Origin of the sequence: Pseudomonas sp. BE134 (assembly GCF_031456105.1) — a bacterium.
GTDB lineage: Bacteria > Pseudomonadota > Gammaproteobacteria > Pseudomonadales > Pseudomonadaceae > Aquipseudomonas.
The window spans coordinates 115,343-173,013 of the sequence record NZ_JAVDUA010000004.1 but is presented as its reverse complement, the minus strand read 5'-3'; the positions used below and the strand labels follow the sequence as shown (position 1 = coordinate 173,013).

Below are 57,671 nucleotides of genomic sequence, written 5' to 3'. Positions count from 1 at the left end.
TGAATAATGCGCACTTAGTCTGCGCCGACGGACGCAGCTGCTTCAGCGACTTAACAGGAGCGATAAATCTTTATGACTAAGGTACATGAGCGTACCCGTAGCGTTGTCCAGACAGAGAGATTTCTACAGGATCTTGCCCATGACGCGAGCGTGCCCGAATCCTTACGACTTCGTGCCAAAGGCCTGCTGCGTCATTACCCCGCTGCGAGTGATATTTGGCTCGCTGGCAAATTAGAGGAGCGCCGGAAAGCCGAGCTGTATCTCGTTGAGGAGAAACATGGACCTCTACCGCCGGTACTAGGCGTCTGGTTGGTTACTGAGCTCCTGTTCTCTGACGACGGCCCAGATAGCGTTTCTCGGACTTAGCGATCCTCCATTTCGTAGCCATTTCAGTAGGTAAAGTGCTGTCAATTTCGTAGGTTGCAACGCTGAACATAGTTATGCCGGCCGTTCGAGCCTTCCGCCTTATGACTGCGATAGCTACATGCCAATGTGTAATTGTCACTCAGTCTCATAATTGGGAACCGCTTGGCAGGGTGTAATGCGTGCGCACTTATACCAAGCGATAGTCCGGTGAGTGCAACGTCAAGAGCTTGAGCCGGAGTAATTTGGGATGGCTATTTCTGCGCGGCAGTTTATCGATATCAGCGGTCGATGAACCTGCTTCGCGGAAATGATCAAGCCAATACCTGCCTAACTCGAAACTTCTCCGGCTTGTTGGAATCTGACGAATGTTCTGCCTATGACGACATTGTTGTCTCCGCTCAAACCACCTCAAGCTGTCCCATCATGCCCATTGCCTCATGTTCGAGGATGTGGCAGTGAAACATGCGTAAGCCGGGCCATCGCTGTACTGTTTTAATACGTACGACTTCATTCGCGCGCAGGTTGACCGTATCCTGCCATGCACGGAATGGAGCGGGCGTGACCACTCCCTCAAACTCGCGCTCAACTACTTGGAATTGGGTGCCGTGTAGGTGAAAGGGATGGTCCATGTCGCTGCGGTTGACGATTTCCCAAAGCTCCACTTCATTGACTCGGCTGGTCAGATCGATCCGTTGCATGTCGTATTCCTGATCGTTGACTAGGAACTGAACGCTATGGCGACCATTGGCCATACTCATGCTTTCACTGAATACTACCTGCTTAGAGGTTGACGTCGGGCCAAGGTCGTCCACTGAGCCAAGATGGGCAGGCAAGTCTGCCTGTACCTTGGAAGTGACGGCTGCAAAATCAACTGTTAGCAGGGGGATGATTCGATCAGGCGCCACATTACCCATCTTGCCCCGTGGATATACATTAGCAATTAGCTCTGCTTTGTCTCGACGGTTACTGGCGTCGACTATGAGTTCGGCCCGTTGGCCGGGCGCCAGTAAGTATTCGGTCAGTCCTGGCTGTGCAGCTTCCAATAAACCACCGTCCGTTCCTACTAGAGTCAGCGTACTACCGGGCAGCGTGAGTTGTAGATATCGGGCACTACAGGCATTCCAAACGCGCCAACGCTCGCGTCCTCCTGTATCGAATGGCAATACCGGTTGACGCTGGGCGTTGACCAAGGCGAACTGACCTTCGCGACCATTCATCCAGTCGTTTTCTTCATTTGGTGCAATGGCAGCATAGCGGTCCAGTTTGAGATCAGAGATCACTAACAGTCGTTCCGGCAGTGTGATCAGTGGGTCTTTGCGCGATCGGACCACCAGAGCCCCAGCCAGTCCACGGAAGGCTTGCTCGGCGGTATATTGGTGTGGATGAGGGTGGTACCAGTAGGTACCGGCACTACCCTCGGGCAGATTGAAACGATAGATACGGCTTCCGCCGGGTGGCACTGGGTCTTTCGGGTTACCGTCCTGCTCCGGCGACACTGGCAAGCCATGCCAGTGAATAGTGGATGGCTGTTTAAGCTGGTTCACGAAGGTGATTTCCACCGTGTCCCCCTCAAATAGCTCAATCAAAGGACCGGGCAGAGTGTCGTTATAGGCCCAGAACTCGGTCGAAGCATGACCGGGGATAAACGGCAGCGTTACAGGTGCAGCGATCAGCTTGCCTTGGAAGTTGCCTGGCTGATTGCTGGTGTTGGTCAGTTTGGTGAGTTCCCGAAGAGTACCACCTTTGGGCAGTGACTCTGATGCCAGCAATGGCAGCCCAAGAGGCGACGACGGGGAGCCCATGGTCTCGACCGACCAGGCGCGCAACCAAGGAGTTACCAGTCCTGCTACAGCCATCCCGCCGAGAAAGGTACGTCGTTGCATCTGGGTCACCTTCACTTAGTCATTGGCATGTTCATCATGTTTGACTGCTGATCCATCATTTTCATCATCATGTCCATCATCCCCATACCTCCACTGTTCTTATCCCCAGACATGTTCATACAGCCCATTGCGCTATGATGTTTGCTCATCATGGCCATGCTGTCCTTCATCGTTTTCATGCCTTCTTGCATGGCCGCATGGCGCTCGGCGGGAGTCTTTGCAGCCGCTGCTTTGTCATGTGCAGCCTGCATTTTCTGCATTTGATCGGTCATAGCTTGAGTCATGGCCGCCGACTCTGGTGCTGGTGCTGGTGCTGTATTCTCGGCTGAGTTGCTTGGTACGTCGGCTGGGTGGTGCGCATCTTCGGCAGAGGCCATGAACGCACTGCTTGCCAAAATCGTGGCTAGAACCAATTTGGAAATTGCTTGCATGATGAGCTCCGGAGATTGTGAAGGGTAAGCAGGAACAACTGAGTCGCAAAAAAGCGGCGCAGCAAGACAGAGCGACCGGTGCCGGCCACTTTGAAATTGGGGTTAATCGTTGGAACGAACGAAAGTCAGGCGGGCTGGCCTCCCCGGCGGTGCGGGGCGCTTCAGTTGAAGAGCGGCGAAGGAGAATTTCTCTTCTGGGATAAGTAGGAGTACTGCCGCAGTTAACAGCAAAAGGACTACCCAGTTGATGGGGTCTAATACTGGAATCTGCGATGAAGGTTTAATCGCCGTGGCAACGTCCTCACACGTCTGGAGGCAACCATTGGCGTGGAGAACATGATCAGGCTGCAAATACTGCTCGGCAGTGTGTGGCGTAGCTACATTGTGACCTGTCTGCACCAGACAACCCTGGATTGCCATTACCGCCACAGCCAACACCCACACCACGAGGGTGAGGTGCAATAGGCTTTGACGATGACGGCGGAACCAGTACATGGAGTACTTCCTCGACTTTTTACGTCGTAACAATTTTCAGTCTAGCTTGCAAAGAAATAGAAACATTGATCGAAGTCAAGCAAGCGAGGGGTGACGACCAAGTTCAAAACTCATCTTGGATCACCCCTAGCTTTGGGCTGGGCTCGGCATCGATACCTTACAACTGCGCCAAGCGCAGATCGTCTGGTGCGAAATCGGTATGGAATACCTGCTGCGAGCGAGCGGAGCTTAGATGCCCTCTTCAGAATTAGCCGATGCCTTTGGCGACGTCGCTGTCTCTTCCAGGCGCTCAATGCGCTGTTGCAGGTCTGTGATCTGTTGCTCCAGGTGAACGACATGGTTTTTCGGCGATTGTCCATCGCTGAAACCCCACCCTCGATCTTCCCTGTACAAGGTTGCCCAAATCCACAGAAACGGCCAGAGCACGTGTAAGGTGAACATGCTTACCCAAGCAGTCGCATGGATCGCATCCTGATGAGGGTGATTGCGGCTCACGGCGATGTTATAGGGGATGTCATGCAACATGAGGATTCCGTAAAACAAAACCAAACCGACAAATATTAAGAGGCCCAAAGCGAAGTAATCGAGCATGACTCCCTCCGTCGTCTTCAGTTACGGTGCTAGAAACTGCAATCAGGGTCAGTTTCATACGATCTTTTCTAAAGTGTTGGTGGGTTCAGCAGATAGGTGTCGACGGCGCATCAGACGATAGGCCGCAGGGATGACAAACAGAGACAATAAAGGCGCAGTGATCATGCCACCGACCATAGGTGCGGCAATGCGGCTCATCACTTCGCTACCGGTACCACTGCCCAATAAGATTGGTAACAGACCAGCAATGATGACCGCCACGGTCATAGCCTTGGGTCGAACACGCTGCACGGCGCCTTCGCTAATCGCGGCGATTAACCCACGCTCGGTACTGTCGTCTGCCTCTTCGCGTTCGGCCCAGGCGTTTTTCAGATAAAGCAGCATGATCACGCCAAATTCGGCAGACACACCTGCTAGAGCAATGAAACCGACGCCGGTAGCCACCGACAGGTTGAATCCCAATAGGTAGAGGAACCATGCGCCACCCGTAAGAGCGAATGGCAGGGTGGCCATGATCAGCAAGGCCTCGTCGAAACGGGAAAAGGTCAGGTAGAGCAGTACGAAAATGATCAGCAACGTGGCCGGTACCACCAACTTGAGCCGTGCGTTGGCTCGCTCTAGAAACTCGAACTGCCCGGAGTAGCTCAAACTCATGCCTGGCTGCAACTTGACCTGCTCACCGACGACCCGGCGCAAGTCGGCGACCACCGAGGCAATATCCCGGCCCCGCACATCGATGTACACCCAGCCGGAAGGCCGTGCATTCTCGCTCTTGAGCATCGGAGGCCCTTCACTGACTTTGACCTTTGCTACTGTTCCGAGGGTAATCTGACTCCCCAAAGGGGTGTAGATCGGCAGCTGCTCCAATGCACCGAGCGAGTCGCGCCATTCTCGGGGATAACGCACGTTGATCGGAAAGCGTGCGAGCCCTTCAATTGTCTCCCCGACGTTTTCACCACCAATAGCACCGGCCACGATCGACTGCACATCGGCGATGTTCAACCCGTAGCGGGCAGCTGCCTTACGATCGATATCCACATCGATGTAACGCCCACCCGTCAATCGTTCGGCCAGAGATGAACTGACCCCAGGCACGTCCTTCGCCACGCGCTCGACTGCCTGAGTAACTGCATCGATCTCCGTGAGGTTGGGACCGGTAACTTTTACCCCGATTGGACTCTTGATACCGGTGGCGAGCATGTCGATGCGGTTGCGGATGGGCGGTATCCAGATATTGGTCAGCCCCGGGACTCGCACCGCTCGATCCAGTTCTTCCACCAGCTTCTCTTGGGTCATCCCGGGGCGCCACTGCTCGCGTGGTTTGAATTGGATGGTGGTCTCGAACATCTCCAAGGGGGCTGGATCGGTCGCGGATTCAGCGCGGCCGGCTTTGCCAAAGACATGTTCGACCTCTGGCACGGTTTTGATCATGCGGTCAGTCTGTTGCAGCAGTTGCGCGGCCTTCTGCGCCGACAACCCCGGTAGGGCCGAAGGCATATAGAGTAAATCGCCCTCGTCCAGCGCAGGGAGGAATTCGCCGCCCAAGCGAGAGACCGGCCATAGCGCGCTGAGAAAGACCAAGAGCGCGACCAACAGGGTGATTTTCGGACGATGCAGTACCGCGTCCAGGGCCGGTTGATAGATCCTGATCAACCAGCGGTTCAGAGGGTTCTGCTCCTCTCTGGGGATTCGTCCACGAATCCAGTAGCCCATCAGCACTGGCACCAAGGTTACCGATAGTCCGGCCGCAGCGGCCATGGCGTAGGTCTTGGTGAAGGCCAAAGGACCAAACAGACGTCCCTCTTGATCCTCCAGTGTGAACACCGGTATGAACGAAAGTGTGATGATTAACAGACAAAAAAACAGTGCCGGCCCTACCTCGGCCGCCGATTCGGTCATTACATGCCAGTGTTGTTCACCCTTCAGTTCCTTCCCCGGGTGGGCCGCGTGCCAGGCCTCGATCTTTTTGTGAGCATTTTCGATCATCACCACGGCGGCATCGACCATGGCGCCAATGGCGATAGCGATCCCGCCAAGCGACATGATGTCGGCATTAATCCCTTGGAAGCGCATAACGATGAAGGCAATCAGCACCCCCACCGGCAGAGAGATGATAGCCACTAGGGATGAGCGAAAATGCCAAAGGAATATCCCGCAGACCACCGCGACGACGAGGAATTCCTCAAGCAGTTTGTAGCCAAGGTTCTCCACGGCACGATCAATCAGCTTGCTGCGATCATAGGTGGTGACGATTTCTACTCCGGCTGGCAGACTGCTCTTCAGGTCGTCAAGTTTGGCTTTGACCGCAGCAATGGTTTGGCGAGCGTTCTTGCCACTGCGCAGAATCACCACGCCGCCGACGGTCTCACCTTCGCCATCGAGTTCGGTGATGCCGCGACGCATTTCCGGCCCCATCTGGATAGTCGCGACGTCGCCGAGGGTCACTGGTACACCACCAGCGCCAAGCTTGAGTGGAATCGCACGGAAGTCATTCAGTGTCTTCAGGTAACCGGAAGCGCGCACTATAAATTCGGTTTCCGCCATTTCCAGCACCGCACCACCGGTTTCCTGATTGGCCTTACCGATAGCCTCGGCCACCTGCGCCTGGGTGATGCCCTGACTGGCAAGTTTGAGCGGATCGAGCTGCACCTGGTACTGCTTGACCATGCCGCCCACAGTGGCGACCTCCGCCACATTGGGCAGGGTCTTGAGTTCGAACTTGAGAAACCAATCCTGTAGTGCGCGTAGCTGCGCCAGATCGTGCCCACCACTGCGATCCACCAGTGCGTACTGGTAGATCCAGCCCACCCCCGTAGCATCCGGACCCAAAGCCGGTTTGGCGCTGGCCGGCAGACGGCTTTGTATCTGGCTCAGATACTCCAATACCCGTGAGCGAGCCCAATACAAGTCGGTACCGTCTTCAAACAACACGTAAACAAAGCTGTCGCCGAAAAAGGAATAGCCGCGAACTGTTTTGGCCCCTGGCACCGATAGCATGGTGGTGGCCAGTGGGTAGGTCACCTGGTTCTCGACAATCTGCGGCGCTTGCCCCGCATAAGGAGTGCGAATAATCACCTGAACATCGGAAAGATCTGGCAATGCATCGATGGGGGAGCTCTGAACCGCCCAGACACCCCAGGCCGTGACGAACAGCGTGGCGAGCAGTACCAGGAAGCGGTTGGCTACTGACCAGCGGATCAGGGCGGCAATCATGGCTGACCCCCTAGTTTTTCCAGGCGTTCAACGCGCAAACCATCATCGGTTTGACGCAGTGAAATCCTAACCTTGTCCCCCGCTTTAAGTCCTTGTCTGAGAACAGGGTCAGCCAATGGAAAGGTCATGGTCATGCCTGGCATGCCCAGCGTTTTGAATGGACCATGGGCGAGCGTCACGTCTTGGTTGTTGATCTCGACAATCTGGCCTTCGGCCTCATGCAAGGCGGCAGCTGCGGCAGTGGATGGCGGAACTTCCAGAGTCGGCGCGACAAGCCCCTTGAGGCTGGCCTCCGAGTCGAGCAGGAACTGCCCTGAGCTGACTACCTGCTGACCTTCTTCCAACCCCTTCAATACCACTGTCTTGCCTTCGTTTTCCTGCCCGAGTTGCACTTCTACAGGTCGGTAGCGGCCAGCGCCTTCAGCGAGCATCACCAAGACACGTCGGCCAGTGCGGATGATTGCCTCGCTCGGCACCCACAATACGCTTTGATCTGTCGAACGATTCAGGTGCACCCGGACTGTCATGCCCGGCCGCAGTTGCCCATCAGGATTGGGCAATTCAACCCGCACGCGCACGGTCCGGCTGTCTGGATTGGTTTCGGGCAGAATCGCGCTGACGGTGCCACTGAGTACTTTCCCCGGAAAGGCTGGCAAACGTGCTTCGACCGCTTGCCCGACGATGATCGATCCAGTCTCCGACTCTGGAACAGCCACCGCTAGCCAGATACTACTCAAGCCATTAACCCGAGCCAGAGTCACGCCGGCGGCCACAGTCATACCTGAACGGACACTCAGCTCTAACAGCACACCGCTGATGGGGCTGGTGAGTGTCAAGATCGGCTGAACCTTGCCGCTTCGCTCGACTTGAGCAATCAGCGTCGCTGGCATCCCGGTCAAACGCAGCCGTTGTCGTGCTGCCGCCAGCAAGTCGGCATCGCCGATGCGTTTGAGTGCGAGAAACTCTTCCTGAGCAGCGGCCCATTCGGGTACCAGGATATCGGCCAACGCCGCATTGGCTTTGAGTACATCGCCTGGAGCATGGGCATACACCCGCTCCACAAAGCCGGCAGTACGCGATTGAATGACCGCGACATCCCGCTCGTTGAATGCTAGCGCACCCACCACGTCCAGACTGGAAGCAAGGAGTCCACGGGTGACGGTGGCCAAGCGCAAGCCGAGATTCTGGGTCAGGCCAGGGTCGATGCTCATGGCCGCATTGTCCGCCGAGGAATCAGCGTATCGGGGCAACAGCTCCATATCCATGAAGGGCGACTTGCCCGGCTTATCGAATTTCTGTTGTGGCTGCATCGGATCGTACCAATACAGAACTTTGCGTTCGTCTTGCGTTTTAGGTGCTTGCTCAGCAGTTGTTTCAGGCGTTGCACTCATGCGCTGGTGAGAGATCCAGTAACCTCCGATAGCGCCCAAAGCAATCAAAAAACCTGCCAGTGAAGCCCCTTTCCAGATTCGAGTGCTCATTGTTTGGTATCCCCATAAGCAAAATACAGGCGAGCACTGGTGAGGGCGCGTTGTTCTTCGTAGTCGATCTGTTTGAGGCGGGTTTCGATAAGCGCACGTCGAGCCGTAATGACTGCTGCCAAGTCGCTTTTACCTGCGCTGTAGCTGGCCATAGTCAAATCCACTTTTTCCTTGGCCAGCGGTATTAAGCTGTCCTGACTGCGGTGCACGGCACGGTTCAGACGCTCGTACTCCGCCAGATCGTCCTCCAGTTGCTGGGTCTTTTCACGTACAAGAGCTTCGCGCTCCGCCTCCAGCTGATTCAGTTCGGCGTGTTTGGCGGCGATTTTCGGGTTTTGTCGAGAGTCGGGGAACAGTGGTAGGTCGAAAGTAAATTGCACGCTGACCATATCGCCGAACTGACTGTCGCGGTGCTGGTAGTCGAGCTCCCAACTCCAATCGGACTGCTTTTCCGACTCGGCTTCACGCACCTTGGCCTGCGCTTCGCGAGTCATTGAAGCGGAAGCCGCCACGGCAGAGTGCTGTTGCAGCTTCTGGGAATAACTTGAGGCATCGATGGGCCAATCGGGAAAGCTGCCGACGAGCTTGTCATTGGCCGCTGGGCCAACCCAGCGCTTGAGTGCCGCTCGGGCTTTCGCACGTAGACGAATTAGCTCGTCCTGTTGTTCCGCCAACTGAGCCGCCTCCTGTTTGGGCGTGATCGCATCGGCAGGTTGAGCTCGGCCACCGGCAATCTGCGCCCGAACGGTATCAGTCAATAGACGGTTCTCCCGGTAAAAATCCTGAAACAGCGCCTCTTTCCGTTCGACGGAGTAACTGCTGATCCAAGCTGATGCCGTGGCCTCACGAACGTTCAGTCGCTCGAAACGGCTTTCGGCCTCAGCTCGCGCTACGGACGCCTCAGCAACTTCAATGCGTGCTTTACGCTTGTCACGGTTGGGTACCTCCTGCATGACCCCGACCATCTGCATGGTCATGGGGTCCTGCTTCAGGTGCCCACCCTCAGGGCCGCTGATGGGATAGTTTTGTACGCCCAGCAGGAGCTTCGGATCGGGTAGTTCACCGGCTGGAATGGCTGCGCTACGGGCTGCTTGCTGTTTAGCAGCTTGAGCGGTCAGTGAAGGGGCGTTGTTTTCAGCCAAGCGTAAGGCTTCGTCGAGTGTTAGGGGCGCAGCAAGGCTGGGCAATGCCAGAATGCTTGCCACCAAGGCGACCAAGAGGGGCCAACCAGTGCAGTAACACTTGGAATTCATGCTCACGATTCCTGTGAGGATCTACTGCGCGCCACGTTAAACATGCGCACAGATATGCCATCCCGCGCCAAAGCAGGATGAGATTCAGTGTGGTACAGGAATCAAGCGCGAGGCGGTCGCCAAACTCTCGACGGGGCATGAATAGGCAGGGAATCGTTGAAAGTTGTCAGCATTTGTGGACTGGACAAATGAGTGACAGGTTTCCGAAACGACACTTGTAGCAAAACGGCGCTCCTGCAATCCTGGCCAGGATTGCAGCATTTACCATGATCGACGGAGCAGTTCATGTCGACGCCGCAGTCCTGGTTCATCTCACTCATCATAATCATGGTTTTCATGGGGCAAGGTTCTAGCGGTGACTGAATGCCCGCCATCCCACTCAAGGGAAGCGCCAAGTTGATCAGGAGAATGAGGCAACACCGCAGATAGCGTCTCATGCGAGGGAGTCTAGACGCTGAAAATTGGCTGTACAAATACGTATCTATCAGGAGAACCAGCCAAATAGCGTCTGTAGGTCAACATGCCCTATGCTCCCTCTTGTCATAAAGGCGGCAGAGCCGCCAAACACTGATTAGTTTGCCGGGTACTCAGCGATCACTTGGTCAGTACCGGCTTTGCTCAGACCGATCACCTGATAAGCATCCTGCTTTCCATCGACTTCCATACCAGGCGAGCCTGCCGGCATACCCGGCACAGCAATCCCTATAAGGTCATCACGTTTGCTCAAGGCAACTATTTGCTCAGCAGGTACGTGGCCTTCTACAAATTTTCCGTTGACCACTGCTGTGTGGCATGACGAGAGACGCGGAACAACGCCCAAGTCTTGCTTGATCGTGCTCATATTGGTTTCTACATGATCAACGACGGTGAAACCGTTAGCTTCAAGGTGCTGGATCCACTTCTTGCAACATCCACAGTTCGCATCACGATGGACGTCGATCGTCAGCGACTCTGCTGCATGACCAACTGAACTGATAAACAGAGCCGCGAATGCGGCGAGGCGAAGTGCCCGGCTGGGACGAAGAAAGTTATTTCGCATGGGGGGTGCTCCTTCCCATCAGCATGGGTACGAATTTTAGGCTGAGCGGCCGAAGTTGCTTGGGCATCATGTGAAGCCTTCACAACCTGAGGATGGCCTGGCTTGGTATCTTCACCCTGAGAAGGCGCAGCGTCCTCATCATGGGCATGGGCGCTGCTTTCTTAAAACCACATCCGAATACCGGCGACAAATCGCGCCTCGTTCGTATCTTCTCCTTCATCACTAGCGAGGTCGGCAGTCTCGCCATAAGAGCGACTCCAGGTCACCCCGATATAGGGCGCAAACTCGCGGACAATCTCATAGCGCAACCGTAAACCCACTTCCGTATTGGCCAAACCAGAGCCAATACCGCGCTGAGGATCGTCTTTCCCGTAGAAGTTCACTTCAGCGGTAGGCTGCAAGATCAGGCGATTGGTGAGCAGAATGTCATAATCACCTTCCAGCCGAGCGGCGGTCTGGCCGTTTTCGCCGATGAATGCGGTGGCTTCAGTTTCAAAGTTGTAGAGGGCCATGCCTTGGATGCCGAAGGCACCCCAAGTCTGCGGTGAGCCTGGTTTGAAGTCTTGGCGCACGCCGGTAACAACATCCCACCATGGACCGATTGAGTGCCCCCAAAGCGCCTGGAGCTCGGCGTCTTCCGTCACACCGTTGGTGCGCTCACCTTCCGAGCGCAGCCATAAACGATCGACGTCACCGCCGATCCAACCTTTGGCTTCCCAATTCAGAACGCTGCCGTTATCCGCATCCTGGTATTCGAACTTGTCCAAGAGGATGAAAGAGTTGAGTTTTTTGTCATGAACACCATGACCTGCAAGAGGCGGAAACGCCGCTTTACGATCAGCCTCGGTTAACACGGGGATTGGCGTTCGACTCGTACTGGTCGCCTCAGTATCCATATTCATTTTGCTGTGATCCATGCCTTCCATTTGACCCTGGTCCATCCGGCCATGATTCATATTGCTGTGGTCCATCGCCTCCATCGAACCATGATCCATGTTGGAGTGATCCATCTGGCCGTCTTTGGCGGGGATTGGCTTTTGAGGTGCGGCCGGTTTCGACTCCGCTCCCGAAGACATAGTCATCGACGGATCCATCTCTTCAGCGGCACTGGCCAAACCAACAAAAGCGGCACTGAAGGAGACCGTCAGTGCCATCAGCGTCGGACGTAGAAGCTTCCAGGTCATGATCTCAATCCGTTTTTTTGGTTTTTGGGTCATATCCCGTCTCCTTTACTCATCAACCCGTACTTCACGGAACATCCCCATCTCCATGTGAAACAGCAGGTGGCAGTGATAAGCCCAGCGTCCCAGCGCATCAGCTGTTACTCGATAGCTACGCTTAGTGCCTGGCGGCATGTCGATCGTATGCTTGCGCACCATGAAATTGCCGTTCTCATCCTCCAGGTCGCTCCACATACCGTGGAGGTGGATGGGGTGGGTCATCATGGTGTCATTCACCAAGGTGATGCGCAGACGCTCGCCATACTTGAGGCGCAATGGTTCAGCATCAGAGAATTTGATGCCGTTAAATGACCAGGAAAACTTTTCCATATGACCGGTCAAGTGCAGCTCAATGGTGCGATTGGGCACGCGACCATCCGGGTCCTGGAACGTGCTCTTAAGGTCAGAGTACGTTAGAACTCGACGGCCGTTGTTCCGCAAGCCAATGCCGGGATCGTTTAGCTTCGGCGCTGTGCTCATGGCTTGCATATCAACCAACGGGTTGTTGGTTTCGGATGCCGGGTGAGACTGCATAGCGCCTCCGCCCATGCCCGCCATCGTGCTATGGTCCATACCGGCCATGCCGGACATATCGCCCTGATCCATGCCAGTCATCTTGCTGTGGTCCATACCGTTCATACCGGGCATATCGCCCTGATCCATGGCCGTCATCTTGCTGTGATCCATACCGGTCATGCCGGACATATCGCCCTGATCCATGCCCATCATCTTGCTGTGGTCCATACCGGCCATGTCGCCCGGTTTCATTGTGCTGTGATCCATGCCTGCCATATTGTCGTGATCCATTCCTCCCATCCCCATATCATCCATGGTCAACAGAGGACGTGGATCGATCGCGGGAACAGTAGCTTTGAGCCCTTCGCGTACTGCCAGGGTTCCGCGGGCATATCCGGTTCGATCCATGGACTGGGCGAAAATGGTGTAGGCCTCCTGACTGACAGGCTCCACAATTACGTCATAGGTTTCTGCCACGGCAATGCGGAACTCATCGACGCTGACCGGATTGACGTGTTGGCCGTCGGCGGCCACCACGGTCATTTTCAAGCCTGGGATACGAACGTCGAAATAGCTCATTCCCGAACCGTTGATAAAGCGCAGTCGCAGCTTCTCGCCCGGTTTGAAAATACCGGTCCAGTTACCGTCAGGGGCCTGGCCATTCATGAGGTAGGTGTAAGTATCCCCACTGACGTCTGCAAGATCGGTGGGGTTCATTTTCATTTCGGCCCACATCTTGCGATCCGCCACTGTCGCGGACCAGCCTTTCTCGCTGACATCGTTGATGAAGTCGCCGACGGTAGGTTTGTGGTGGTTGTAGTAGTCCGACTGTTTCTTGAGTTTGGCTAACACGCGACCAGGATCTTCATCAGTCCAATCGGTCAGCATCACCACATAATCGCGGTTGTATTGAAATGGCTCTGGCGCCTTCGAATCGATCACGATTGGACCGTAGACGCCTGACTGTTCCTGAAAACCAGAGTGGCTGTGATACCAATAGGTACCATTCTGATGGACTTTGAATTTGTACTCGTACATGCCATCGGGAGCGATACCGTGGAAGCTCAAGCCGGGTACACCATCCATGTTGGCCGGCAGAATGATCCCGTGCCAATGGATGGAGGTGTCCTGGTCCAGTCGGTTTTTCACCCGCAGCGTGACCGTTTCTCCTTCACGCCAGCGCAGCAGCGGTCCCGGCAAAGAACCATTGATGGTCATCGCCGTGCGCGCCGAGCCTGTGATGTTCACTGGAGTTTCGCCAATGAACAAATCAAATTCATTGCCGGCCAATACGTTCGGGAAACCGGGACTAGTTACTGCCCAGACAGGGGTACGCCACAGGCCGAGACCGCCGAGAATGCCACCAGCGGCCAGGCCTTTGACGAAGGTCCGCCTAGAGGTTTTGGAATGCATGCCGTTTATGTCCACTCAGTCAAAAAGAAAGCCGTGCGAAGCACTTTGTGCGTTTCGCTTATCGGTTCGGGGGCAACTTCTCTGGAGTTCTTCTAGCATCTTTCCTGAGCCTTGCCCGCCGCCGAAATTGACAACACTCATACGGCAGACGAGCTTAGAAATTGCCACACTTTAACTATCAGGGTGATTACATTTCTGTCAGCTTGGGTATGTGCCAAATGGATCAGCAGCTGGTGTGGTCGGCAGCTTTAGCTTTGCTCTCGGCTACGGGGAGCTGAGTGCCTTGCTTCTGGGCAATTTGGTACGACTCCATCGAGTCCTTTCTGGCCGCCTCCATACGTTCAAATGCCCGATCACCACCGCCTGCGGCCATAGCCAGGGAAGAGACGGTCAAAGCTGCAATGGCAAACAGGGTTTTCATAGATTTCATTTGGATATCCTTGGATGAGTTTTCAGTTACCCCATTAAATCCACATCGAGAAAAATGGTTTTGGGGCTGAGCTCAAGGCTCGGTGCCACCTTAACCGTCGTTCCCTGTCAGGAACCTTAGGTGAACATTACAGGTGCGTAAGGTTGCGCTTTTCTTCCTGAACAATCGTCTGCGTACGTTGAAACAGGGAAAGCATCCGGCCAAGTCACCTTCCGAACTCCCGCATTGATGCGAATGCAAATGGGCGGCCGGTGGGAATGCAATTTGCTGGTCAATAGGGCCCCACGTTACAGTCGGTCCATGGGTAAGCGACTTTTACTTCAACCCAATCAGCACGGTAGATGGTCAGTGCAGAGGGGCAGGACGAAGAGCTCACGAGGCAACCTAAACGCAGCGCCCATATGTTGCCTTTGCGATAGAAAAACCCAATTGGTTTGATGGAGTCGTGATGACCACTACAACGACCACTCGACGCCGAACAAAAAAGGAAGAAAAAGCGCGTGATTTATTGATTGCCATGTTTTGGAGCTTCAGCGCAAATCGAGGTTTTCTCAATGAATCGGAACGATTACTCCAGATCAGTGAAGGGCTTCCCTCTCAACTTTTTCAAGCCCTTTGTGCGAACTTTGCTCTTCAGGAAAGTAGCTTGGAAATGTTGTTCAATATTTCGACCTCCACGCTCAAACGACATAGGCGTCAACAAAAGCCTCTTGATCCTGTTGCGTCCGGACGACTAGATCGAATTGCGGCTGTTTGTCACTTGGCTGAGGAGGTCTGCGACAGCAGACAAGCAGCCACCGACTGGATGTCAAAGCCGAATCAAGCCCTCGGTGGTAGTAAACCCATAATGCTCTGCAAAACTGAGCGCGGAGCCGTGCAAGTTAGCCGTGTGCTTCAAGTTATAAAATGGGGTGGAGTAGTCTAAGTTTGTAAGCGTCTGCCAAACACACCTTGCGTGTTTTCTACTGCCGCGATGCTTAGTGTATGGAAATTAGCAAAATTATGTCCTGAGCATAAACTCGCTAATTTCGATACACATGCTGGGTGCGACGGAAATTGCTCATCGGCAGAATAGCGCTCGTGAGCGCAGGGCTGAGTTGACCGCCGAGACCTGCGCTCACATCTGAAATGCGGCATGGAGAGCTTATGCATGAGGGCATTAACGCGGAGCAAGATCACCGTCTCAGGCACTAACCGTGGAAGGAAAACCCAACGCTTCAACAGCCGCACGGACTCGCTCTGGGCTTTCGATACTTTCAACGTTGACCTTGCCAGCAGCAGGATCCACTGAAACAGCAGCCTCGCTATCCAACGACTGAATAGCTTTGGTGATTTTGCTGACACAGCTACCGCAAGCAATGCCTGAAACATTCAAGACGAACATAGTTATTCCTCTCATGGTGAGCGGCCTTTTTAGCCGCAGGAACAGCATCAACGTTGCCACGATAGGAAGGTCAAGAGTTCTTTACATCCTAGTTTGAATGGATGCCTGGGCCTCAATCTATACGGACGTTTCTCAACCGCAATGCGTTGAAAACGACGGATGCGGAGCTGACGCTCATCGCGAGGGCCGCGACCATTGGTGATAACAGGTGTCCGGTCAGTGGATACAATAGGCCCGCAGCGAGTGGTATCCCCATCGCGTTGTAGAGGAAGGCGAAACCAAGGTTCTGCCGCATGTTTTTTACTGTTGCGACAGAAAGAGCACGCGCTCGAAGAATTCCCATTAAGTCGCCTTTAACCAAGGTCAATTGTGCACTGTTCATCGCGACGTCTGTCCCTGTCCCCATGGCGATGCCCACATCTGCTCGGGCCAAGGCAGGCGCATCATTGATACCGTCGCCAGCCATGGCAACCCGACGACCGTGTTGCTGAAGGTCCGCGACCAGACGCTCCTTGTCCTGAGGTTTCACTTCGCCGTGGACTTCTTCGATCCCCATTTCCTTGGCTACAGCTCGTGCCGTGGTGAGTCCGTCGCCAGTGGCCATGATGATTTTTACATTGTCAGCCTTGAGCTTAGTGACGGCCTCTTTGGAGGTTGGCTTAATCGGATCTGACACCGCGAGCAATCCAGCCAGCACTCCGTCGACAGCCACATAGATGATGCTGATACCTTCAAGTCGTAACAGCTCCGCACGATGTTGGAGAGGGCTGATACTCACGCCTGCCTCCTCCATCAAGGCGGTATTACCCATTTGGATTTTCTTGCCGCTAACCATGCCGCTGACTCCGATTCCAGATCCAGACTCGAACGATTCAGGCTTGCTCAATACAAGGTTTTCAGCTCGGGCGTGATCAACAATTGCGTGAGCCAGAGGATGCTCACTGCCTTGATCGAGGCTGGCAGCCAATTGAAGGACATCATTGGGGTCGAAAGGCGTTGTGGCCTCTACACTGTGGAATACCGGACGCCCCTCTGTCAGGGTGCCGGTCTTATCGACGATCAGCGTATCGATCTTGCAAAGGTTCTCGATGGCACTGGCATCCCTGAACAGTACCCCCATGCTGGCTGCCTTACCCGAGGAAACCATGATCGACATGGGGGTCGCGAGCCCTAATGCACAGGGGCAGGCGATGATCAGCACGGCCACTGCATTGATCAGACCGAAAACCCAACTGGGTTGAGGACCAAAAAAACCCCACCCCAGAAAAGTCAGTACCGCAATTGTGATGACACCCATTACAAAGTAGCCGGCGATGACATCGGCCATGCGTTGCATGGGGGCTTTGGAGCGTTGAGCACGAGCTACCATCAGCACGATTTGCGATAGCACCGTCTCGGCGCCAACTTTCTGCGCCTCCATCACCAGACTGCCATGTGTATTGAGCGTGGCGCCGATCAGGCTATCTCCAGCTCTCTTCATTACTGGTACTGGCTCGCCGGTCAGCATCGCCTCGTCGACTGCGCTTTCGCCTTCCAGTACTAAACCATCAACAGGCACCTTTTCACCTGGCCTTACCCGGAGGTGGTCACCCTTGTGGACATGGGTCACCGGGATATCTTCCTCTTGGCCATCGGCGTTGATTTTGCGTGCCGTTTTGGGTGAGAGCCCCAGAAGAGATTTAATGGCAGCGGAGGTTTGCGATCGGGCTTTGAGCTCAAGAATCTGCCCAAGTAATGTTAATGAGATGATTACTGCTGCGGCTTCGAAGTAGACCCCGATGCGTCCATCTTGCGTGAAGCTGGCGGGAAAACTCTGGGGGAAGAGCGTGGCTACAATACTGTAAAGATAAGCAGCCGCTGTACCCAGGCCAATCAAGGTCCACATATTTGGACTGCGAAGCCGAATAGAGGCTACACCCCTCACAAAAAAGGGCCAACCAGCCCAGAGAGTCACCGGGGTTGCAAGAAGCAGCTCCACCCAGTTCTGTTGGGTTCCGTGGAAGAGTTGTAATGAATGTCCCGCCATCGCGAGCAGAGTCACTATCACAGTTAATGGCAATGACCACCAAAAACGACGGGCAAAATCCTTGAGTTCGGGGTTTTCCTCCTCTTCCAACCCTGGCATGACCGGTTCCAATGCCATTCCACAAATCGGGCAAGTGCCAGGGCCTGGCTGTCGTATCTCAGGGTGCATGGGGCAAGTGAATTCAGTACCCAACTGTGGCTCAGCCGAGGGCTCGATGTGACTAGAGGGATGGCTATCAGACTGATCAGCAGCGTAATGTTGAGGTTCTGCTCGAAATTTCTCTTGGCATTTCAAGCTGCAAAACTGATATGCCTGTCCCTCATAAAGCTCACTGAACGGGCTCGGCCGAGTAATAGCCATACCGCACACTGGATCATGTAGACCTCCATCATCGGAGGACTTTACCGAATGGGCGTGATTTTGGTCGCGGTGATCCGTGGCGTCAGACATGGTTAGTTTCCGTTTTCGTCCTTGTTGGCTTCCGAACTTCCGTGTCGTCCATGACCGCCGTGCCCGTGCCCGTGCCCGAAAAAGTGCATCAACGGACAGATCAACAGAATCAAATAGGGGAGATAAGGTGAAACATGGCCGAAGTGTTCCCGGACCACGTAAAAACCCCCGATTGCAACCAGCATGATCAGCACTACACCTGTTTTGCTCCTCCAGAAAGGTGAAGCAGCGTTTTCAACCGAATGCCGATGGTTAGCCATGACTTTGCTCCTATTGTCCTGCCCAGAGTTGCAGTGGCATCTGCGTCTGAGAGTAGTCCACGCTCGCCTTGAGGCTATGATCTCGATCAATCAATCCAAGCTTTACTTCACTTCAAACTGGCCAACCATTCCTGATTGATAGTGGCCTGGTACATTGCTGGAAAACTCCAGGTCTGTGCTATGGGAGACGGTCCAGGTAGGGTCTTTGTTTGCGTCAGGCTTATTCAGAGGATGTTGGATCGTTGTGCTCCATCCTGACCATCTTCGTCCACCTGAGGCCAAGATTACTTTTCTGTCAGTTTCTGGTTGGCTCGACGAATTCGATGCAAACTCAGCCAATGACAATTTTGAGAGCCACCTCTATGAGACTTCTGATTGCCGAAGACGAACCGAAAATAGGTATCTATTTGCAGCAGGGTCTTACCGAGGCTGGGTTCAATGTCGATCGTTACACCAGCGGCACTGAGGCTCTTCAACATGCTTTAAGCGAAGCATATGACCTGCTGATTCTGGACGTCATGATGCCAGGGATGGATGGATGGGAAGTCCTTCGGAGGGTACGCCTGTCAGGAAAGGACGTTCCGGTACTCTTTCTGACGGCACGAGATCGTGTTGAAGATCGAGTCCACGGTCTTGAGCTCGGAGCTGATGATTACCTCATCAAACCCTTCGCATTCTCTGAATTGCTAGCTCGAGTCAGGACACTGCTCCGCCGTGGTCACGGCATGCCCTCGCAAACTCATATGAAAATTGCCGATCTTGACGTTGACCTGCTCAAACGCAGGGCCATTCGGGCAGGCAAACGCATAGATCTTACGGCCAAAGAGTTTGCACTCCTGGAACTACTGCTCCGTCGCCGAGGCGAAGTGCTACCAAAGTCGCTCATCGCCTCGCAAGTCTGGGACATGAACTTCGACAGCGACACCAATGTAATTGAGGTAGCGGTGCGCAGGCTCAGGGCGAAGATTGATGATGGCTTTGAGGTCAAGCTGATCCAGACCTCGCGAGGTATGGGTTATATGCTCGATGCACCAGATTCGGAATCGGAATGAACCGTCTATCCCTGACTACGCGCATGAGCCTGATGTTCATGCTTGCAGTAACGGCTGTGCTCACCATCGCCGGCCTCGGTTTCAACAACCTGAGCCGGCACCACTTCAAAATGCTGGATCAGCAGGCCCTGAACGAAAAGCTTCACTCAACTCAAAGAATTTTGGGAGAGCTGAAAAATATCGATCAATTCAACGAGTTAAAGCCCGAGTTACAAGCGTTGCTTGGGGCTCACCGTGACCTGACGGCCCTAATTCTGGATGTCGACGATAAACTACTTTTCGCTGATCCCCAGCCCATGAAGGTTCCGAAAGAGTTCCTCTCGGTGACAACCAACACTGTATGGGAATGGCAAGACCAAAAGCACATGTTCCGTGGTTTGACAGCACAAGCGATGGTCAATGGTCATGACAAGCCGTTGACCGTAATCTTGATCCTTGATGTTACTCATCATATGGCCTTCTTCGAGACCCTCCAGCGATGGTTTTGGATCGGGCTGGCGATCAGTGCGCTTGTCAGTGCCGCTTTAGGCTGGATGGTTGCACGCAGTGGTATGCGTCCAATCCATCAAGTGACCATGGTCGCGGCGTCGATGTCAGCCAAATCACTCAAGGATCGTATCCCCCTGGGGCCGGTCCCAAAAGAGCTGCAACAGATGGTATCGTCGTTCAATGCGATGCTGTCCCGACTAGATGATGCGTTTGTGCGGTTATCAAATTTCTCAGCAGACATTGCTCACGAACTGCGTACCCCAGTCAGCAATTTGATGACTCATACAGAGGTGGTGCTCTCTAGAAAACGGAATATTGAGGACTACGAAGACAATCTGTATTCGAATCTCGATGACTTGAAGCGAATGTCGCGAATGATCGACGACATGCTTTTCCTTGCCAAGTCCGACAACGGGTTAATCAAGCCTGAAAACAAACAGATCGACCTGCTGGAGGTCGTGGAGAAACTGCTTGAGTATTACCGCCTATTGGCTGATGAACGCGACATCAACCTGGCTGTTTCAGGAGCAGGAAGTGTACGGGGCGATGTATTGATGATTCACAGAGCCATTTCGAATTTGCTTTCGAATGCTTTGAGGTACACCCCAGAGGGAAGGACCATCAGTGTCGATATCAAAGAGAGAAGTACGTCCACAGTAGTGACGGTGGAAAACCCAGGGATTGTCATCCCCCCCGAGCACTTAGAAAAGCTCTTTGATCGATTCTTCCGAGTAGATCCGGCACGACGCGAAGGAAGCCCCAGCAATGCCGGACTGGGACTGTCAATTACGCGGTCGATCATAGAAGCTCATGAGGGCAAGATCTGGTGCACCTCATCCAATGGAAAAACAGCCTTCCATATGGAGCTCCCTGGCGTCGGCCTGAAAGGCGCTTAAACCCAGGGCAGCGTTTAGCCTGCGAAGTGTGGCACATCCCAAGCTTACTGAATTGTAATCGAACGGTCTGTTCTCATGTGGCATCGTGTACCAGCACTGTGGCGTGGGAGTCTTGACCTGTTCCCTGAGTGCAGTGCTTACCAGGACGCGACATACGCTCGATTTCCGTCTCTGGTTTTTATAAGAGTCGAGAAGTAAAAACAGATCTCCCCAACCAAACCTCGAATCAACAGCTCAAGCTGTGAGGAGTCTTGCATGTCCTTCTTTAAAGCTACCACCGTAGCTGTTGCGCTTACCGCCGGCTTACTTCTGAGCGGGGTTGCTCAAGCGCATCCGAAACTGCTTTCTTCCACTCCTTCGGAAGGTTCGACCTCCGTCGCACCTGCCAAGATCGAGCTGCACTTCTCGGAGAACCTGACGACTCAGTTCTCAGGTGCAAAACTGATCATGACCGACATGCCCGGCATGCCGAATTCCCCCATGGGCGTCAAGGCTGGGGTCTCGGGCGGTGATGATCCGAAAATGATGGTCATCACACCGGCGGCTCCATTGACCACTGGTACTTATAAAGTTGAATGGCGTGCAGTCTCTTCGGACACTCATCCGATCACCGGTAACTTTTCTTTCAAAGTGAAATGATTCATGAGCGACTCAATCAATATCCTGATTCGCTTAGCTCTTTATCTGGACCTGATGCTGCTTTTTGGATTGGCTATTTTTGGTTTGTACAGCCTCAGGGGAAAGGAGCGGGTATCCGGCGCAGTCTTGAATTTTGAGTCGCTCCTTTTCAGCACCGTTGTTGGTGGTTTACTTCTGTCTTTTGCCGCTATGTTGTTGCTTGCGAAAGCAATGAGCGGCGTTTCAGAGTTTACGGAGCTTCGCCAACATATCTTCGAAATGGTGCTTACTGGTACCGATGTCGGGCTCACCTGGATGGTCCGAATTGCAGCGCTTGTTTTGGCAGGTATAGCTGTCAATCTCAACAAACGCTTCCCAACCTCCAGCCTTTGGGTCGTTACTCTGGCTGGTGCCATTGCGCTCGCTACCTTGGCATGGACAGGCCATGGCGCGATGGACGAAGGCAATCTTCGTTATATGCATTTCATTAGCGATATCTTTCACCTTTTGGCAGCCGGCGGCTGGATGGGAGCACTGGCCGCATTCGCTTTACTGCTGCATACTAAAATTCTAAATGGTGAACAAGAGTTACGAATTCTCTCCCGAGCTCTTACTGAGTTTGAATTGGCTGGTGCAGTGATCGTGGTGAGTCTAAGTGTTTCGGGCGTTGTGAATTATCTTTTCATTGTAGGTCCAACAATTGATGGGATAACGCTCAGTACTTATGGTGTATTACTTAGTTTAAAGGTTTCACTGTTTGCAGTAATGATGGCATTAGCTACGTTGAACCGCTTTCACTTGAGCCCACTTTTAGAACGATCGATCCAGGGCGGTCAATACACTGGAGCTGTTAATGCTTTGCGACGCAGTATGGCTGTAGAGCTCACGCTAGCAATAATCATACTTTGCCTAGTCGCTTGGTTAGGAACCTTGAGCCCAGAGATGGGTATGAGCATGGAGTAGAGTGTTGGCGCTGTTTGCAAATTACCCCCAGGGGATTGCTGATTTTTGTATCAGAAATTATGGATAAGCTCAGCAGCATCTCGATGACAGAACCTCACTCCATCAAGTATCACCAGGACTGTCCGAAGCAGTCTTTGAGTGAGCCGACCTACTGTTCATGCTTCGACAAATTGGACAGGTCCATCGTGGCGTAGACCCGCTCGCAGCAGCGAAAATCGATTCGGCCCCCCACTGATCAAACAAGTGCAAAAATTTGCACCGTGAATGCGACACAACCATCAAAGGCGGTGGGCTTTGGCATCATTTCAGCCCTGTCTAGCTCCAAGGCAAGCGTGTGCCAAGCTTTTTTGGTCGAAGAAATACGTTATCCATCGCTGGTCAAGTCGATTGCAAACGGGTGGTCAAGTCGAATGCAATTGACTGGTCAAGTCGAATGCAATTGACTGGTCAAGTCGAATGCAAACAAGTGGTCAAATCAATGCAATTACCCACATGAAGCATCAACAAACTCACGAAGCGGAAATCAACGCCTTCGCTCTTGAGGTCGACAAAATACACGTGACGCTCAATCGACTGAAAACCTTGCGGCACGAGCGCGTCAGTGAAAAAAAAGTCTACGGATCGCTTTCGACTCAGCCCGAGCGGCTGGCAGAAAACCTGCAACGCTGGCTTGCCCATGCAGAAAACCAAGTCGAAGAGCAGTGGGCCATGGCGCCGAAGAGCGCAAACGAAGACGCGTTATTGGCGTCGATCTACGGGCATGTCGTAGGGGCACCGCATACGTTCGACATCGATTCGATTGTTTGAACAGACACAACAGAACTTTGCCCGAGAAGCCCCGGTAACACGGGGCGGACGGCGCCTCCCGTGTGGCGATGGAGCAAGCGCCCTCGCCACAAAAAAACGCCCTGCACAATCAGCTGACAGTACCGCCCTTCGCTTCACTCATGATCTGCCGGATCGCGCCGACAAACGTCTCCACCGGCTGCCCGCCAGTGACGGCGTACTGCCCGTTGAACACCACCGTCGGCACCGAACTGACGCCACGGGTCAGCCACAATTGCTCTTCCTCAACCACCTCTTTGGCGTATTCATCCGACGCCAGAATCGCCTCGGCGCGCTGCCGATTGAGCCCGACGCTTTCAGCAATCTGCGCCAACTGCCCGTGATCGGACGGGTTGCCGCCGTCGGTGAAATACGCCTTGAACAGCGCTTCCTTCAGATTGAACTGCAACCCTTCCAGCCCCGCCCAGTACAACAAACGATGGGCGTCAAAAGTGTTGTAGATGCGGCTGTTGCCGTCGGTGCGAAACGCAAACCCGACAGCGGCGCCACGGGCGCGGATCATCTCGCGGTTCTTCTGTGACTGTTCCGGGGTCGAGCCGTATTTTTCAGTGACGTGCTCAGTGATGTTCTGCCCTTCGGGGCCCATCTTCGGGTTCAGTTCGAACGGCTGAAAACGGATCTCGGCCTGGACCTCATCACGCAGAATTTCCAGTGCCCGGGTCAGGCCGTAGAGGCCGACAACGCACCAGGGGCAGGACACGTCGCTGACGAAATCGATTTTCAAAGGGGTACTCATCACACACCTCGCAGGCTTGGATCGCGCCGCAAAGATCGAACGATACACCTGAAGGGACCGAGGTGGCAGCCGTTGCATGATCCCCTGTGGGAGCGAGCCTGCTCGCGAAGGCGCCGTGTCAGTTAATACTGCATTGGCTGATACACCGCCTTCGCGAGCAGGCTCGCTCCCACAGGGGAACTGCGGTGTTTTGGGGGGTGTGTTTAGTTCTGTTTAAGGTTACTTCCTGAAAGCTACAGCGCCTTGCGCCGTCGCCTACAACCACGTCAGAATCCGCCGGCTTGTGCGCCTGGAGGCCCGTCGGTAACTTGGTTCCTGTCACTGATTCCCAGTGATCGGGTTTAGTAGCCCGGCTAATACATTCACGGTTGCACAAGTATCATTCAGTCAGGTTTCGACCTGCGCTTGATGGTAGCTGTGCGCATGGCGCCCTCGGGCGCGCCGGGTTTTGGGTGAGTTTACCGGTCTACTAACTTGCGCACAGCTGCCACCCTTCCGTTTAGTAGCGAGACAGGTTGCAGCTCTACTATTAGGAAATACACCCAATGTTCAAAGTAACGCCAAATCCACCGGAAACCGACGACGTTTCCCCCTACGAAACCCCAGAGTCCAAAAAGCTCAACGGAGCCGCCGACCGCGCCCTCGATTACTACCTCAAACCGGTCATCCCCAAAGACACCCCACGCAAACCCAGCACCATCTTTTTCGTCGCCCCCGACACCGATAACGAAACCCTGCTGGTCAATGCCTGTGAGACGTTGGCGTCAGCGAGTGTGATGTTGAATGATTTCGCGGGGCAACTGAACGGCACACAACGCCACACCCTGCTGGGCATTCAACACTCGGTGATGCTCGGTGAGCTGGCGGTGAACCGGATGCTGGATAACGTCGTCCCGACATAAATCCTTGTGGGAGCGAGCCTGCTCGCGATAGCGGTCTGTCTGCAACATCAATGCTGACGGGTACGACGCCATCGCGAGCAGGCTCGCTCCCACAGTTTTAATTGGGGGTTACTGGAGATTCGGATACGTGACTGGATCGATCTGCGCCCAATGCGAGGTGTCTTCGAGATGGGCCTGCAAATACGGCAACACCGCCGCCAGTAACGGTTCCTTGAATGCCTCCTGGAACCGATGCGCCAACCCCGGGATCAGCTTCAACTGACTGCCACGAATATGCGCCGCCAAATGCACGCCATGCATCACCGGCAACAGCGGATCGGCCGTGCCGTGCACCACCAGCGTCGGCACGCGTAACTGGTTGAGCAGGTCCACGCGACTGCGCTCGGCGAGGATGGCCATAATCTGGCGCTTCACGCCCTCGGGGTTGAACGCCCGGTCGTAGGACTGCGCCGCTTGCTGCAGCAGTTCATGCCGGTCATCCGTCACCGACGGACTGCCCAGCGCCGCGAGCAAATCCGCCTGTTGTTCCAGCGCCACTTCGCGGTTCGGTGCGCCACGACGGGACAACAATTGCACCAGCGCCGCGCTCGGCGCCGGCAAGCCTTCGGCGCCGGAACTGGTCATGAGCAATGTCAGACTTTCCACTCGCTGCGGCGCCATGGCCGCCATGTGCTGGGCAATCATCCCCCCCATGCTCGCACCCAATACGTGGAACTGCTCGACGTGCAACGCGTCCATCAGGCCAAAGGCATCGTCCGCCATGTCGGTCAGGGTGTACGGCGCCGACACCGGCAAGCCGAGTTTGTAGCGCAAGGCTTCAAAGGTCAGGTTGGCTTCGCCCGGGGTCTGGCGCCATGTGGACAGACCCACATCACGGTTGTCGTAACGAATCACCCGAAAGCCTTGCTGACACAGCGCCACCACCACCTCGTCCGGCCAGTGAATCAATTGCCCGCCCAGGCCCATCACCAGCAACAACGCAGGGTCCGACGCACGGCCAATGCTCTGGTACGCCAGGCTCACCTGCGCCAGATCAGCGTGTTGGGTCGGTACGTTGACATCACAACGAGACGCCGCAAAGGACGGCAGGCCAAACAACAACGCGGCCAAAAAGGCCGCTGTTGATAAAAATCGTGCACGCATGAAAAACACCGAAACGCAGAACCCCAGTAGAGCGCGAGTCTGATGAAGTTTGATCAAGCGCGCTGCCACAGTTGCGTGACAGTTTGATGAATATCGCCCAATGGTCGATGCGATAACTATGTAGTGCCACGGGCCATGGCAGGTTTCTTTTAATGGCGTTCTTCAAGAGCGGATACGCCGCTCCTCTGCACAGAGCCACGTTGCCATGAATGAAAGTGTGTTCAGCACCCTGCCGGTTTCCACGCTGCTCCTGAAAAACAACCTTGATGAAAGCTTGTTGCTGAGCGCTTCAGCGCGTTGGCGCGAGTGCAGCCAGGGTTTGCAGGCGTTGTTCGGCGCCGCACCGTTGAGAGGTCAACGCCCGGAACCGACGCTCAACGAACGCTGGAACGCCTATTGGGACGCCCGGGCACCCGGTACGCCGGTGTCGCGGCGCGAGCGAGCGGGTCAGTTGTACCGCAGTCATTTCGAGGCCTGTGCTCAGGTGGCATTCGCTCGCAGAACCCTGACGGCAGAACAGTTGCAGCCCCTGCTGATAATCCTGGAGCCACCCGCCTCGGGTCTGTGCCTTAACGATCAGCCCATCCACACCGAGCAGTTGACCCTGGTGTTGAGCGACAGCGGCACCCTGAAACTCCCCGCCGCCTGGGTCATCCACGTGGGCGATCGGCAACCCGCCGCGCAGTGGCTGTACCTGCCGGGCCGGCCGGTTCCCATTCAGCGCTTCAATCAGCGCAGTGATATGGAAGACTGGTTGTCCGGGCAATCCCTCGTCCCGCAGGGCCTGCCCGACGATGACGTGCGCTTTGAATACACCGCGAAAACCGAGCCGCTCACGGTCGGGATCACAGAGTTGCTTTTACGCCCGCAATACGCGAACGCCATCGTTTTCGCCGTGCCTCCAGACCTTGAAATCCCCCTGCCGAACAACTCGATAGAAGATGAACAGCCTCTGTTCGACAGCTTGTTCGCCGACATTCCATGGCCCCAGCGTCAGGCCTCACTGAACCGACAGCGCGATGCGCTCGAAGCGCTGTTGGGCGATGAACTCGACAGCGACCGCCACCCGTCATTCAAAGAGGCATTGAAGACGCTGGAGACAGCGGAGCAAGCCGCCGACACGGCGGCCTCCGCCCTGCTCTACCGGTCGCGCGCCTTCGACTTTGCAACCATCAATCGTGAGTTCAGTGCGCTCTATCAGGCGCACAAGGATGGCCTGCGCGCCGAGGCCCAGCTTCAGTTGGCGCTCAAGCAGCTCGACAGTGATGAGTTCAGCCTGCTCAAGGCTGTGCTGGATACGCCGCTCGCCGCCAATCGCGACGCCTCCATCACCGCAGCCAGCCTGACGCTGTCGATGACCGGGCACAACAGCAGCGTCACCACCCAGGCACTCATCGGCCCCTTCGTCATCACCCGAGCGCCGCTCGATGCGCCAACGCCGCACAGCTTTTTGCTGTACTGGCCAGGTGTAGGCGGTGGCTTGCAACGGTTTGCCAACCGCACAGAACTGGAGCGACAGCTGTTCAAGATTCAGGACCAAGACCAGATTCTGGCCTTGCAGTTGAACAAAATCGTCACCGACCCGCTGCATGACAGTCTGGATAAACGAGCCAGCCACTTCGAAGAACAAGCAGCGCACCGGCGCCAGCATGCTGAAGGACTGGAAACGCTGCGCAAACAAACGCTCGCAACCCTGCAAGTCCCAGTGCCAGCCGCCAGAAGCCTGGCCTTTGCGCACCTGCTGGAACAAAGCCGTAGCGTGAAGCTCTTCTCTCTGCTGCCCGATTGGCTGGCCACCTTGTCGGCGTCCGAGCGTGTTGAACTCAAGGGTTTGGTGGAGGCTTACCTGCTTGCCATGCGCCGCAGCCACGCCCAGCTGGAAATCGCCCTGCCACCGCGTGATGATTTCACCCGCCAGCAGGTGCAGGCACGTCTGCGAAAAGACTTCGCGCTCAACGGTCATTTTTCCGTGCAGCTTGATCTGCCCGACGCGGTGACGCTGCAAAAACAACTGTCCGATGGCGCCGCCCCGGGCACCCCGCAGAAACTCGTCGCGGTGCCCAGTGCAGCCCGTAGCAAAATGTCACTCGAAGCACTCGCCCAGCTCAACATCGACAACACGCCGTCGATGCAGCTGGAGCCTCTTTCACTGCGACTGGGCTTTATGCGGCTTGAGATCACGGCGGCGGACGAAACCGAACGCCGGGCGTTGGCCAGCGGCATCACCCTGCCCTGGCTGCGCAAGGTGCTGCCTGAACTGGATCTGCCCCAAGCCTACGAAAACCTGATTCGCGACGCCTTCATGGGCTCGGCCAGCGAAACCACGTTCATCAAGGAACACCGGCGTGAATGCCTGATCGAGCCCTGGCGCCTGATGCTCCAGTTGCAGGGGACCTGCGCGCGCCTGCAAAAGCAGATCAATCAAAACGAATGGCAGGTGTTGAGCATCGCCATTGCGGCCGATACCCCGCAAGCCTGGAACGTTGCGGACAAGCGCATCGTGCTCCTGCCGGCGTACCTGAGCGCCGGGGGCAAGGACACCCCCAACGAAGGAGGCACAACTTTGTCCGGGGTGACCTTCGTTCAAGAAAAAGTCAGCGGGATGACCCTGCTGTATCTGCCTGACAGCCCTGACGGCCAATTCCTGCGCCGCTACGACAACCTCGAGACTGCTCGCCGCGCGTTGTTCAATCTATGCCTGCGCAGCGAGATGGTCAGTTATCTGGCCGCACGCGCCTTGATCGGTGACGTGCGAGCCCATGCAAGCCGCATCAACCAGGCCGTGCTCAAGCATTTCGACGCGATGATCGGGGTCGGCCTGCCTTGGCCGAAAACAACGTCGTTGTCGGCCCATCTACTCAATGCGCACATGGGGCGCCTGATCGAAGCGCATCGCGGCACTTCGCGTTCCAACGATGCCTTGTACCTGGAACGCTACGCGCTCAACGGGCCGAGGGCGTTCAATTACATAAAAATGGCTTTGGGCATGGTGCCCTTTGTCGGCGCGGGCATCGCCCTCTACGATGCCTGGAACAGCGCAAACCGCGCCGTCGCGTCCTTGTTGCGCGGTGAGGTAGGCGATGGTCTGACGGAAATTGAATCGGTGTTGATGTCATTGGTCGATGCCGCCATGGACCTTCTTCCGGGGGGTTCCGTCGGGGCCAGGACCGCCAAGGGCGCTCGCTCGCTGACGCGTATTCGTCAGCTACGCGCCTTGGGTCAAAAAGCCGGGGCACTGCAAGCGCCGTCGAAGCGCCGGGCCCGGCATGTTGTCCAGCGGTTCGCCGGGTACGAGTACGAAAAACCGATCTCCCTGACCGGTCTGGAGCCGGCAACCCATGGAATTTACCGCAATGTCTACCGGCATGCCGACGGTGACTTTATCGTCCGCCAGGGGCGTATCTACCAGGTTGAGCGCAACAGCGACTCACGCAACTGGCGTCTTTGCGGCACTCGACAAAAAACCTACAAGCAACCGGTGGGCCTCGATGAGGCCGGTAACTGGGACACTTACTTCGGTGTCTACGGGGTGACCTTCGAGGGCGGCGGGCTGGGGGGCGGTGGCGTACTCGGGCACTTGGCGGACGGCCTCGATCCCCCTCTGGCCGGCCGCCATTCGCGAACGCCTGCCGCGCTGGTGGACCGACCAGACCTTGCGCCGCCAACAAGCGCTAAGCGAAACCGCCAATGCCACAGCCACGCTCTTCGACGCCCAGATGACGCGTACCACCGCCCTGATGGAAACGTACAACGCCAGCCCCGAAAACCTTCGCCCAGCGCTGGCACAGGCATTCGAAGCCGCGTGCATCAAGGACATGGAACTGGGCAGCAAGCAATACCAGACCTTGGCTGAGCTACGCCCCTTGACGCGTGGCAAGAACATGCGCGAGATCAAGGAAATACAAAGCAATGTCGCCTTTTTACTGGCCGATCGGGCCAGACAACGGGTGGCCCTGACCGGTCAACGGGCACTGACCCTGACGGACAGGATAGACGATCTGCTGGACCAGTTGGACGCACTGCCGGCCGAGGCACTGGCCGAGCGTCTGCGTATTCTGGAGAACATCAGGAAGCTGCGCTTGGAGATAATGCGCGACTTCGACGCCATCGATGCCCACATGCGCGACCTCAACCTGTGGTACCCGCGCATTACCGACAAACCGACAAAAACAAACTTGAGCCGCGCCTTCGCGGACTTGAACGCGAGGCTCAATGAGGCCAGTCAGCTGTACTTGAAAACCGGTCAACTACTGGAAATCGTCAAACGCTACGACAGCACCAGCGATGTTTCCTGGTTCTACCTGCAAACACGCGCACACACATTGCGAACCAAAGTCGATCGCGCCCTGTTCACCCAACACAGCCTGCCGGAAGTGAGCGCCACCCGAGCCCAGCGCAATCAGATATTGCAAGAGTGCCTCGATCTTTACGGGGAGTTTCGCCGCAATATGAATGCCTGGACCGCCAGCTATCCCCAGCACTTCCATCTGGACGCTGTGGGACCACTGCTGCTGGGTATCGAGAAAATGGCCGAACGGGCACGCAAGGCTATCGATCAGCCGGTGTCAGCGCTTCCTGCCGGAAAGCGCAGCAAAAAAGTGTTCACCACCGAAGACGATCAATTGCTGATCGGGGAAGAGCGCTGGGAACCGACGACCCAAAAGCGCCAATACACCCTGACAGGCCAGGGCGGATTCGAGGAGGTTTGGGAGCAAGGGACAAACGGCAAGTTTCGCCTGCTGAATCCTCAGGAACAGGGGGTTCACCCCGCGCACAGAGACCTCGGAGCGTTAACGGCCGATGCCCGTAGCCGACTCGCTGCTCAAGCGGCGTACAAGACCCGCGTCGAGGCCTATGCCCAGCAGGACATGCTGCCCGTTGACCTGGAACACATGATGCTCAGCGAGGCCGCCGAACTCGGCCGGCGCGCCCTGACGATCGAAGATCTTCAACCCACTAACGCGCTCATCCAGCAACTGCGTGACAAGTCTACAGAACTGACCGACATCGGACGGACGCTGCGTATCGAGTACTCGATGAAAAGTCGAAACCCCACCGATGGCATGCTGGATTACCTCATGAAGCAAAATTCCGCGCAGAAGAAAATCGTTGATATCCACAAGCAAAAACCGATGGAAAATCTGGGTAAACGTGCGGACGGACGCACCGACTACCTGCAGGAATACGAGGTGCGAGACCTGACGCAAACACCGCCCAAGGTGATGTGGTATGCCCATTTTCACTACAGCAAGGCAGCCCCTGCATTCGGTGAATTTGAAAAGGCCCATCTGAAACTGCCGGAGCACCGGTTTCTGACTCACGCCGATAACGCCGACCTGCCTTACGCCGACATCGGCAAGAAATCAGCAGTCCTTCAACATTTCGACCCGCTTTAAAACGCAAAACGGGAGCGGTGTTTCCGCTCCCGTTTTGGGCTCCTTATGCCAACTGACTGCGCAGTTGCCGTGCCGCCGCGACCATGTTGACCAGCGCCGCTTCAGTCTCAGGCCACGCCCGGGTTTTCAATCCGCAATCCGGATTCACCCACAAGCGCTCGGCCGGAATCCGTTTCACGGCTTTGCTCATCAACTTGACCATCTCGCCCGTGTCCGGCACCCGTGGCGAGTGGATGTCGTAGACGCCTGGGCCAATGTCGTTCGGGTAGTCGAAAGCTTCGAAGGCTTCCAGCAACTCCATGTCCGAACGCGAGGTTTCGAGGGTGATCACGTCGGCATCCATCGCCGCGATGGACTTAATCACGTCATTGAATTCGCTGTAGCACATGTGGGTGTGGATCTGGGTTTCGTCACGTACACCGGAGGCGCTCAAACGGAAGGCTTCCACCGCCCAGTCCAGGTATTCCTGCCATTGCGCCCGGCGCAACGGCAAGCCTTCGCGGAACGCGGCTTCGTCGATCTGCACGATCTTGATGCCGGCGTTTTCCAGGTCCACCACTTCGTCACGCAGGGCCAGCGCCAACTGCTGCGCCTGGATTTTGCGCGACACGTCTTCACGGGGGAACGACCACATCAGCATGGTCACGGGACCGGTCAGCATGCCTTTCATGACCTTGTCAGTCAGGCCCTGTGCATAAGTGATCCAGTCGACCGTCATCGCCTTCGGACGGCTGAGGTCGCCGTAGATAATCGCCGGTTTCACGCAGCGCGAACCGTAGCTCTGCACCCAGCCGAAACGGGTGAACAGGTAGCCGTCCAACTGTTCGGCGAAGTATTCGACCATGTCATTGCGTTCGGCTTCTCCGTGCACCAACACGTCCAGTCCAAGGCGTTCCTGTATTTTCACGGCGTGGCGGATTTCGCTGTGCATGGCATCGGTGTAATCGTTGGCCGACAGCTTGCCTTGCTTGAATGCCTGACGCGCCAGACGGATCGAACCGGTCTGCGGGAATGAGCCGATGGTAGTGGTCGGGAATGCCGGCAGTTTCAGGCATGCACGCTGCTGTTCGATGCGCTGGGCAAACGGCGACTGGCGTTGGCTGTCTGCTGCGCCGATGGCGTTGATGCGTGCCTGAACTTGCGCTTTATGGATGCGCGGCGATTCGGCACGACTGACCTGGATCGCTCGGCTCTCGGCCAGGGCGGCTTGCACTTTGGGCGATTGCGGATCGTTGAGGGCGTCGCGCAATACGGCGATCTCGCCACACTTCTGCACGGCAAAGGCCAGCCAGCTTTTCAGTTCAGGGTCGAGTTTGTCTTCGCGCTCCAGGTCCACCGGGCTGTGTAAGAGCGAGCAGGAACTGCTGACCCAAAGGTTGTCGCCGAAACGTTCCTGGGCCGGTTGCAGTTGCGCCAACACTTGCTCCAGTTCACAGCGCCAAACGTTGCGACCATTGACGAGACCGACCGAGAGAATCTTGTAGGTTGGCAGGCGATCCAGCACCTGGCCGAGTTGATCCGGCGCGCGTACGGCGTCGATGTGCAGGCCTTGCACCGGCAAGCCAACGGCCAGGCCGAGGTTGTCTTCCAGACCACTGAAGTAGGTCGCCACCAGTTTTTTCAGCGGTGAGTATTGAAGGATGTGATAGGCCCGTTCGAACGCATTTTTCCAGGCTTGCGGCAGGTCGAGGGTCAGGATCGGCTCGTCGATCTGCACCCATTCCACGCCTTGAGCGGCAAGGTGCATGAGAATTTCGTTGTACACCGGCAGCAGGCGTTCCAGCAGGTCGAGTTTGTCGAAGTCGTTGCCTTTAGCCTTGCCCAGCCACAGATAAGTCAGCGGGCCGATGATCACCGGCTTGACGTTATGACCGAGAGCCCTGGCTTCGTCGACTTCATCGAACAGTTGTTCCCAGCTCAGTTTGAATGTTTGGTCAGCGCTGAATTCCGGGACCAGGTAGTGGTAGTTGGTGTCGAACCACTTGGTCAGTTCCTGGGCGTATTGCGCTGGGCCGTGTTCGCCGCCACAGCAGGTCGCTACGGCGCCTCGGGCCATGGCGAACAGGGTGTCGAGGGTCGGCCGGCCGTTGGCGTCCTTTGCGCTGTCGAAACGCTCGGGGACCACGCCGAAGGTCAGGGAATGGGTCAGCACCTGGTCGTACCAGGCGAAATCGCCGACCGGCAGCAGGTCGATTCCGGCGTCTTTCTGCAACTGCCAATGGGTGGCGCGCAATTGGCGGCCAACGCTGTACAGCGCGTCCTGATCGAGATCGCCCTTCCAGTAGGCTTCGAGGGCTGTTTTCAGTTCGCGGTCCGCGCCGATGCGTGGGAAACCAAGTGTATGGGCCAGCGCCATGGTGAGTTCTCTCTGTAAAAGATTGCTGTAAACATGGCGCTATTGTCGACAGCTAACCCATCATGAGACAAACTCAACCTTTTCGTGTTGATCACAAGTTTTCCTCATGGAGCCCTCCGGTGCTTGAAATCCGTCACCTCAAGACCCTGCACGCCTTGCGCGAAGCCGACAGCCTGGTCGATGCCGCCGACCGTCTGCACCTGACGCAATCGGCCCTCTCCCACCAGTTCAAGGAACTGGAGGAGCGCATGGGCATGCCGTTGTTCGTGCGCAAGACCAAGCCAGTGCGCTTCACCAGCGCCGGTTTGCGCCTGCTGCAACTGGCCGACGCGACCCTGCCACTGCTGCGCGGTGCCGAGCGTGACATCGCGCGTTTGGCCGGCGGCACGGCCGGGCGCTTGCACATGGCGATCGAGTGCCACAGTTGCTTCCAGTGGCTGATGCCGACCATCGACCAGTTCCGCGATGCCTGGCCGGAAGTCGAACTCGACCTGGCCTCGGGTTTTTCCTTTGCGCCGCTGCCGGCGCTGGCCCGTGGCGATCTGGACTTGGTAGTGACCTCTGATCCGCTGGACATCGCCGGCATTACCTATGTGCCACTGTTCACCTATGAAGCCATGCTGGCGGTGGCCAACCAGCACCGGTTGGCGAGCAAGGCGTACATCGTGCCGGAAGATCTGCTCACGGAAACCTTGATCACGTACCCGGTGGAACGTGATCGGCTGGACATTTTCACCCGTTTCCTCGAACCCGCCGATATCGAACCGGCGCAGGTCCGCACTTCGGAACTGACGGTGATGATGATGCAACTGGTGGCCAGTGGACGCGGCGTGTGCGGCATGCCGCATTGGGCGCTGCATGAGTACAGCTCGCGCGGTTACGTGAAGGCCAAGCGACTGGGTGAGAAAGGCTTGTTTGCGACGCTGTACGCGGGGATTCGCGCGGACATGCTGGATGCGCCGTATATGCGCGATTTCTTGCTGACGGCTAAAGACACGTCGTTCTCGACGCTGGATGGCGTGAGCGCAGTCAGATAACACAACACGATCCCTGTGGGAGCGACGGTGCGGCGATCCGACTTGCCCGCGATAGCGGTATGTTTGTTAGATAAATGTTGGATCTGGCGACGCCATCGCGGGCAAGTCGGATCGCCGCACCGCCGCTCCCACAGGGTATTTCGGTGGGTTCAGATTTCACGCCACATATGGATTTTGTCGAAGTAGTCTTCACCCACCCGCACCGCCAGCGGTTCCAGGCCGAACTGGATGAAACCGCAGCGCTGATAGAGACTGAACGCTGCCTCGTTGCCGGCGGTGACGGTCAGTTGAATGATCTTGAGCCCCGGATGATTGCGTGCTTCGGCCAACGCCGTTTGTACCAACTCATGCCCCACCCCGCGTTGGCGAACCGTGGCCGACACGTACATGCCAAATAGTATCGCCTTGTGCCGGGCCTTTTCCCGAGGCTCGAAAGCGAGACCGACAATGCCCGCCAACTTGCCTCCTTCAAACGCCCCAAACACTACATCCAGCTGGCTGGTCAGGCGCTTTTCCCACCAACTCAGCGGCATCGCGGCGCGTTCGCGCACACTTGAAGTGAAGGCGTGCGGATGCAGGTCGTAGGCTTCGAGCATCAATTCCCGGTACGCCAGGGCATGACTGGCATCAAGCCGTTCAATCCACATGTTCACGCCGTCCTGCGTTGCTCAAGCATCAGCCGCACCGCCAGCGCCGCCAACACACCTCCCATGACATAACGCTGTGCCGCCAGCCAGGTCGGGTTGTTGACGAACCAGGACGCGATGCCCGCCGCGAACAGCGCGATCAGCAGGTTGACGCAGAAGCTGACGCTGATCTGCGTCAGGCCAAGGATGAAGCTTTGGCTGAATACCGAGCCATGTTCAGGGTTGATGAACTGCGGAAACACCGACAGGTAAAAAACCGCGATCTTCGGGTTCAACGCGCTGGTGAGAAAGCCCATGGTGATCAGTCTGCGCGATGAGTCCGGCGGCAATTGCTGCGGCTCAAACGGTGAACGCGCACCGGGTTTGACTGCCTGCCAGGCCAGCCACAGCAAGTACAATGCCCCCGCCCATTTCAATACTTCGTAGGCCATCGGCACCGCCAGGAACACTGCGGTCAGGCCGGCCGCAGCGGCGAACAAGTGCACGAAGAACCCCGCGACCACACCCAGCAATGACGTCACGCCAGCCTTACGCCCCTGGCAGATGGAACGGGAGATCAGGTAGATCATGTTCGGCCCCGGCGTCAGCACCATAAGCAACGCGGCGGCAGCAAAAATCAGCAGGTCTTGAAGCGGGATCATGAGCAATCCTTCGTCCGGTAATGATCAGGCAGGTTCGGTCAGCGATGCTCGATAAAACGGCAGGATCAGGTCCCGTGTCAATGGCGCCAGCGTGACATCGCCATCGGTGGCCGGGTCAATCCAGATCACTTCTTCGATCTCGGCTGCCGGGGTGACGTCGATGTCGATGGTCAGCAAAAACAGTTCGGCGTGTACGACAAATCCCGGCTCGTTGGCGGCCGGTGCCGAGAATTGCCCAAGGTAACGGGCGTGCGCTGGATCGATGACCAGACCCAGTTCCTCTTCCAGCTCTCGGGCCAGCGCGTGTACCGGTTGTTCACGGGCTTCGATCTTGCCGCCCGGCTGCATGAAGGCCTGGGTGCCGCGCTTGCGCACTAGCAATGTGCGGCCGTCGGGGCCTATCAACAGGGCGGCGGCGATGCGGATGAGGCGCGGTGTATCAGCGGATGGAAGTGTCATGGATCAGAAAGGGCCTTGGGTAAAAACCGCAAGGATCCCATGCTCCCCAGGGGCCCGTCATCAGACGGGCATTACAAGGCTGACATCCGGATCGCGTGAACAACAGGAGCTATCCACTTACCGGCTCGGAAATTTCCCACGTCCGAGTTTGATAGCGTGGTCGTCCCGTTTATCAACGGTCACTCGCCCATCTCGCAGCCAATGGAGCCCCCGGTATGTCCGACATCTCAACGCTAAAAGAAAAAATCAATACAAAGACGTTTCACCTGTTTTTATTGGGGTTGGCTACGGGTGGTCTTTATCTGAATATCTGGCTGTACAAAACCTTTAACGCACTTGAAGAGGTCACTCGAATCAAAACCATGAGTACGACGTTCCTTGTCTGGTACCTGATTATCATCGGCGTTGTCGGAAATCTCAGTACGGTGAACCATCCATACACCCTCATCGCCAGCGGCATCTTGCTCCTGTTGCTGATGTTGCTATCTCTCCTCTGGTGCTTCCGAGCTCGAAGAGTGCTACGAGCCTATGCCTTGGCTGAACACAATTTCGAACTGCGGATGAGCCTGGTCTATACGGGGCTTTTCGGCTTCTACTATGTCAACTACTGCATCAACGCCCTTCCCCGGGCCAAGCAAAAACATGAAGACAAAAAACGACTGATGTCCCATTCCGTTCAAGTTTGAATCGAAAAAGAGCAAGTGCCGTGAACGTTGCCCGCCCCTTTGCAAACGAGCCAGGAGCCAGCGGCAAGATCGTCAGCGCCTTCGACATCGCCAGTGTCCTGGCCATAGGCGCCGACTGGGCCAAACCGGGGGAGTTGCTCACTGGAGAAGTGAACGGCGAGTTCTACTCACGGATGTGGCAGATGGCACGGGCGGATAGTTTTGAGCCGAATGAGGAGGCTGCGTAAACCAAATCGATAACAGCCGCGCGTCGCTATGCGGCTCTTATCGATCAGATCGATATTCAGAAATGACTGAATCCCCCAAGAGCGGAGTGCCGAGCTGGTGTGCGGCCAGCAAAGGCACAAAAATCAGGGTGTTTTTTGCCCATTGATGGATACGAAACGCCTTGTACCAATCCCTGAGATTCGTCGCGCCGGCGCGAACCACTTGTTCGACGTTTACCAGGCTTTTAGTGGCGTGTTCGACGCCCGGCAACGGGTTGACGACATAGGCGCGTTCGGCCGCGCGCCAGATCGACAGATCTTCAAAAGCATTGCCAGCGTAATCAAAGCCTCTCTCACCGTACAACGTCACCAACAAATCGCGCTTGTGTGTACCTGACAGATTGCATTCAAGGCTTGTGGCCAGCACGTCATCAAACACCTTCAGATGCTCGGCAACACGCAACGCCAAGGAGTGATGACTGGCGGTGGCCAATACAATTTTCCGCCCTTCCTTGCGCTGCGCCTCGATCATGGCCAGCACATCGGGGTCGTAGGGCAGCAGGGTGACGTCGATAACTGTTGCCTTCGCCAATTGCTCTTTCAAAAAAGCTTTGCCACGACATAGCCAAACCAAAGGCTGTATCCAGCGCCACGGCTGGCGACGGACAAAAGCCATGGCGCATTCGAACAGAAGATCGGACCTTAGAAGCGTTCCATCCAGATCGACAACAAACGGTCGAGACGGCGCCTTGAGTTGTTTCAGTGGGCGCGTTGCGCGCTGAAAAACCTTCATGGCTGATGATCGCCGAGCAGAAAAAATCTCGAAAAGAGCCACCCGCAAATCAGGCTCAGGAGCGAGAATGACGCGACGGTCACCAACCCGTGAATGTTCCAGACATCAGCGAAATGGCCGACAACGAAACTCATCACCCCCATGAAACAGAGATACACCAGGTAACGAAGCACCGAATATTTGGCGTCGAATGTGTACAGCGCATGCACATACAAAGAGAACGCCGCAGCCACACAAAACGCCGAAACGTTACTAGCGGCCTGGGTCCATTCGGCGGCGGTGCGCAGTACATAAAACAGTTGCCAATGAATCAGTGTATTGGCCACGCCAACCACCGCGTAAGTGGAAAACTCTTTCCATAAGGCTTTCATGTCCGTTCCTTGGCCAGCCGCTCTTTCAGGTGTCAACCTAAAGTCAGCGCAAGGCACGCGTCTACTGTCAGAGCTGACAGGTAGCGCACCATTCCAGACCAACGGTCATTTTGACTTGCTCGTTTACGATTCCGACGCAGTAAGAAATCGTAAAGCTGCCGGGCTTTCAGGCAAGCGGTTGACCTTCGGCGATGCGTAGAAATATCCCGCAACCTCCCCCTTTTGCAATTGCTGGTGAATCCCTGCAACCTGCGCCGCCGCGTGCGCCGCGCAATCTTTTGTGACGCCGCCCGCTCCTCCTACAAACACCGTTCAAGAGCCCGCTGCCATGACGACTGAACGCGACCACCGAATCGATTTTTTCCGTGGTCTGGCACTGATCTTCATTTTCTGGGATCACGTGCCCCAAAACCCCCTGGGTCAAATCACCCTGCGCAATTTCGGCTTCAGCGATGCAGCAGAGGTCTTTGTATTTCTGGCGGGCTACGCGGCGGTCCTGGTCTATGGCAAGGCCTTAGCGCGCGATGGTTATCTGAGAACCTGCGTAAAAATCCTGCGCCGCGTCTGGGTGCTGTATGTGGTGCATATTTTCCTGCTGGCGATGCTGATGGGCATCGTGTTCTTTGCCAACAGCCATGTGGAAACCCGCGATCTGGTCGAGGAAATGGGCATGCTCCACTTCATCACCAACCCGCAGCAAGCGTTGACGGATGAATTATTGTTGCGCTTCAAACCGAACCTGATGGATCCGTTGCCGCTGTATATCGTGCTGCTGGCCGGGTTGCCGCTGGTGCTGCCAATGCTGGTGCGCAAGACCTGGGCGGTGGTAGCGGTGTCATTGAGCGTTTACTTGCTGGCGCCGTCGTTTGGCTGGAACCTGGCCGCGATCAAAGACGGCGTGTGGTACTTCAACCCCATCACCTGGCAACTGCTGTTTGTACTCGGCGGCGCCGCTGCAATTCACGGGCAAAGGCCACGGGTGACAGAGGCTCGTCCCCTGCTGTGCCAGCCGTTGTTTGTCTGTGCGGCGATTTACGTGGTGGCTGCCGGGGTGATTACTGTTTCGTGGCGATGGCCGGACATACATGACGCGCTGATGCCGACCCTGCTGAACAACCTGCTCTACCCGATAAGCAAAACCGACCTGTCGCCGGTGCGCTTGCTGCACTTTCTGGCCCTGGCGTACGTCACTGCGAAACTGTTGCCGGACACCGGCTGGACGCAAAACTGGATGGCCCGGCAATGCTCGCGCATGGGGCGTTTTTCGCTGGAAGTGTTCTGCCTCGGTGTGTTGCTGGCGCCGTTGGCGGACATGGTCAACGCCTTGACCGACGATGCGTTTGCCATGCAACTCTTCACCGCACTGGTGGGGGCCGGGTTGATGGGGTTGTTGGCGGTCTGGCTGGAGTTCAATAAACGCTTGAATCGCTCACCGCACATCGCTGTCGCCTGAAACCAAAAAGCCCCGGTCATCTCGACCGGGGCTTTTTGCATTTCAAACCCTGCACCTTACGTAGTCGAACGCACCGCACCGTGCGACACAGTGTTCGGTTGCAGCTTGAACACATAAAACAACACTGTCAGCAGCACCAGGAATGCCGGTCCCACGTACAACGCCACGCGAGTGTCCGGAAAGTACGCCATCAGCCCAACCACCAACACCAGGAACGCCAGCGCCAGGTACGAACTGACCGGGTACAGCCACATCTTGTATTTGAGGCCGGCACGCTCGCTGGCGCTCAAGCCCTGGCGGAATTTGAGCTGGGCCAGCAGGATCATCACCCAGGTCCAGATTGCGCCGAAGGTGGCAATCGCGGTGACCCAGACGAAAACCTTCTCCGGCACCAAATAGTTGAGCAACACGCCCAGCAGCAGCGCCCCCATCGACAGCAGCAAAGCACGACGCGGTACGCCGTTGCTCGACGTCTTGGCGAAACCGGCTGGGGCCTGACCATTCTGCGCCAGGCTGTAGAGCATGCGCCCGGTACTGAAGATGCCGCCGTTGCAGGACGACAGCGCGGCCGTGATCACCACGAAGTTGATGATACCGGCAGCAGTCTTGATGCCCAGACGCTCAAAGGTCATCACAAACGGACTGCCCTGGGTGCCGATTTCGTTCCACGGGTAGATCGACAGGATCACGAACAGCGCGCCGACGTAGAACAGCAGAATCCGCCAGAACACCGAGCCGATGGCATCCGGGATGGTCTTCTGCGGGTTCTTGGCTTCGCCGGCAGTCAGGCCGATCATCTCGACACCGAGGTAGGCGAACATGACCATTTGCAGGGACATCAACACGCCTTGCACGCCGTTGGGCATGAAGCCGCCGTGGGTCCATAGATTGGAAATCCCCAATGCTACACCGTCGTTACCGAAGCCGAACGCGATTACGCCGATACCACCAATGACCATCGCTACGATGGTGATGATCTTGATCAGGGCGAACCAGAATTCGAATTCACCGAAGGCTTTCACGTTGATCAGGTTGATGGTGCCCATGCTGATCAACGCCGACAGCGCCCAGATCCAACGCGGTACGTCGGGGAACCAGACGCCCATGTACACCGCCACCGCCGTGATTTCCGCGACGCAAGTCACCAGCCACAAGAACCAATAGTTCCAGCCGGTCAGAAAGCCCGCCAAGGGGCCGAGGTAGTCTTGAGCGTAACGGCTGAAAGAGCCGGCGACCGGGTTGTGCACGGCCATCTCGCCGAGGGCACGCATGATCACCAGGATCGCCAGACCGCCGATGATGTACGACAGCATGATGGCTGGGCCGGCCATTTCGATGGCCTTGGCCGATCCGAGAAACAGACCGACGCCGATACAGGCGCCGAGTGCCATCAAGCGAATATGCCGTTCGCCGAGTTCGCGTTTCAGCGGGCCGCCTTGAGCGGTCTCGCCGTGGGGCAGGTGATTGCCGACTGGCATAGGGGACATCCTCGTCTTGTTATTGGATATGACCACCGAGTGTCGAAGCGCTGACCGATAAGCCATTGCTTGCCTGATACCGGTCCACTTCGTGAGCAGGACCGTCCTGTAGGACAAAACCTCCAGGATCAGCAGGTCGTGCAGTATAAAAAGCATTGAGCAGGCGTTTTCACTCTATAAATAACAAATTGCAGCCACAACTCTGGGCAAAAGCGCGATTTACGGAGAGACTTTAACTGGCTGAAAGTGATTTCACCCGTTACAGAAAACGGCGCCGAGTATTGCACAGCATTGGTGCACCGTCATGCACTTGCAGGGACCTTATTTACCGCTCGACAGCTCTATATCAAGCTTCTTAACCGACCACACCTCCCTCCCCCGTAGCATCTGCCGAAGGCTGCGTCCGGCTGCGAAGCAGTCGTAAAACAGACACCGCGGCCTGCCGGAAAAATCGGGATTGCAGGATTGGCGACTGCTTCGCAGCCGGACGCAGCCTTCGGCAGCTGCTACAAGGATTTGTGTGGGGCAGAAAAAATAGGCGACAACCATGCCCACAATTTTTTCACCATCGCCAACCACCGACTAAGCTTCACTCAAGTCCGATAAATCTGCGTAAATGGATCAATCGACTATGGGCGCTTTGTGGCAAACCGATACGAGTAAAACTGTGGTCCCGACTGAACCTGTGGATGAAGCGCCATCACCTGAAAAACCACGTAGCAGCCGTGTCAAACACGGCTGGAAGGCGTTTTGGTTGCTGTTGCTCATCATCGTGATCGTTGTGGGACTGGCTGCTGCCAAGGAAATGCGCACCTCGAAGTTTCAGGCGCGGGAAGTCAGCAAGTTCGCCGCGTCTCTGAATTACACCCTGGAACCGGGTCCCAGCGACGCCATTCGTTACCCTGGCGCCGGGCCTTTCGATTTGCGACTGGGCTACAGCTCACTGAACGAGTTCCTGCCGCGGTTACTCAAGCGCGACTATGTAATTTCAGCCCAAACCCGCTTCTCCGAAAAGCTGATGGACTACAGCGCCAAAGGTCTTTTCGTACCTTACTCGGAGAAAATCCAGGCTGGCCTGTCGATCACTGATTGCCGCGCATTACCGCTGTACCAGTTCAAATATCCACAACAGCTGTATTCGAGCTTCGAATCGATTCCACCGGTGGTGGTCAACAGCCTGTTGTTCATCGAGAACCGCTTTCTGCTCGACCCCAAACAACCCTTGGCCAACCCCGCCGTGGACTGGCCGCGCTTCGGCATGGCCGCATGGTCTCAGGTGGCTAAAATGATTCACCTGCCGGGCCAGTCGGCGGGCGGCAGTACCCTGGCGACTCAGCTTGAAAAGTACCGGCATTCGCCCGATGGCCTGACTGTCTCGGGTGCGGAAAAAATCCGGCAGATGATTTCCGCCACCGTGCGTGCGTATCAGGCCGGTCCGCAAACCCTTGAGGCGCGGCAAAATGTGGTTCGCGACTACCTCAACAGCGTGCCGCTGTCAGCCGTGCCGGGCCACGGTGAAGTGCATGGCATGGCAGAGGGGTTGCGCGTCTGGTACGGCGCCGACTTCAACAAGGCCAACGAAACACTGGCCAGCACCGCCACGGATCCAAAGACCATGGCCGCGAAGGGCTTGGCCCTGCGTGAAATGCTCTCGTTGATGATTGCGCAGCGCCGCCCTTCTCATTACCTGACCAAGGGCCGTGATGAACTGGCGGACCTCACCGACAGCCACATTCGGCTGCTGGCACAGAACAACGTGATCGATGCGCCATTCGCGGCGGCAGCGCTGGCCAGCACCGTCGCTTATCGCGACTGGCAGACCCAGCCAACCATTCAACCGATCGAAACCAACAAAGGCATCAGCGTGGCGCGCAGCCGCCTGGGCGGGTTGCTCAATCGTCCGCTATACGACCTTGATCGCCTCGATCTGTCCGCCACCAGCACCCTGCAAGGCGACCTGCAATCCAAGGCCACCGAGTACCTCAAGCATCTGGCCGATCCGGAGTTTGCCACGCAGATCGGCTTGATGGGCGAACGCCTGCTCACCCCCACCAGCACCACCCAGGTGCGCTACAGCTTCACCCTGTTTGAACTGACACCGGATGGCGCGCGCGTGCGGATTCAGACTGACAGCACCGACCAGCCGTTCGACATCAACGAAGGCAGCAAGCTGGAATTGGGTTCCACGGCAAAAATGCGCGTGCTCACCACCTACCTGCAAATCATCGCCGAATTGCACGATAAATATGCCGGGATGACAGTCCCTGAACTGAAAAAACTCGACGTCCCTGACCAGGACCGCCTGAGCCGCTGGGCCGTCGATTACCTGATCGAGAACAAAGACCACAACCTGCCGGCCATGCTCGCCGCAGCCCTGGATCGCAAATACTCGGCCAGCCCCGGCGAAGCGTTTTTCACCGGTGGCGGGTTGCACGTGTTTCATAACTTTCGCAAGGAAGACAACGCTCGCATACCGACCTTGCGCGATGCCCTGCGCGAATCCATCAACCTGCCGTTCGTTCGGTTGATGCGCGACCTTGTGCGTTACACCACGTATTCCGGCCCCAACAGCAGCGCCGAACTGCTCAAGGACGACCGCGACCCTCGACGTCAGGAATACCTGGCCAATTTCGCCGATCGCGAAGGCACCTCGTTCCTGCTGAAGTTCTGGAAAAAGTACAAAAACAAGGACACTCAGGCGCGGCTCGACACCTTCCTCGACAGCACGCGCCCGACGCCGATTCGCTTGGCGGCAATTCACCGTTATTTGCTGCCGCAGGCCAGTCAGGAAAGCTTCAATACCTTTGTGCGTTCGCATCTCAAAGGCCCCAAGCCCACCGGAAAACCTAACGAAAAACTCACCGACGAACGCCTTAAACGGTTGTACGAAAACTACAGCCCCGGTGCCTACGACCTGCCAGATCAGGGCTTCATCGCCAAGGTTCACCCACTGGACCTGTGGCTGATGGGCTACCTGTTGAATAACCCTGACGCCAAGTGGAACCAGATCGTCAAGGCCAGCCATTTCGAACGCCAGGAAGTCTATAGCTGGCTGTTCAAAAGCCGTCACAAGGGCGCCCGTGACAGCCGCATTCGCACAATGCTCGAGATCGAAGCGTTCCTCGACATTCACCAGCGCTGGCAGCAAGTCGGCTACCCGTTTGATCACCTGGTGCCGTCGCTGGCCACCGCTCTCGGCAGCTCCGGCGACCGTCCGGCGGCGCTGGGCGAGTTGATCGGCACCATTCTCAACGATGGCGTGCGCATGCCGACACTGCGCATCGACACGCTGCATTTCGCGGCGGACACACCGTACGAAACCAAGTTGATCAATGATCCGGAAGTGGGCAAGCGGGTGATGCCATCCGAAGTCGCCACGGCCATGCGCGAAGCCTTGTCGCAAGTGGTGGATGCAGGTACGGCGAGACGTGTTTCAGGCAGCTTCACCCTCCCCGATGGCAAGCCGCTGGCCATGGGCGGCAAGACCGGCACCGGCGACAACCGCATTTCAGCCATCGGTTCCGGTGGACGGGTCATCAGCTCGAAATCCCTCAATCGTACGGCGACGTTCGTGTTCTTCATCGGCGATCACCATTTCGGCACCCTCACCGCCTTCGTGCCGGGTCGCTCCGCCGAAACGTTCACGTTCACTTCAGCGCTGCCGGTGCAAGTGCTCAAGGGCATGGCGCCGATCCTGACGCCGTACCTGCAACCCACCGGAAACACCGGTTGCTTGCCGATTGAAGTGGTGCGGCGTTAGCAGAACCGGCCGTGTGCATAGGCGGTACATAATTATTTTCGATATTGATAATTTCAATGTTTTTTCAAGGACGAACTCTGACTTAACAGCAGTTATTCAAACTTTAACTTTGAGCGATGAAAGGTAGGCTGGAAGCTCCTATTAACGCTCAAGGTTTATTAGAACAATGTCTGACTTACAAGGACGTATAACCGCAGATCAAGAGCCGGACACACTTGGCGACAATGGCCGTCACTACGTGTTAATCAAGAGCCGCATCCCTCTCGTGCTCAAAAGCTCATCACTAAAAAGAGCCAGGGAACTAAGTTCCGCGCGACTAAGTCCCGCGACTTGGATAACAACCGCCTCACAGCACGATCACAGCCAGTTACAAGATGCCAATCTGAAACTGTGGACCGAACACAACAGCATCGACCAGCTGTTCAAAAAGTTGCAGAATGTTTATGAATTTGCCGAACCCTTATTGAGTGCCGCACTCAAGCAACACTATGGTGTCGAGGACGACGTCAAAACAACATTCCTGCATCTTTATTTACCCAAGCAACAGCCCTGGTATGCCATCGATATTTCAAAAGGTGTAGTCACCCGAACTATTTCTCTTCTGGACGCCGCGCTGCACAACTTTGCACGCTCTGAAACCTGCGAAGCCGATTCGGATTTCATCAGCCAACCCGATGAACGTGGGCTGTTCGACATCAAACCGATCAAACGCAAGATGTCCATCGCTCAGTTCCAGTCCCTGTGTCGCGAACTGGATATCGGCGCCCGATACAACCAATACCTGCAAAGCATATTGTTGCCCGACGATGCCGTTGCCAAAACGCTCTTGAAGAAAAAAGTCGTCAGAAGTCAGAAAGCAGCATTCGTAGCGGCGGCGCAGCTGGCAGTGGTGACCGGCGACATCGGGCCTTACACCCGTGACGTCGTGCTGGCGATGCTTGAGGGCGAACGCAACCTCAAACTCAAAGGCAAGCACCTGCGCTTTCACGAACTGTCGATGCTGGACACGGCGCTGACCGGCATCGTCCTGATCGCCCCCGATCTGGATCGGACATGGCAGACCGAACAGGTGATTGCCTATGTCCCGCAGGACCCCGAACATCCTCTGAAGTCGTACCCCTCGCTTCCCGACTTTTTCAACGAACTGACGCGCCAACTGCGGGAAAACAAGCTGATCAGATCTAGCGGCATGACCTACCGCCAATACTTCAGTCAGTTCGTCCCTCATCAGCAACGCGGGCTGTTTTTCGCCGAACTCCAGCAGAACCTGACCGAGGTGCGCTGGCACAAAAAAGAGCCACTGGATCAGCGACCGCCATGGCGCGAGGAACCGGTGTCTCACCCCCGACTGCATTTTCGTACCGAGTTGATCAACGGCGGTCTGTGGACGCATCTCTATCAGCAGAAACTGAACAAGATTCTCAACGACGCCAGACACATCGCCGTGTCCACCGCCGATGCCGACAGCAATGCCCGCTGGGCCTGGTGGGACAACTTCAAGAAAATCGTTTCGGACATCTTCAACGTCGCGCTGATTGTCATCACCCCGTTCGTGCCCTTCCTGGGTGAGTTGATGATGGTCTACACCGCCTACCAGATCACCAGTGACGTGGTCGAATCCATCGTCGACATGGCCGAAGGGTTATGGACCGAAGCCGCCGAACACATGGTCGAGGTGGTGACGAACATCATTCAACTGGCGGCTATTGCGGCAGGTGCGGAGCTTGGAAAATTCGCGCGCCTGAGGCTTTCGCCCTTGATCGAAGGCATGAAACCGGTGAGGTTGCCCAACGGTCAGTCCCGGCTATGGCATCCCGATCTCACACCCTACGAACAGCCCGGACTCACGTTGCCGGACGGTTCACAACCTGATGATCGCGGCCTGCATTCGCACAAGGGGCAAAGTGTGTTGCCACTGGAGGGCAAACACTACGCCGTGCAACACCAGGTAGAGCAGGGTCGCTACCGCATCAAGCATCCTCAGCGCGCCAATGCCTATTTACCCGAATTGAAGACCAATGGCCTGGGTGCCTGGACCCATGAAGGCGAAACCCCGCAGGACTGGGAAGGCCCGACATTGATGCGCCGCCTCGGCCATGACGTGGATGGTTTCAGCGATGCAGCACTTGAGCGAGTGCGCATCGCCAGCGGCACCGACGACGATGCGCTGCGACGGATGTACATCGACAATGCACCACCACCGCCGCTGCTTGCCGACAGCCTGCAGCGTTTGAAGATTGACCGACAGATCGACACAACGATCGAGCAAATCCGTGCCGGGCAGCCCCTCGAACCGAACGCTTACTGGTTCGAGTCTCTGGTGACCTATCTGGACGGCTGGCCCGCAGAGAAAGCGCTGAAGGTTTACCAGAACACCGACCTGACCGGGCCCTTTCACCAGTATGGCAACGGCCAGGCCACTGACGAACAGACCCTCGCCACCAGTCTCACTCCTGTCATGAGCGGTCAACTGGCGCAAAGCGTTGTCGACTTCTTGAGCGAGGCCGAGCTGGAAGCGTTGCTCGGCCCGCAGGTCGCCAAGGGTGATCGCGTGCAGGCCCTGCGTAATCGACTGGGTGATGAAGCCGGCGAGATCAGGACAGACATCTTCACTTATCTCTACCAGGCCGGGCAAACCTCGGACGACCCACGTATCGGTGTGCTCCGTCAAACAGTACCGGAGCTGACGGCCCGCACGGCCGAAACACTGCTGACCGGGGCCCGTGGCGCTGAACTGGAGCGCCTGTCAAAAGAACAGCGCCCGCCGCTGCGCTTGAAAACCCTGGCCCGCGAAGCCGCCTTCGAAGCACGGCTCAGTCACGCCTATGAGGGCTTTTATGCTGACGCGCAGTGGGGGGCGGATACCGAAAGGCTGGTGCTCAACACCTTGCGGCTGCACAGCGACACCTTCGCCGAACTGCGCATTGAAGTGCGCGAAGGAGCCTTCGACGGATTACTGCGATGCAGCGTCGGCGCCGATGACGCGACGACCGTGCGACTGCTGATCCGCGAGGAATCCGGCCAATACGAAGTGCGTGACGGCGCCAACAATAAACTGCATGAAGCCGAGGATTTTATGGAGTCGGTACTCCACGCCATGCCCGCGAACAGGCGACAGGCACTGGGTTACCGGCCCGGACAAGGCCTTTTCTTCAAGCAATGGATCATGGCCAAGACCGAAATGCCCAGCGTGCGCAGGACACTGCTCGCCGAGCCACCGAACGTGCCCGTCCTGCCCCCGGAAACGATCACCCTGCTGCGTGGCCCACTGTTTTCCAAACCCGCCGCGACGCTGGAAGACCGGGTAAGCAATCTCTACCCCAACCTGAATAAACGCGAAGTGGAAACCTTCGCTCGATCCTTGAATGCCAAAGAGGAGCCGTTCGAGGTCATGAGCGCGCTGGAAAACGAGCTAAAGAGGCTGCGACAGACCCTGGATAGATGGATGCCACTGTCCTATAGCGACCCGTTTGAGGGCGTGAGTAATCCCGAATTTACTGACTACATGCAAAACGGCGGTAGCTTCATCGCCGACCGACTGTTGCAGTGTTTTGAACGAAGATCGATAGTCTTCGGTGAGCGCAGCGCCAGCCTCGAAGGTGGATACGCACTGGATCAGTCGGCGGAGCTCAAAGTCATCAACCTCGATCAGTGGTGGGACAAGTTGCCCGATATCCAGCACCTGCTGGATCAAGTCACCACACTGACGCTGGACCGGGCAACCTTCAACCCCAGAGCCGGCAGCCTGCTGGAAGACTTCCCTCAGTTGGAGCAGCTCAGTGCCAGGGACTGCCGGCTGGCCCACTTGCCAGCCGGCATCGACAAGATGCACTTTCTGCGCACCCTGCGCCTGACGGACAACCACATCACCCTGACACCCGACGCCGTCGAGATCCTGAGAAACCGGACCCGCATGGAAACACTCAGGCTCGATGAAAACCCGGAACTGGGCCTGCTGCCCAATGTCGAGCGTATGCCCAACCTGATGCTCCTCAGTTTGAGCAACACCGGGGTGACGCGCTGGCCTGATGGTCTGTTCGAGAAACGCCGCCCACGGGGGTTTTTCCTCGACCTGATGGAGAACCCGCTCACTGAAATGCCGACCGTGGTGCCAGGCTCCGAAGATGCACGCATCGTGGCCCGCACGCGTTTGTTCGCCAAGCAGCTCTCCGATGTAAACCGCGTCACTTTTGAGGAGTACCGAAAGTCGGTGGGCCTGAGCCGCGGGCATATCTACCTCCGTGCCGCCGAGCATGCGATCAATGCCTGGCCGATGACGGATGATTCCCGTTGGTGGACTAAGGTCGTCGCCGGATTGGGCACGTTCAAGGAAGAAGCCTGGCACGACTTGATGAGCGAGCCAAGCTCCAAAGACTTCTTCGCATTGATTGAGAAACTCAAGCAATCGGCCGACTACCGCGCCGGTGGAGCGTTGCGTGAACAACTCAGCGGGCGCGTCTGGCGCATGATCGAGGCCATGGACCTGGACGCCGAATTGCGCACCGAGCTGTTTGAGATGACCTCCGCCCCCACCACCTGCGCCGATGCCGGTGCCCAGTTGTTCAATAACATGGGGATCAAGGTGCTGACCACCGAAGCCTATGCCCTCTCGACTTCGGCCGCGATTCTGGAGAGCAGGCTGGTGACCCTGGCAAAAGGAGCCGCGCGCCTGGCGCGGGTGGATGACATCGCCGGTGCCGATGTCCGCAGCCGAACGGGCAATCCCGATGAAGTCGAGGTGTACCTGGCCTACGAAACCGGCCTGGCCTACCGCCTGGGCCTGCCATGGCAATCCAATACGATGCTCTACGAACCCACGGCTGGTGTGAGCGCCAGAACCCTCGATACGGCGTTTGACACCGTGATCTCCATGGAGGTCGGCGACGGGCTGGTCAATGAAATGATCGAACAACCCTTCTGGGAAAAGTACCTGCGCGAGGCCTATCCCGACGCCTACAGCCGTAACGCTCGAATCTACCGGGGCAAACCCGAGCTACTGGATCAGTTGCGCGATGCGCAACGTACCTGGGTACATTCCGCCCGATGGCCTGAAGTGCGGCGCGCTCCGTTGCGACGGCAGTTGCAGGATCTCGCCGATCAACTGCCCGTGCCCCACAGCGTGGTGTTTACCGGTGCCGAGATGACCGATGCCGTGTATGAGCGGTTGCTCAACGAGATCGGCTATGACGAAAAGGCGTTAAGCAGACGCTTGACCCGTGAAGCATTGCAAAAGGCCGATCCGTCGAAATAGATGCATGTCGATGCCAGTCTCGCCGCGCGCATTGAGGGACTGGCATCAGCCCACCTCCGAATCCCAAATGACCGTGATGTTGCCCGAGTAACTTCGGGCAACATTCGGTTTGAGCATCTCCTCGACGTGGTCCCGGGTTATCTCAAAGTGCAGCGTTCCGGGTTTGCGATCCACATAAATCCCCGGTTGAAACAACTCCGTGCCACTGCCGTCAAGCCGTAACGGCCGACGATTGACCGGTTGCTCATTGGCATCGTTCAAGCCATGGGGCAGGCTGACGCTGACCTTCAGGGGGACGTTGTGACCGGTCACAGACTCTCGCAAAGCGCAATTTTGCCCATCCTGCGTGTATAGGCATTCGAGCTGCATTTTGAAGCGTGAACTGGCGGAGATATTGAACGTCTGGTCGCGGAACAGGCGGGTCGGTTTTCGCCCTTGCGTCAACCACGACTGCCAACCGCCCTGCGGCACCAGCTCCACACGGTTGCCCCCTGGTGGGATATCCACTTTGAGGGTGTGCTGCACGTCCAGCGTGAAATTCAAGGTCAGGGTCGGACTGCTGGGCAGCATGATGTCGCCCATGTCGAAGTCTCTGTTGGGACCGAGGTAATAGGTCAAATCGCCGACATATTTTCCCGACGACATGCCCAATGGGTTGGGAGTCACGAGCTCATAGGCAAAATCCAGATACTGATATTGCATCCACGGCACATCGAACTTTGCCTGTTTTACACATGAACCCTCCACAGGGGTTTTCCAGAAAAAACCGTAGGTCTGTGGCGCGTAAAAACCGACGCCGCTGTACAGACAAGGTGCCGGTGCGTTCACCCAACTGCTGCCCCACAGTTGATTGTGAGCGAGCCGATAATCATCCCCGCCGCCCACCAGACCGATCACGTCGTCCGTCACATATCTGGAACCTATGCCGGCAATGCGAACCTTTACGGACTCCGGTTTACCCGTGGTTTCATGGAATACGGTCAGCTCTCGCCACTGCGCCGGGACCTTGATCCACGCGCCCTTGCGCGGATCAGCGTGATTGGCCGTGATCGGCCCGCTGGAATCGAACTGGATCGGCACCCGCAGGCTGAACATTTCGTTGTCGACACACTGCTGAGGGTACGTGGCGCAGTAACCACTGGACGGCGTGTCGTTAGTGAATTTATTGCGCTGCGGGTTCGCCGAATCCGGCTTGAACGAGGCCTGAATCGACACCTCCTCTGCCCAGGCTGATGACGGCCACACCGACAATAAAAAAGTCGCGCCTACACATTGCCGGAACACTTGAAAACGCTTCATCCCTTTAGCCTCCTAAAATCGATATCAAGCATCGGGCTGCGTTCACGGAGCCGCTAAACATCCGAATCCCAGATCACTGTCACGTTGCCCGAGTATTGGCGAGTCACACCTGGACGAATCATTTCGCCGACTTCAGCGGCGGGAATTTCGAAGTGCAGCGTTCCCGGTTTGCGATCCACATAAATGCCCGGTTGAAACAGTTCCGTACCACTGCCGTCAATCCGCAGCGGTAAACGACTGACCGGTTTCCCACTGGCATCGCTCAACCCATGGGGAAGGCTGACGCTGACATTCAGGGGAACAGCGTGACCGCTGACGGGTTCTCGCAGGGAACAATGCTGTCCATCCTGTGTGTACTGGCATTCGAGCTGCATTTTGAAACGTGAACTGGCGGAAAGATTGAACGTCTGGTCGCGGAACAGCCGTGTCGGTTTGCGCCCTTGCGTCAACCACGACTGCCAGCCGCCTTGCGGCACCAGCTCCACGCGGTTGCCCCCCGGTGGCACTTCCACTTTGAGGGTGTGCTGGACGTCCAGCACAAAGTTCAGGGTCAGGGTTGAGCTGCTGGGCTGCATGATGTCGCCCATGTCGAAATCCATCCCCGAACCGACGGTATAGGTCCAGTCGCCGGCATACAAACCGGAAGACATTCCCAACGGATTAGGTGTGCGCAGCTCATAGCCGATCTGCATCCTGTCGTAAGCCAGATTCGAAATGCGGTAGTTGGCGTTTGCCGCGCATTGATTCGCGGTCGGTGTTATCCAGAAAAAGGTTCTGCTGCTCGGCGCGGTATACATCCCGCCTGTTGCCTGACAGGGGGCCGGCGGTCTCCATGTCCAATCACCCCATAAGCGAGTGTGCCAGCCCTGAACAGTAGTGGGTTCGCCTTCACCCACGAGGTTTTCGGCGGTATCCGGAAGGATATAACGGCCGCCGATCGAGGCTATGCGCACCTCCAGCTCCGCATACTCTTGAGTATCGACATTCCTGACACGAAGCACCTGCCAGTGACCTGGCACGCGAAACATCGCCCCTTTGCGCGAATCAGGGTGCTTGGCTTCAATGGGCGCCACAGACACGAAGTCGATAGGCATCAGAAGTGAGAACAGACCTCTGTCGTTACAGAACTCCGGTTGCAATTGGCAATGCCCCGTCACAGGCGTTTGATTAATGAACTTGTTATCCATAGGCTTGGAGGAATCCGGTCGAAATACCGCCCTGATCTCCATGGTGGCACTCATCGCCGACTCAACACTCCATAGGCCCACCATCAAGCTCCAAACAAAAAGCCCCGCAACTCTTTCCAGTCTTTTAAGTTTCATGGTTTATCACTCAAGCACCCGGCATCACCGCATTGAAGATCAAATTGACACTGCCAAAATAATTGCCGGGCTTGTAAACCCCGTCGGCCGGCGGCATCGGGACGATTTCCAGCAAGACGCGTTTGCCGGGGGCGGCGTCGGTCAGGGACACTACTTCGCTGTCCTCGAGTTCACTCAATAACGTGCCGTTGAAAAGCACACGCAAACCAATGTCATCGGCCGGAGTGCCGTTGGACAGATACGGTCGGCCTTCAAGCCTTGCCTTGATCGAGCCCGCTTCGTTCTTGACGTCGAAATACTTGCGCAAGCCGCCGAGCGTCGACGCGGTCAGGTTCCAGGGCAGTTGCTGCTCGCGATGGATCCAGGTCGGGTCAGAGGGAATCACGTAGAACGCCTGGGTCGGGATCGTCACGAACACTTCGAACTGATGCACTTCCCTGGCGGCAAAGACCGGATGACTCGCATACGAAGCAGCAACCGCCAACAACCCTAAGATCAGTTTCCTGTTCATGGCATCAACCCTTCACGTCGAGTTTTTTGCTGCTTGCACCTTCCACCAGTGTGAACTGGTACTGGCGTCCGGCCTGTTTTTCGAAGGTAAACGTGCGACCGGCGAGAATGTGATGCTTGGTAGTCGGCTGGCAGTCCTGCTCGCTTTTAACCGAGCAATCCTTGAACTCATCGATCACCACGACCGTGTTGCCGTTGTTGCGGATCCGGTAAGTGCCCGCGCCGTTTTCGATCGCGCTGTCAAAGCGTGCCTGCTTGGGTCGTACGAAAAAAACCGCGCCGTAACCCGCCAGTACATTGACCCCGGCGGAGAGGGTTTTCTTGTAGTCGTCACGCTCTTCGCTGGAGACGGCGAACTCGTCTTCTTTCTCGGGCACCACCGGTACAAAACGCACGCGAAAATAGCGCTCTTTGTCGCGCTCACCCATAAACAGCAATCGCGTGCCCTGCATGCCGTTGGCCGGGACGATCAGTCGAGCCGGGCTGGCCATCAAGCCATCACGGGCGCTGCCATCCGTGCTGGTCTTGAGCGGCACTTCCTGCGATTTGCCGTCGGCGTCATAAAGGATTTCGAGAATGTTGACCTTCACGAATGCCGTGCTGTCGCCGCCATTGAAAACCCGTTTCAAAAAGGTACTTTTGTCACCGTCCAGATAGTCGTACACCGTGCCGATATTGATGCTCGGTGTTGCCTGCACTGCCTGGGTAATCAAACAAAAACCAAATACTGCCAACAGACGTTTCATCGTCCTTTACCTCGTTGATTAATCACGTTCTGCCGGGCCATCAACCCGCCGTTCGAGCCACAAAACTTGCATCCGCCAAGGTGTCCGGCGTGCAGCGCAAATCACCGATCATCAGCACGTTGTTTTCCGTGCGGCCATTGCTCGGGTCGAGGCGGAATTGACACAGCAATTGATCACCGTGGCGCACTTCCAGGGTCGGTGAGCCGGCGTTCATTTCCATCGAGAAAAAGCCGTCCACTTCACTCACGCCGCGACTGGCGTGGTTGATGATGTGGTGGCCCTTGAGCGGGTTGCCTTGAGGGTCGATCAAACGACCGAGTACGGTGAGGGTTCGCATGACCTTGATCTGGCGATAGCCCACACCGCCCTTGTTCAGGTGATAACTGGAACGGGCCGGCTGAATGGTCGCGGCAGGCACATGGTTGCCCTCGAAATCGAAACTGACCGAACTGCTTTTGTAGGCGGTGATCGGCACAAAATTGCGCCCGGGTTTGAGTACCGTGCTGCTGCCGCTCAAATCGTCGGCGCGCAAGGCGATGTCGGTGATGTCCGATTCGACATCGATAATCATGCCCGCACCGTTGCGGTGGTACTGGCTGGTCACGACCATTTTCTGGCCGCCGACGGCCACGGTGCTGTCCAGGTTCAGGCCACCGGTGAAGTCGTTGTTGAAGGACGAGCGCTGGACAAATCCGTCGCCGTTGACCAGGTCCGTTTGCATCGTCCCCATCGCGTTCAACCCCACGCCGTAGGTGTCGGTGAGGACCGTGGCCGAGACATTTTGCAGCAGGTGATCCTGCAGGTCTTTACGGTAGGAGATCGAAGCGTTGTTATCCCGACCGCCCTCGCGCGCGGTGCGTGAGCCGATGCTGCCGGAGAGCTGTTCACCGGGGCCGCCCAAGGCAATGTTGACGCTCAGGTCGACACCGCGGTTGCGTTCGTCATCCGAACTGATACTGCCCGGCCGATCGAACAGGGACAGTCGCCAGTTGGCATCGCTGCCGAACAGCCGGGTGCGCTGGGTCCATCCCAGATCCACTCCCGTGCCATTGGTGTTGCCCTCACTGTGGGATACCCGCGCATTGACCGAGCTTTTGCTGGTCAATCGATGGTTGATCGACAGCGAAGAGTTGCTGGTTTGCCCGACAAACACGTTTGGCTGCCGCACCCGCGTGCCATCGGGCAGGGTGTCATACAGTTTTGTGGTGTCGAGCCAGCTGCGGTTATAGCTGGCGACGAGGCTGCCGCTGCCATAGGAGTAGAGCCCCTGCACGTCAAGACCGGTGCCGTAGTCTTCGGTCTGGTAGACGTTGGCATACAGGCTGGCGTTATTGACGATCGACCAGTCGACTGACGTGCCGTATTGCAGGTTGTCGCGCACCTGACGGCCGCTCAGGCCGAGGATCACCCGCGGATGCAGCAGGTAGTTGAACGCGGCGCCAGCGGTCATGTCGCCATCGTCCTGTTCGTCCCAGTTGCTGAGCACCTTGGATTCACGGCCGGCGAAGAGGTTGTAGCGCCAGCGTTCGTCATGGTTGCGCCAATTGTTCGGCTTGTAGATCAGTTCCTGGGTGCTTGAGGTGATTTGGCCGTCTTCGATCAGCCGCACTTCCACTTCATAGATGCCACCCGGCAGCGGACGCGTGTCGAGGGTTTGCAAACCGGCGGGCACGGCCTGGGTATTGATCAGCAAACCGTCGCGGTAGATCTCCACCGACCCCTGGCGATTGGCGGTGACATAAATGGGATAAACCGCCGCCTTCGGGTTATTGAGGGCCAGACTGTCGGAACTGCCATACATCACGCCCAGCGCCGTGTCGGGGCTGGTGCCAAAGGTATTCGGCTGGCGGGTCAGGCCTTCGGACGAGGGCGTGAAAAGACCCAGGCGCAGAAAGTTGCCTTCAAGTTCGCGTTGGGTGAACAGCTCATTCACGGAGTGGTAGAGCGTGTTATCGATGCCGCCCAGTCGTGACAACTGAACGTTGACGGCTTGAGTCCAGTTACCCAGGCTGCTGCTGGCTTCCAGCCCGTAACGGCCGCCGAGGTCCTGGTTCTGGCCACCGTTGAGGTTCAACTGGTTGCGCACGATCAAACCGGTGCTGCCCCCTTCGGGCAACGTGTAGTAATGCTGCGCTTGCTCGTCACGCTCGGCATTTTGCGTGGCGATCGACAGCAGCGAGTTTTCCAGACTGTAATGCACCGCCAGAAGCTGCTCAGGACACTTGGCCTCGCAACCGCCCAGCGCCACACCTTGTTTCAGCCAGGCCGACCAAGTGTCGCGCTCGCCGGGCTTGATCGTACTGTCACTGACGTCAGTGAAGTCAACCAGGGTGATGCGATCGTCGCGGGATAACACCACCATCGCCTCACCAAGAAATTGTTGGTCAAGTTCCACGCGCACGGCCAATGGCACGTCAAAGAAGTGCTCTTCGAACTCGGTCGGCAACCCTTTGGCCTGCGCCAGCAAACTTCGAGGTGTAGTGCCGTTATCCGCTGGCGCGGCGATCGCGGTTGCGCAGAAAAAAAGGGCAAGCGCCGTCGCGATGGGAGTCATCGGGAACATGAACGGGATACTCTGAAGATAAGTGCGTTAAAACCCGATCGACAGGCAGTGACTACCTATCGACCGGTCGGCGTTGACGAATAAGGACAAGCCTTAATTCATAACCGTATTACTGGACGCGCGGGATGGCATCGAAGACCACGACTGGATTGGCCGTGTAAACACCCGTCTGAGCGGCGGTCGGCTTGGCAGCGGCAACCACCAGATCAGCTCGCATGCCGCCGTTGGATTCGGTATCGCCGACCACTTCTTGAGACACACCGGTCAAGGTTACGCCGTTGAAGGAGTAGGTCAGCGCGATGTTGTTATTACCGTTGAACAGAGGTTGAGGACCACCTTCTACATAAGCATTGACCGAACCGTTAGTGTGGCGGATATCGTAAGTCGCACGCAGCGGGTCCAAGGTGCCGGCCACCAGGTTGTAGGCCATTTTTTCATCTTTACCGAAGTCAGGATTCACCGGTTGGGCGTGGAATACCTGGGTTGGGATAGTGGCGGTGATATTGATGGTCGTGCTCGCGTCATACTCAGCGAACGCCAGCGAAGAACTGAGGGTCAGGAGAGTCATCGGAACGGCGATTGCAAACTTCTTGAACATTAT

The 57,671-nt window shown here is 56.6% G+C and carries 44 protein-coding genes and 2 pseudogenes; 15 read left to right on the top strand and 31 right to left on the bottom strand.

Features of this window, described 5'->3' with window-relative positions; all coding sequences use genetic code 11:
• Positions 1 to 72: 72 nt before the first annotated feature.
• Positions 73 to 366: a BPSL0761 family protein gene (locus tag J2Y56_RS05605; protein WP_060543705.1), complete on the top strand. Its 294-nt coding sequence runs from the start codon at positions 73 to 75 to the stop codon at positions 364 to 366.
• Positions 367 to 764: 398 nt separating this feature from the next.
• Here the strand turns inward: J2Y56_RS05605 and J2Y56_RS05600 are convergent, their stop codons facing one another.
• From J2Y56_RS05600 to J2Y56_RS05545, 12 genes are all read right to left on the bottom strand, one after another.
• Entirely contained in the window at positions 765 to 2,249 is a 1,485-nt protein-coding gene (locus tag J2Y56_RS05600) for a multicopper oxidase family protein (RefSeq protein ID WP_060543706.1), read from the bottom strand.
• A gap of 11 nt (positions 2,250 to 2,260) precedes the next feature.
• Entirely contained in the window at positions 2,261 to 2,680 is a 420-nt protein-coding gene (locus J2Y56_RS05595; protein ID WP_060543707.1) for a hypothetical protein, read from the bottom strand.
• 102 nt (positions 2,681 to 2,782) lie between these two features.
• A complete protein-coding gene (locus tag J2Y56_RS05590; protein WP_060543708.1) occupies positions 2,783 to 3,175 on the bottom strand; it encodes a hypothetical protein in 393 nt (130 codons plus the stop codon).
• A gap of 228 nt (positions 3,176 to 3,403) precedes the next feature.
• The gene (locus tag J2Y56_RS05585; RefSeq protein WP_060543709.1) at positions 3,404 to 3,766 is read right to left on the bottom strand and encodes a DUF3302 domain-containing protein; all 363 of its coding nucleotides are present in this window, start codon (positions 3,764 to 3,766) and stop codon (positions 3,404 to 3,406) included.
• Positions 3,767 to 3,820: 54 nt separating this feature from the next.
• Complete coding sequence (locus J2Y56_RS05580; RefSeq protein WP_095057875.1) at positions 3,821 to 6,979, bottom strand: efflux RND transporter permease subunit; 3,159 nt, start codon at positions 6,977 to 6,979, stop codon at positions 3,821 to 3,823.
• Positions 6,976 to 8,460 (bottom strand): efflux RND transporter periplasmic adaptor subunit, encoded by a 1,485-nt coding sequence (locus J2Y56_RS05575; protein ID WP_095057876.1) that lies wholly within the window; start codon positions 8,458 to 8,460, stop codon positions 6,976 to 6,978. The genes J2Y56_RS05580 and J2Y56_RS05575 overlap by 4 nt, the downstream gene beginning before the upstream one ends.
• On the bottom strand, positions 8,457 to 9,713 hold the full coding sequence (locus J2Y56_RS05570) for a TolC family protein (RefSeq protein ID WP_060543712.1): 1,257 nt from the start codon (positions 9,711 to 9,713) through the stop codon (positions 8,457 to 8,459). Before J2Y56_RS05570 ends, J2Y56_RS05575 begins: the two co-directional genes overlap by 4 nt.
• 101 nt (positions 9,714 to 9,814) lie before the next feature.
• Positions 9,815 to 10,150 (bottom strand): hypothetical protein, encoded by a 336-nt coding sequence (locus J2Y56_RS05565; RefSeq protein WP_082457624.1) that lies wholly within the window; start codon positions 10,148 to 10,150, stop codon positions 9,815 to 9,817.
• Positions 10,151 to 10,284: 134 nt separating this feature from the next.
• Positions 10,285 to 10,752 (bottom strand): DUF411 domain-containing protein, encoded by a 468-nt coding sequence (locus J2Y56_RS05560; protein WP_060543713.1) that lies wholly within the window; start codon positions 10,750 to 10,752, stop codon positions 10,285 to 10,287.
• A gap of 161 nt (positions 10,753 to 10,913) precedes the next feature.
• Complete coding sequence (locus J2Y56_RS05555; protein WP_060543714.1) at positions 10,914 to 11,969, bottom strand: copper resistance protein B; 1,056 nt, start codon at positions 11,967 to 11,969, stop codon at positions 10,914 to 10,916.
• 12 nt (positions 11,970 to 11,981) lie between these two features.
• Positions 11,982 to 13,901: a copper resistance system multicopper oxidase gene (locus J2Y56_RS05550; RefSeq protein ID WP_060543715.1), complete on the bottom strand. Its 1,920-nt coding sequence runs from the start codon at positions 13,899 to 13,901 to the stop codon at positions 11,982 to 11,984.
• A gap of 223 nt (positions 13,902 to 14,124) precedes the next feature.
• The gene (locus J2Y56_RS05545; protein WP_060543716.1) at positions 14,125 to 14,331 is read right to left on the bottom strand and encodes a co-regulatory protein PtrA N-terminal domain-containing protein; all 207 of its coding nucleotides are present in this window, start codon (positions 14,329 to 14,331) and stop codon (positions 14,125 to 14,127) included.
• Positions 14,332 to 14,779: 448 nt separating this feature from the next.
• Here J2Y56_RS05545 and J2Y56_RS05540 point away from each other — a divergent pair, with 448 nt between their 5' ends.
• Positions 14,780 to 15,256: an antitoxin Xre/MbcA/ParS toxin-binding domain-containing protein gene (locus J2Y56_RS05540; RefSeq protein WP_060543717.1), complete on the top strand. Its 477-nt coding sequence runs from the start codon at positions 14,780 to 14,782 to the stop codon at positions 15,254 to 15,256.
• Positions 15,257 to 15,514: 258 nt separating this feature from the next.
• Here J2Y56_RS05540 and J2Y56_RS05535 read toward each other — a convergent pair whose 3' ends face one another.
• The 4 genes and pseudogenes from J2Y56_RS05535 to J2Y56_RS28425 all read right to left on the bottom strand — a co-directional run.
• Positions 15,515 to 15,715, bottom strand: coding sequence for a heavy-metal-associated domain-containing protein (locus J2Y56_RS05535; RefSeq protein WP_082457640.1), 201 nt, complete (start codon positions 15,713 to 15,715; stop codon positions 15,515 to 15,517).
• Between the two features lie 112 nt (positions 15,716 to 15,827).
• Positions 15,828 to 18,191, bottom strand: coding sequence for a heavy metal translocating P-type ATPase (locus J2Y56_RS05530; RefSeq protein WP_082457625.1), 2,364 nt, complete (start codon positions 18,189 to 18,191; stop codon positions 15,828 to 15,830).
• A 2-nt stretch (positions 18,192 to 18,193) separates the two neighbouring features.
• Complete coding sequence (locus J2Y56_RS05525; protein WP_060543719.1) at positions 18,194 to 18,451, bottom strand: DUF2933 domain-containing protein; 258 nt, start codon at positions 18,449 to 18,451, stop codon at positions 18,194 to 18,196.
• Positions 18,452 to 18,553: 102 nt separating this feature from the next.
• Positions 18,554 to 18,716, bottom strand: a pseudogene (locus tag J2Y56_RS28425) (plastocyanin); the annotation flags it as partial.
• Positions 18,717 to 18,813: 97 nt separating this feature from the next.
• Between J2Y56_RS28425 and J2Y56_RS05520 the strand changes: the two are divergent.
• From J2Y56_RS05520 to J2Y56_RS05500, 5 genes are all read left to right on the top strand, one after another.
• Positions 18,814 to 19,503: a heavy metal response regulator transcription factor gene (locus J2Y56_RS05520; protein WP_060543720.1), complete on the top strand. Its 690-nt coding sequence runs from the start codon at positions 18,814 to 18,816 to the stop codon at positions 19,501 to 19,503.
• Entirely contained in the window at positions 19,500 to 20,888 is a 1,389-nt protein-coding gene (locus J2Y56_RS05515) for a heavy metal sensor histidine kinase (RefSeq protein ID WP_060543721.1), read from the top strand. Before J2Y56_RS05520 ends, J2Y56_RS05515 begins: the two co-directional genes overlap by 4 nt.
• 255 nt (positions 20,889 to 21,143) lie before the next feature.
• Complete coding sequence (gene copC / locus J2Y56_RS05510) at positions 21,144 to 21,527, top strand: copper homeostasis periplasmic binding protein CopC (RefSeq protein WP_060543722.1); 384 nt, start codon at positions 21,144 to 21,146, stop codon at positions 21,525 to 21,527.
• Positions 21,528 to 21,530: 3 nt separating this feature from the next.
• Positions 21,531 to 22,469, top strand: coding sequence for a copper homeostasis membrane protein CopD (gene copD / locus J2Y56_RS05505; protein ID WP_060543723.1), 939 nt, complete (start codon positions 21,531 to 21,533; stop codon positions 22,467 to 22,469).
• A gap of 492 nt (positions 22,470 to 22,961) precedes the next feature.
• Positions 22,962 to 23,276, top strand: a complete 315-nt coding sequence (locus tag J2Y56_RS05500) for a hypothetical protein (RefSeq protein ID WP_310349115.1) — start codon at positions 22,962 to 22,964, stop codon at positions 23,274 to 23,276.
• Positions 23,277 to 23,385: 109 nt separating this feature from the next.
• Here J2Y56_RS05500 and J2Y56_RS05495 read toward each other — a convergent pair whose 3' ends face one another.
• A complete protein-coding gene (locus tag J2Y56_RS05495) occupies positions 23,386 to 24,051 on the bottom strand; it encodes a DsbA family oxidoreductase (RefSeq protein ID WP_310349113.1) in 666 nt (221 codons plus the stop codon).
• Positions 24,052 to 24,596: 545 nt separating this feature from the next.
• On the opposite strand from J2Y56_RS05495, the gene J2Y56_RS05490 reads away from it, so the two are divergent.
• Positions 24,597 to 24,953: a DUF6124 family protein gene (locus J2Y56_RS05490; RefSeq protein WP_310349110.1), complete on the top strand. Its 357-nt coding sequence runs from the start codon at positions 24,597 to 24,599 to the stop codon at positions 24,951 to 24,953.
• Between the two features lie 108 nt (positions 24,954 to 25,061).
• Here J2Y56_RS05490 and J2Y56_RS05485 read toward each other — a convergent pair whose 3' ends face one another.
• On the bottom strand, positions 25,062 to 26,096 hold the full coding sequence (locus tag J2Y56_RS05485) for an alpha/beta hydrolase (protein WP_310349107.1): 1,035 nt from the start codon (positions 26,094 to 26,096) through the stop codon (positions 25,062 to 25,064).
• 205 nt (positions 26,097 to 26,301) lie between these two features.
• Here J2Y56_RS05485 and J2Y56_RS05480 point away from each other — a divergent pair, with 205 nt between their 5' ends.
• Positions 26,302 to 29,949, top strand: coding sequence for a dermonecrotic toxin domain-containing protein (locus J2Y56_RS05480; protein WP_310349106.1), 3,648 nt, complete (start codon positions 26,302 to 26,304; stop codon positions 29,947 to 29,949).
• Between the two features lie 1,586 nt (positions 29,950 to 31,535).
• On the opposite strand, the gene metE is transcribed toward J2Y56_RS05480, so the two are convergent.
• Positions 31,536 to 33,848 carry a 5-methyltetrahydropteroyltriglutamate--homocysteine S-methyltransferase gene (gene metE, locus J2Y56_RS05475; RefSeq protein WP_310349103.1) on the bottom strand — a complete coding sequence of 771 codons (2,313 nt, stop codon included), beginning with the start codon at positions 33,846 to 33,848 and terminating at the stop codon, positions 31,536 to 31,538.
• A gap of 119 nt (positions 33,849 to 33,967) precedes the next feature.
• Here metE and metR point away from each other — a divergent pair, with 119 nt between their 5' ends.
• Positions 33,968 to 34,885, top strand: coding sequence for a transcriptional regulator MetR (gene metR, locus J2Y56_RS05470; RefSeq protein ID WP_007944922.1), 918 nt, complete (start codon positions 33,968 to 33,970; stop codon positions 34,883 to 34,885).
• Positions 34,886 to 35,034: 149 nt separating this feature from the next.
• Here the strand turns inward: metR and J2Y56_RS05465 are convergent, their stop codons facing one another.
• The 3 genes from J2Y56_RS05465 to J2Y56_RS05455 are packed head-to-tail and all read right to left on the bottom strand — an operon-like array spanning position 35,035 to position 36,632.
• Complete coding sequence (locus tag J2Y56_RS05465; protein ID WP_310349101.1) at positions 35,035 to 35,532, bottom strand: GNAT family N-acetyltransferase; 498 nt, start codon at positions 35,530 to 35,532, stop codon at positions 35,035 to 35,037.
• Between the two features lie 2 nt (positions 35,533 to 35,534).
• Positions 35,535 to 36,173, bottom strand: a complete 639-nt coding sequence (locus tag J2Y56_RS05460; RefSeq protein ID WP_310349098.1) for a LysE family translocator — start codon at positions 36,171 to 36,173, stop codon at positions 35,535 to 35,537.
• A 24-nt stretch (positions 36,174 to 36,197) separates the two neighbouring features.
• Positions 36,198 to 36,632: an NUDIX domain-containing protein gene (locus J2Y56_RS05455; RefSeq protein WP_007944919.1), complete on the bottom strand. Its 435-nt coding sequence runs from the start codon at positions 36,630 to 36,632 to the stop codon at positions 36,198 to 36,200.
• A 215-nt stretch (positions 36,633 to 36,847) separates the two neighbouring features.
• Here J2Y56_RS05455 and J2Y56_RS05450 point away from each other — a divergent pair, with 215 nt between their 5' ends.
• Positions 36,848 to 37,318, top strand: a complete 471-nt coding sequence (locus J2Y56_RS05450) for a hypothetical protein (RefSeq protein WP_007944918.1) — start codon at positions 36,848 to 36,850, stop codon at positions 37,316 to 37,318.
• A gap of 53 nt (positions 37,319 to 37,371) precedes the next feature.
• Positions 37,372 to 37,545, top strand: a pseudogene (locus tag J2Y56_RS05445) (hypothetical protein); the annotation flags it as partial.
• A gap of 37 nt (positions 37,546 to 37,582) precedes the next feature.
• Here the strand turns inward: J2Y56_RS05445 and J2Y56_RS05440 are convergent.
• Together J2Y56_RS05440 and J2Y56_RS05435 are read right to left on the bottom strand one after the other, a co-directional pair.
• On the bottom strand, positions 37,583 to 38,317 hold the full coding sequence (locus J2Y56_RS05440) for a haloacid dehalogenase-like hydrolase (RefSeq protein ID WP_310349095.1): 735 nt from the start codon (positions 38,315 to 38,317) through the stop codon (positions 37,583 to 37,585).
• Positions 38,314 to 38,688 (bottom strand): GtrA family protein, encoded by a 375-nt coding sequence (locus J2Y56_RS05435; RefSeq protein WP_007944914.1) that lies wholly within the window; start codon positions 38,686 to 38,688, stop codon positions 38,314 to 38,316. The genes J2Y56_RS05440 and J2Y56_RS05435 overlap by 4 nt, the downstream gene beginning before the upstream one ends.
• 328 nt (positions 38,689 to 39,016) lie before the next feature.
• On the opposite strand from J2Y56_RS05435, the gene J2Y56_RS05430 reads away from it, so the two are divergent.
• The gene (locus J2Y56_RS05430; RefSeq protein ID WP_310349092.1) at positions 39,017 to 40,141 is read left to right on the top strand and encodes an OpgC domain-containing protein; all 1,125 of its coding nucleotides are present in this window, start codon (positions 39,017 to 39,019) and stop codon (positions 40,139 to 40,141) included.
• 56 nt (positions 40,142 to 40,197) lie between these two features.
• Here the strand turns inward: J2Y56_RS05430 and J2Y56_RS05425 are convergent, their stop codons facing one another.
• The gene (locus tag J2Y56_RS05425) at positions 40,198 to 41,619 is read right to left on the bottom strand and encodes an amino acid permease (protein WP_007944911.1); all 1,422 of its coding nucleotides are present in this window, start codon (positions 41,617 to 41,619) and stop codon (positions 40,198 to 40,200) included.
• A gap of 631 nt (positions 41,620 to 42,250) precedes the next feature.
• Here J2Y56_RS05425 and J2Y56_RS05420 point away from each other — a divergent pair.
• A complete protein-coding gene (locus J2Y56_RS05420; RefSeq protein WP_310349086.1) occupies positions 42,251 to 45,379 on the top strand; it encodes a transglycosylase domain-containing protein in 3,129 nt (1,042 codons plus the stop codon).
• A gap of 166 nt (positions 45,380 to 45,545) precedes the next feature.
• Positions 45,546 to 50,630: an NEL-type E3 ubiquitin ligase domain-containing protein gene (locus tag J2Y56_RS05415; RefSeq protein ID WP_310349084.1), complete on the top strand. Its 5,085-nt coding sequence runs from the start codon at positions 45,546 to 45,548 to the stop codon at positions 50,628 to 50,630.
• Positions 50,631 to 50,675: 45 nt separating this feature from the next.
• On the opposite strand, the gene J2Y56_RS05410 is transcribed toward J2Y56_RS05415, so the two are convergent.
• From J2Y56_RS05410 to J2Y56_RS05385, 6 genes are all read right to left on the bottom strand, one after another.
• A complete protein-coding gene (locus J2Y56_RS05410; RefSeq protein WP_007944908.1) occupies positions 50,676 to 51,929 on the bottom strand; it encodes a hypothetical protein in 1,254 nt (417 codons plus the stop codon).
• Positions 51,930 to 51,982: 53 nt separating this feature from the next.
• Positions 51,983 to 53,251, bottom strand: a complete 1,269-nt coding sequence (locus J2Y56_RS05405; RefSeq protein WP_310349081.1) for a hypothetical protein — start codon at positions 53,249 to 53,251, stop codon at positions 51,983 to 51,985.
• 10 nt (positions 53,252 to 53,261) lie between these two features.
• Positions 53,262 to 53,762 carry a CS1 type fimbrial major subunit gene (locus J2Y56_RS05400; RefSeq protein ID WP_310349078.1) on the bottom strand — a complete coding sequence of 167 codons (501 nt, stop codon included), beginning with the start codon at positions 53,760 to 53,762 and terminating at the stop codon, positions 53,262 to 53,264.
• A gap of 4 nt (positions 53,763 to 53,766) precedes the next feature.
• Positions 53,767 to 54,507: a hypothetical protein gene (locus J2Y56_RS05395; RefSeq protein ID WP_007944903.1), complete on the bottom strand. Its 741-nt coding sequence runs from the start codon at positions 54,505 to 54,507 to the stop codon at positions 53,767 to 53,769.
• Between the two features lie 40 nt (positions 54,508 to 54,547).
• On the bottom strand, positions 54,548 to 57,070 hold the full coding sequence (locus J2Y56_RS05390) for a TcfC E-set like domain-containing protein (RefSeq protein WP_310349075.1): 2,523 nt from the start codon (positions 57,068 to 57,070) through the stop codon (positions 54,548 to 54,550).
• Positions 57,071 to 57,179: 109 nt separating this feature from the next.
• Positions 57,180 to 57,668 (bottom strand): CS1 type fimbrial major subunit, encoded by a 489-nt coding sequence (locus J2Y56_RS05385; protein ID WP_007944901.1) that lies wholly within the window; start codon positions 57,666 to 57,668, stop codon positions 57,180 to 57,182.
• Positions 57,669 to 57,671 lie beyond the last annotated feature (3 nt).

What these genes read in the sequence shown, in the direction of transcription:
- J2Y56_RS05605 (WP_060543705.1), top strand. Translation starts at nt 73, where the DNA reads ATGACTAAGGTACATGAGCGTACCCGTAGCGTTGTCCAGACAGAGAGA.
- J2Y56_RS05600 (WP_060543706.1), bottom strand. Translation starts at nt 2,249, where the DNA reads ATGCAACGACGTACCTTTCTCGGCGGGATGGCTGTAGCAGGACTGGTA.
- J2Y56_RS05595 (WP_060543707.1), bottom strand. Translation starts at nt 2,680, where the DNA reads ATGCAAGCAATTTCCAAATTGGTTCTAGCCACGATTTTGGCAAGCAGT.
- J2Y56_RS05590 (WP_060543708.1), bottom strand. Translation starts at nt 3,175, where the DNA reads ATGTACTGGTTCCGCCGTCATCGTCAAAGCCTATTGCACCTCACCCTC.
- J2Y56_RS05585 (WP_060543709.1), bottom strand. Translation starts at nt 3,766, where the DNA reads ATGCTCGATTACTTCGCTTTGGGCCTCTTAATATTTGTCGGTTTGGTT.
- J2Y56_RS05580 (WP_095057875.1), bottom strand. Translation starts at nt 6,979, where the DNA reads ATGATTGCCGCCCTGATCCGCTGGTCAGTAGCCAACCGCTTCCTGGTA.
- J2Y56_RS05575 (WP_095057876.1), bottom strand. Translation starts at nt 8,460, where the DNA reads ATGAGCACTCGAATCTGGAAAGGGGCTTCACTGGCAGGTTTTTTGATT.
- J2Y56_RS05570 (WP_060543712.1), bottom strand. Translation starts at nt 9,713, where the DNA reads ATGAATTCCAAGTGTTACTGCACTGGTTGGCCCCTCTTGGTCGCCTTG.
- J2Y56_RS05565 (WP_082457624.1), bottom strand. Translation starts at nt 10,150, where the DNA reads ATGAGACGCTATCTGCGGTGTTGCCTCATTCTCCTGATCAACTTGGCG.
- J2Y56_RS05560 (WP_060543713.1), bottom strand. Translation starts at nt 10,752, where the DNA reads ATGCGAAATAACTTTCTTCGTCCCAGCCGGGCACTTCGCCTCGCCGCA.
- J2Y56_RS05555 (WP_060543714.1), bottom strand. Translation starts at nt 11,969, where the DNA reads ATGACCCAAAAACCAAAAAAACGGATTGAGATCATGACCTGGAAGCTT.
- J2Y56_RS05550 (WP_060543715.1), bottom strand. Translation starts at nt 13,901, where the DNA reads ATGCATTCCAAAACCTCTAGGCGGACCTTCGTCAAAGGCCTGGCCGCT.
- J2Y56_RS05545 (WP_060543716.1), bottom strand. Translation starts at nt 14,331, where the DNA reads ATGAAATCTATGAAAACCCTGTTTGCCATTGCAGCTTTGACCGTCTCT.
- J2Y56_RS05540 (WP_060543717.1), top strand. Translation starts at nt 14,780, where the DNA reads ATGACCACTACAACGACCACTCGACGCCGAACAAAAAAGGAAGAAAAA.
- J2Y56_RS05535 (WP_082457640.1), bottom strand. Translation starts at nt 15,715, where the DNA reads ATGTTCGTCTTGAATGTTTCAGGCATTGCTTGCGGTAGCTGTGTCAGC.
- J2Y56_RS05530 (WP_082457625.1), bottom strand. Translation starts at nt 18,191, where the DNA reads ATGTCTGACGCCACGGATCACCGCGACCAAAATCACGCCCATTCGGTA.
- J2Y56_RS05525 (WP_060543719.1), bottom strand. Translation starts at nt 18,451, where the DNA reads ATGGCTAACCATCGGCATTCGGTTGAAAACGCTGCTTCACCTTTCTGG.
- J2Y56_RS05520 (WP_060543720.1), top strand. Translation starts at nt 18,814, where the DNA reads ATGAGACTTCTGATTGCCGAAGACGAACCGAAAATAGGTATCTATTTG.
- J2Y56_RS05515 (WP_060543721.1), top strand. Translation starts at nt 19,500, where the DNA reads ATGAACCGTCTATCCCTGACTACGCGCATGAGCCTGATGTTCATGCTT.
- copC (WP_060543722.1), top strand. Translation starts at nt 21,144, where the DNA reads ATGTCCTTCTTTAAAGCTACCACCGTAGCTGTTGCGCTTACCGCCGGC.
- copD (WP_060543723.1), top strand. Translation starts at nt 21,531, where the DNA reads ATGAGCGACTCAATCAATATCCTGATTCGCTTAGCTCTTTATCTGGAC.
- J2Y56_RS05500 (WP_310349115.1), top strand. Translation starts at nt 22,962, where the DNA reads ATGAAGCATCAACAAACTCACGAAGCGGAAATCAACGCCTTCGCTCTT.
- J2Y56_RS05495 (WP_310349113.1), bottom strand. Translation starts at nt 24,051, where the DNA reads ATGAGTACCCCTTTGAAAATCGATTTCGTCAGCGACGTGTCCTGCCCC.
- J2Y56_RS05490 (WP_310349110.1), top strand. Translation starts at nt 24,597, where the DNA reads ATGTTCAAAGTAACGCCAAATCCACCGGAAACCGACGACGTTTCCCCC.
- J2Y56_RS05485 (WP_310349107.1), bottom strand. Translation starts at nt 26,096, where the DNA reads ATGCGTGCACGATTTTTATCAACAGCGGCCTTTTTGGCCGCGTTGTTG.
- J2Y56_RS05480 (WP_310349106.1), top strand. Translation starts at nt 26,302, where the DNA reads ATGAATGAAAGTGTGTTCAGCACCCTGCCGGTTTCCACGCTGCTCCTG.
- metE (WP_310349103.1), bottom strand. Translation starts at nt 33,848, where the DNA reads ATGGCGCTGGCCCATACACTTGGTTTCCCACGCATCGGCGCGGACCGC.
- J2Y56_RS05465 (WP_310349101.1), bottom strand. Translation starts at nt 35,532, where the DNA reads ATGTGGATTGAACGGCTTGATGCCAGTCATGCCCTGGCGTACCGGGAA.
- J2Y56_RS05460 (WP_310349098.1), bottom strand. Translation starts at nt 36,173, where the DNA reads ATGATCCCGCTTCAAGACCTGCTGATTTTTGCTGCCGCCGCGTTGCTT.
- J2Y56_RS05455 (WP_007944919.1), bottom strand. Translation starts at nt 36,632, where the DNA reads ATGACACTTCCATCCGCTGATACACCGCGCCTCATCCGCATCGCCGCC.
- J2Y56_RS05450 (WP_007944918.1), top strand. Translation starts at nt 36,848, where the DNA reads ATGTCCGACATCTCAACGCTAAAAGAAAAAATCAATACAAAGACGTTT.
- J2Y56_RS05440 (WP_310349095.1), bottom strand. Translation starts at nt 38,317, where the DNA reads ATGAAGGTTTTTCAGCGCGCAACGCGCCCACTGAAACAACTCAAGGCG.
- J2Y56_RS05435 (WP_007944914.1), bottom strand. Translation starts at nt 38,688, where the DNA reads ATGAAAGCCTTATGGAAAGAGTTTTCCACTTACGCGGTGGTTGGCGTG.
- J2Y56_RS05430 (WP_310349092.1), top strand. Translation starts at nt 39,017, where the DNA reads ATGACGACTGAACGCGACCACCGAATCGATTTTTTCCGTGGTCTGGCA.
- J2Y56_RS05425 (WP_007944911.1), bottom strand. Translation starts at nt 41,619, where the DNA reads ATGCCAGTCGGCAATCACCTGCCCCACGGCGAGACCGCTCAAGGCGGC.
- J2Y56_RS05420 (WP_310349086.1), top strand. Translation starts at nt 42,251, where the DNA reads ATGGGCGCTTTGTGGCAAACCGATACGAGTAAAACTGTGGTCCCGACT.
- J2Y56_RS05415 (WP_310349084.1), top strand. Translation starts at nt 45,546, where the DNA reads ATGTCTGACTTACAAGGACGTATAACCGCAGATCAAGAGCCGGACACA.
- J2Y56_RS05410 (WP_007944908.1), bottom strand. Translation starts at nt 51,929, where the DNA reads ATGAAGCGTTTTCAAGTGTTCCGGCAATGTGTAGGCGCGACTTTTTTA.
- J2Y56_RS05405 (WP_310349081.1), bottom strand. Translation starts at nt 53,251, where the DNA reads ATGAAACTTAAAAGACTGGAAAGAGTTGCGGGGCTTTTTGTTTGGAGC.
- J2Y56_RS05400 (WP_310349078.1), bottom strand. Translation starts at nt 53,762, where the DNA reads ATGAACAGGAAACTGATCTTAGGGTTGTTGGCGGTTGCTGCTTCGTAT.
- J2Y56_RS05395 (WP_007944903.1), bottom strand. Translation starts at nt 54,507, where the DNA reads ATGAAACGTCTGTTGGCAGTATTTGGTTTTTGTTTGATTACCCAGGCA.
- J2Y56_RS05390 (WP_310349075.1), bottom strand. Translation starts at nt 57,070, where the DNA reads ATGTTCCCGATGACTCCCATCGCGACGGCGCTTGCCCTTTTTTTCTGC.
- J2Y56_RS05385 (WP_007944901.1), bottom strand. Translation starts at nt 57,668, where the DNA reads ATGTTCAAGAAGTTTGCAATCGCCGTTCCGATGACTCTCCTGACCCTC.